At 41.3% G+C, this 49,390-nt stretch carries 45 protein-coding genes and 2 tRNA genes; 14 read left to right on the top strand and 33 right to left on the bottom strand.

Translation table 11 applies throughout. The features are described 5' to 3' along the window. Positions 1–137: 137 nt before the first annotated feature. The 11 genes from N5O98_RS21905 to N5O98_RS21855 form a co-directional block, all read right to left on the bottom strand. Positions 138–719 (bottom strand): LemA family protein, encoded by a 582-nt coding sequence (locus tag N5O98_RS21905; RefSeq protein WP_022199901.1) that lies wholly within the window; start codon positions 717–719, stop codon positions 138–140. A 48-nt stretch (positions 720–767) separates the two neighbouring features. Further along, the gene (locus N5O98_RS21900) at positions 768–1,700 is read right to left on the bottom strand and encodes a TPM domain-containing protein (RefSeq protein ID WP_022199900.1); all 933 of its coding nucleotides are present in this window, start codon (positions 1,698–1,700) and stop codon (positions 768–770) included. Between the two features lie 72 nt (positions 1,701–1,772). Beyond that, positions 1,773–2,723: an alpha/beta hydrolase gene (locus tag N5O98_RS21895; protein WP_004301723.1), complete on the bottom strand. Its 951-nt coding sequence runs from the start codon at positions 2,721–2,723 to the stop codon at positions 1,773–1,775. 18 nt (positions 2,724–2,741) lie between these two features. Beyond that, positions 2,742–3,488: a shikimate dehydrogenase family protein gene (locus N5O98_RS21890; protein ID WP_004304542.1), complete on the bottom strand. Its 747-nt coding sequence runs from the start codon at positions 3,486–3,488 to the stop codon at positions 2,742–2,744. 6 nt (positions 3,489–3,494) lie between these two features. After that, a complete protein-coding gene (locus N5O98_RS21885; protein ID WP_004308551.1) occupies positions 3,495–4,523 on the bottom strand; it encodes a hypothetical protein in 1,029 nt (342 codons plus the stop codon). A 17-nt stretch (positions 4,524–4,540) separates the two neighbouring features. Further along, positions 4,541–5,278: a bifunctional demethylmenaquinone methyltransferase/2-methoxy-6-polyprenyl-1,4-benzoquinol methylase UbiE gene (ubiE, locus tag N5O98_RS21880; protein ID WP_004308553.1), complete on the bottom strand. Its 738-nt coding sequence runs from the start codon at positions 5,276–5,278 to the stop codon at positions 4,541–4,543. Positions 5,279–5,440: 162 nt separating this feature from the next. After that, a complete protein-coding gene (locus N5O98_RS21875; RefSeq protein ID WP_022199899.1) occupies positions 5,441–6,385 on the bottom strand; it encodes a phosphoribosylaminoimidazolesuccinocarboxamide synthase in 945 nt (314 codons plus the stop codon). 88 nt (positions 6,386–6,473) lie between these two features. Then, a complete protein-coding gene (locus N5O98_RS21870; protein WP_022199898.1) occupies positions 6,474–7,466 on the bottom strand; it encodes a PhoH family protein in 993 nt (330 codons plus the stop codon). Between the two features lie 74 nt (positions 7,467–7,540). Then, entirely contained in the window at positions 7,541–9,097 is a 1,557-nt protein-coding gene (locus N5O98_RS21865; RefSeq protein ID WP_022199897.1) for an ATP-binding protein, read from the bottom strand. Positions 9,098–9,210: 113 nt separating this feature from the next. Continuing rightward, positions 9,211–9,888 carry a DUF5715 family protein gene (locus N5O98_RS21860; RefSeq protein ID WP_022199896.1) on the bottom strand — a complete coding sequence of 226 codons (678 nt, stop codon included), beginning with the start codon at positions 9,886–9,888 and terminating at the stop codon, positions 9,211–9,213. An 81-nt stretch (positions 9,889–9,969) separates the two neighbouring features. Next, a complete protein-coding gene (locus tag N5O98_RS21855) occupies positions 9,970–10,830 on the bottom strand; it encodes a hypothetical protein (RefSeq protein ID WP_022199895.1) in 861 nt (286 codons plus the stop codon). A 192-nt stretch (positions 10,831–11,022) separates the two neighbouring features. Between N5O98_RS21855 and N5O98_RS21850 the strand changes: the two genes are divergently transcribed. Next, the gene (locus N5O98_RS21850; protein WP_022199894.1) at positions 11,023–11,460 is read left to right on the top strand and encodes a DUF6078 family protein; all 438 of its coding nucleotides are present in this window, start codon (positions 11,023–11,025) and stop codon (positions 11,458–11,460) included. A 629-nt stretch (positions 11,461–12,089) separates the two neighbouring features. Here N5O98_RS21850 and N5O98_RS21845 read toward each other — a convergent pair. After that, positions 12,090–13,742, bottom strand: coding sequence for a flotillin family protein (locus N5O98_RS21845; protein WP_004301748.1), 1,653 nt, complete (start codon positions 13,740–13,742; stop codon positions 12,090–12,092). Between the two features lie 20 nt (positions 13,743–13,762). Continuing rightward, positions 13,763–14,260 carry a hypothetical protein gene (locus N5O98_RS21840; RefSeq protein WP_004301750.1) on the bottom strand — a complete coding sequence of 166 codons (498 nt, stop codon included), beginning with the start codon at positions 14,258–14,260 and terminating at the stop codon, positions 13,763–13,765. Between the two features lie 129 nt (positions 14,261–14,389). On the opposite strand from N5O98_RS21840, the gene truA reads away from it, so the two are divergent. From truA to N5O98_RS21825, 3 genes are read left to right on the top strand one after another with little or no spacing between them, the layout of a single operon-like run. After that, positions 14,390–15,193, top strand: a complete 804-nt coding sequence (gene truA / locus N5O98_RS21835; RefSeq protein ID WP_004308562.1) for a tRNA pseudouridine(38-40) synthase TruA — start codon at positions 14,390–14,392, stop codon at positions 15,191–15,193. A gap of 29 nt (positions 15,194–15,222) precedes the next feature. Beyond that, positions 15,223–16,125, top strand: a complete 903-nt coding sequence (locus N5O98_RS21830; RefSeq protein ID WP_004308564.1) for a DMT family transporter — start codon at positions 15,223–15,225, stop codon at positions 16,123–16,125. Positions 16,126–16,169: 44 nt separating this feature from the next. After that, entirely contained in the window at positions 16,170–16,820 is a 651-nt protein-coding gene (locus N5O98_RS21825; RefSeq protein ID WP_004304571.1) for a DUF3256 family protein, read from the top strand. Here the strand turns inward: N5O98_RS21825 and N5O98_RS21820 are convergent. The 9 genes from N5O98_RS21820 to N5O98_RS21780 form a co-directional block, all read right to left on the bottom strand. Next, complete coding sequence (locus N5O98_RS21820; protein ID WP_004308565.1) at positions 16,812–17,900, bottom strand: phosphotransferase enzyme family protein; 1,089 nt, start codon at positions 17,898–17,900, stop codon at positions 16,812–16,814. The two genes, N5O98_RS21825 and N5O98_RS21820, sit on opposite strands and share 9 nt — an antisense overlap. Positions 17,901–17,930: 30 nt before the next feature. Further along, the gene (locus N5O98_RS21815; protein ID WP_022199893.1) at positions 17,931–21,272 is read right to left on the bottom strand and encodes a glycoside hydrolase family 2 TIM barrel-domain containing protein; all 3,342 of its coding nucleotides are present in this window, start codon (positions 21,270–21,272) and stop codon (positions 17,931–17,933) included. Between the two features lie 72 nt (positions 21,273–21,344). Then, positions 21,345–22,235, bottom strand: a complete 891-nt coding sequence (locus tag N5O98_RS21810) for a YitT family protein (protein WP_004301761.1) — start codon at positions 22,233–22,235, stop codon at positions 21,345–21,347. A gap of 114 nt (positions 22,236–22,349) precedes the next feature. Next, complete coding sequence (locus tag N5O98_RS21805) at positions 22,350–23,759, bottom strand: Gfo/Idh/MocA family protein (RefSeq protein ID WP_022199891.1); 1,410 nt, start codon at positions 23,757–23,759, stop codon at positions 22,350–22,352. A 306-nt stretch (positions 23,760–24,065) separates the two neighbouring features. After that, on the bottom strand, positions 24,066–25,325 hold the full coding sequence (locus tag N5O98_RS21800) for a Gfo/Idh/MocA family protein (protein ID WP_004308568.1): 1,260 nt from the start codon (positions 25,323–25,325) through the stop codon (positions 24,066–24,068). A 62-nt stretch (positions 25,326–25,387) separates the two neighbouring features. Continuing rightward, positions 25,388–25,460: transfer RNA gene (locus tag N5O98_RS21795), tRNA-Gly, on the bottom strand. Between the two features lie 8 nt (positions 25,461–25,468). Next, positions 25,469–25,551 (bottom strand) — tRNA-Tyr (locus tag N5O98_RS21790). A gap of 50 nt (positions 25,552–25,601) precedes the next feature. Beyond that, on the bottom strand, positions 25,602–26,096 hold the full coding sequence (gene ribH / locus N5O98_RS21785; RefSeq protein ID WP_004301766.1) for a 6,7-dimethyl-8-ribityllumazine synthase: 495 nt from the start codon (positions 26,094–26,096) through the stop codon (positions 25,602–25,604). A gap of 156 nt (positions 26,097–26,252) precedes the next feature. Continuing rightward, a complete protein-coding gene (locus N5O98_RS21780) occupies positions 26,253–26,936 on the bottom strand; it encodes a tetratricopeptide repeat protein (RefSeq protein WP_004301767.1) in 684 nt (227 codons plus the stop codon). Between the two features lie 160 nt (positions 26,937–27,096). Here N5O98_RS21780 and recF point away from each other — a divergent pair, with 160 nt between their 5' ends. Next, on the top strand, positions 27,097–28,215 hold the full coding sequence (gene recF / locus N5O98_RS21775) for a DNA replication/repair protein RecF (protein ID WP_008775475.1): 1,119 nt from the start codon (positions 27,097–27,099) through the stop codon (positions 28,213–28,215). Further along, complete coding sequence (locus N5O98_RS21770) at positions 28,202–28,489, top strand: DUF721 domain-containing protein (protein ID WP_004301769.1); 288 nt, start codon at positions 28,202–28,204, stop codon at positions 28,487–28,489. The genes recF and N5O98_RS21770 overlap by 14 nt, the downstream gene beginning before the upstream one ends. Here N5O98_RS21770 and N5O98_RS21765 read toward each other — a convergent pair. The 7 genes from N5O98_RS21765 to gap all read right to left on the bottom strand — a co-directional run bounded on the left by N5O98_RS21765 (position 28,476) and on the right by gap (position 35,737). Further along, positions 28,476–29,267 carry a histidinol-phosphatase gene (locus N5O98_RS21765; RefSeq protein ID WP_004320889.1) on the bottom strand — a complete coding sequence of 264 codons (792 nt, stop codon included), beginning with the start codon at positions 29,265–29,267 and terminating at the stop codon, positions 28,476–28,478. The two genes, N5O98_RS21770 and N5O98_RS21765, sit on opposite strands and share 14 nt — an antisense overlap. Beyond that, positions 29,212–29,739, bottom strand: a complete 528-nt coding sequence (locus tag N5O98_RS21760; protein ID WP_004308571.1) for a 5-formyltetrahydrofolate cyclo-ligase — start codon at positions 29,737–29,739, stop codon at positions 29,212–29,214. The genes N5O98_RS21765 and N5O98_RS21760 overlap by 56 nt, the downstream gene beginning before the upstream one ends. Next, complete coding sequence (locus N5O98_RS21755; RefSeq protein ID WP_004301772.1) at positions 29,717–31,465, bottom strand: S41 family peptidase; 1,749 nt, start codon at positions 31,463–31,465, stop codon at positions 29,717–29,719. The genes N5O98_RS21760 and N5O98_RS21755 overlap by 23 nt, the downstream gene beginning before the upstream one ends. A 30-nt stretch (positions 31,466–31,495) precedes the next feature. Beyond that, the gene (locus N5O98_RS21750; RefSeq protein ID WP_004301773.1) at positions 31,496–31,945 is read right to left on the bottom strand and encodes a dCMP deaminase family protein; all 450 of its coding nucleotides are present in this window, start codon (positions 31,943–31,945) and stop codon (positions 31,496–31,498) included. An 8-nt stretch (positions 31,946–31,953) separates the two neighbouring features. After that, the gene (locus tag N5O98_RS21745; RefSeq protein WP_004301774.1) at positions 31,954–32,469 is read right to left on the bottom strand and encodes a DUF4847 family protein; all 516 of its coding nucleotides are present in this window, start codon (positions 32,467–32,469) and stop codon (positions 31,954–31,956) included. A 24-nt stretch (positions 32,470–32,493) separates the two neighbouring features. After that, positions 32,494–34,554, bottom strand: a complete 2,061-nt coding sequence (locus tag N5O98_RS21740) for a M3 family metallopeptidase (RefSeq protein ID WP_004308572.1) — start codon at positions 34,552–34,554, stop codon at positions 32,494–32,496. A 172-nt stretch (positions 34,555–34,726) separates the two neighbouring features. Continuing rightward, positions 34,727–35,737, bottom strand: a complete 1,011-nt coding sequence (gene gap, locus N5O98_RS21735; RefSeq protein ID WP_004301776.1) for a type I glyceraldehyde-3-phosphate dehydrogenase — start codon at positions 35,735–35,737, stop codon at positions 34,727–34,729. 142 nt (positions 35,738–35,879) lie between these two features. Between gap and mscL the strand changes: the two genes are divergently transcribed. Both mscL and guaA read left to right on the top strand, forming a co-directional pair. After that, positions 35,880–36,326 carry a large-conductance mechanosensitive channel protein MscL gene (gene mscL, locus N5O98_RS21730; protein WP_004301777.1) on the top strand — a complete coding sequence of 149 codons (447 nt, stop codon included), beginning with the start codon at positions 35,880–35,882 and terminating at the stop codon, positions 36,324–36,326. A gap of 131 nt (positions 36,327–36,457) precedes the next feature. Continuing rightward, positions 36,458–37,981 carry a glutamine-hydrolyzing GMP synthase gene (gene guaA / locus N5O98_RS21725; RefSeq protein WP_004304584.1) on the top strand — a complete coding sequence of 508 codons (1,524 nt, stop codon included), beginning with the start codon at positions 36,458–36,460 and terminating at the stop codon, positions 37,979–37,981. A 97-nt stretch (positions 37,982–38,078) separates the two neighbouring features. Here guaA and N5O98_RS21720 read toward each other — a convergent pair whose 3' ends face one another. Next, positions 38,079–38,747 carry a Crp/Fnr family transcriptional regulator gene (locus tag N5O98_RS21720; RefSeq protein ID WP_004304586.1) on the bottom strand — a complete coding sequence of 223 codons (669 nt, stop codon included), beginning with the start codon at positions 38,745–38,747 and terminating at the stop codon, positions 38,079–38,081. A gap of 137 nt (positions 38,748–38,884) precedes the next feature. Between N5O98_RS21720 and N5O98_RS21715 the strand changes: the two genes are divergently transcribed. Then, positions 38,885–39,484 (top strand): MarC family protein, encoded by a 600-nt coding sequence (locus N5O98_RS21715; RefSeq protein WP_004301781.1) that lies wholly within the window; start codon positions 38,885–38,887, stop codon positions 39,482–39,484. Positions 39,485–39,612: 128 nt separating this feature from the next. Here N5O98_RS21715 and N5O98_RS21710 read toward each other — a convergent pair whose 3' ends face one another. Then, the gene (locus tag N5O98_RS21710) at positions 39,613–40,266 is read right to left on the bottom strand and encodes a rhomboid family intramembrane serine protease (protein WP_004309014.1); all 654 of its coding nucleotides are present in this window, start codon (positions 40,264–40,266) and stop codon (positions 39,613–39,615) included. A gap of 214 nt (positions 40,267–40,480) precedes the next feature. Here N5O98_RS21710 and N5O98_RS21705 point away from each other — a divergent pair, with 214 nt between their 5' ends. Genes N5O98_RS21705 through N5O98_RS21695 form a run of 3 tightly spaced genes read left to right on the top strand, consistent with a single transcriptional unit; the run spans position 40,481 to position 45,162 of the window. Next, positions 40,481–42,418 (top strand): glycogen debranching enzyme N-terminal domain-containing protein, encoded by a 1,938-nt coding sequence (locus N5O98_RS21705; protein ID WP_004301783.1) that lies wholly within the window; start codon positions 40,481–40,483, stop codon positions 42,416–42,418. A gap of 16 nt (positions 42,419–42,434) precedes the next feature. Beyond that, positions 42,435–43,700 carry a glycosyltransferase family 4 protein gene (locus tag N5O98_RS21700; protein WP_004309013.1) on the top strand — a complete coding sequence of 422 codons (1,266 nt, stop codon included), beginning with the start codon at positions 42,435–42,437 and terminating at the stop codon, positions 43,698–43,700. A gap of 16 nt (positions 43,701–43,716) precedes the next feature. Next, positions 43,717–45,162: a glycoside hydrolase family 57 protein gene (locus N5O98_RS21695; protein ID WP_004309012.1), complete on the top strand. Its 1,446-nt coding sequence runs from the start codon at positions 43,717–43,719 to the stop codon at positions 45,160–45,162. A 167-nt stretch (positions 45,163–45,329) separates the two neighbouring features. On the opposite strand, the gene N5O98_RS21690 is transcribed toward N5O98_RS21695, so the two are convergent. Both N5O98_RS21690 and N5O98_RS21685 read right to left on the bottom strand, forming a co-directional pair. After that, positions 45,330–47,030: a DUF4270 domain-containing protein gene (locus N5O98_RS21690; RefSeq protein WP_004309010.1), complete on the bottom strand. Its 1,701-nt coding sequence runs from the start codon at positions 47,028–47,030 to the stop codon at positions 45,330–45,332. A gap of 21 nt (positions 47,031–47,051) precedes the next feature. Further along, positions 47,052–47,885: a glycogen/starch synthase gene (locus N5O98_RS21685; RefSeq protein WP_004304593.1), complete on the bottom strand. Its 834-nt coding sequence runs from the start codon at positions 47,883–47,885 to the stop codon at positions 47,052–47,054. A gap of 142 nt (positions 47,886–48,027) precedes the next feature. Here N5O98_RS21685 and panC point away from each other — a divergent pair, with 142 nt between their 5' ends. Further along, positions 48,028–48,873: a pantoate--beta-alanine ligase gene (gene panC, locus N5O98_RS21680; protein ID WP_004309009.1), complete on the top strand. Its 846-nt coding sequence runs from the start codon at positions 48,028–48,030 to the stop codon at positions 48,871–48,873. A gap of 18 nt (positions 48,874–48,891) precedes the next feature. Continuing rightward, the gene (gene panD, locus N5O98_RS21675; protein WP_004301789.1) at positions 48,892–49,245 is read left to right on the top strand and encodes an aspartate 1-decarboxylase; all 354 of its coding nucleotides are present in this window, start codon (positions 48,892–48,894) and stop codon (positions 49,243–49,245) included. The last annotated feature ends 145 nt before the right edge of the window (positions 49,246–49,390 follow it).

Below are 49,390 nucleotides of genomic sequence, written 5' to 3'. Positions count from 1 at the left end.
CAACGCAAAACGCTGAAATTCGCACAGTTGCTAAATCGTTACTTCTATTTCTCAAATAATTCGCTAAAAGTTTATTTCTCAATCGGTTAAGTCAAACCGAGAAAAATCTAAAATATAAAGATCGATTTAGCCTCTTTTTAGAATTCTACCTTCGGAGCCTTCTCACTTCCTTCTTCTGCTTCAAAATATGCTTTCTTATCAAAGCCGAACATTCCTGCAAAGATATTTTTGGGGAAACGGCGGATATTGGTGTTATAAGCCTGTGCAGCATCATTGAAATTTTTGCGCGCTACATTGATACGGTTTTCAGTTCCTTCCAGTTGAGCCTGTAATTCCAGGAAGTTTTGATTAGCTTTTAAGTCCGGATAATTCTCGGTAATAGCTAATAACTTGCCCAGTGCTGATGTTACAGCACCTTGTGCCTTTTGGTATTGCGCCAACTTTTCTGGTGTCAGATCGGCAGCGTCCACTTTAATTTGAGTTGCCTGGCTACGTGCGGCAACAACTCCTTCCAATGTTTCCTTTTCATGTGTCGCATATCCTTTCACGGTATTTACCAAGTTAGGTATCAAGTCGGCACGGCGTTGGTATTGAGTCTCTACATTTGCCCATTGACCACTTACATTCTCGTCTATAGTAACCAGACCGTTATATACACTTATTGCCCATATGACAAGGATAGCCACAACGGCTAAGATGATAATAATTGACTTCTTCATGTTTCTTGTTTTTATTGAATTTGATAATTTGTTTTCTACTTATTTTCTTTAGAAACGAGAACCGGCACCGCCGCCACCGCCCATTCCTCCGCCAAAGCTGCCTCCACCGAAACCGCCTCCATCGAAACCGCCTCCGCCTCCGAAACGACCTCCGCCGAAGCCTCCAATAAATGGACCACCTCCGCCACCTCCCCGGTGGTGGTAATCATTATCATAACTTTGTTGGCGACGTATGATGGTATGTCCGCAGTTTCTACATGTATAGGTAACATCCTCGGTTTTCACCCCGTTAATTCGGGATACGACAGCACTTCCTGTTCTCTGCAATTGGTGTTTGCCGCATTTCGGACAACGGCTTTGCCTACGTGCCGAAAAGAAAGCAAGACCTCCGCCAATAGCAATAAAACAAAGAATGGCAAGAACAAAATCAAAAGAACCACCGCTGTTCGAATCGGAGAGAGCATCATTTTCCATAGAACCGTCGAGCCGCTGACAAGTCGCTTTTAGGCCGGCCACCATTCCGGCATCCCAATTTCCGTCTTTCAGGTAAGAAATCATATATCTGGTTTGAATCCTTTTACAGATCGCATCGGGGAGCACTCCTTCCAAACCATAACCGGTATAAAACTGGATACAACGTTGATCCGTAACCAACAAAATAACCAATCCGTTATTTTTATCTTTCTTCCCTACACCCCATTTATTAAGTAACTGATGGCAGAAGTTGAAACAATCTTCTTCTCCGATTGATGGAACTACGGCAACCACCGTTTCAATTCCTGTTTGTTGTTCCAAGGCATAAAGCATGGAGTCTATACTGTCACAAGCTGCCTGTGAAAGTATGCCGGCCGGGTTGCAAACATATTGCATTTTGTTTTGCAGGTGAACTTTCGGGAGGTTGTCCACCGTGTATACTTTCTCTTGAGCTTGTAGTGGGAACAGAAGAAAAGTTGCTAGTATAAAAGTCAATATTGATTTCATAACGATTATTTTACGTTTGCAAATATAGAAACTTTTTCTGTTATGAATCTAAAACTCCTTGTTATAATAGGTTTAATGAATGTATCGCCCGACGAATGCACGGACTCGGTCGGTGTATTCCTGTTTATTCTCTTTGTATGAAACTGCATGAGCCGCTCCTGGAACAATCCATAGTTCTTTGGGTCCCGGTTTGGCTTCGTAGAGCGAATATACCATCCAGGTAGGCACATACGTGTCTTTATCCCCGTGAATAAACAGCATCGGAAGTTGTGATTTGGCTACTTGTTTCAGTGAGGAAGCCTCTTTAAAATTCCATCCATATTTCTTCTCGCAAAGCCAGCTTGTGGTATACATGAGTGGAAAAGGGGGAAGGTGGAAACTAGCTTTAAGCTCATGTGAGAATTCGTCCCATACACTGGTGTAGCCGCAATCTTCCACAAAGCATTTAACAAATGGTTTCTGTTCCTCACCGGACACCATCATGGTTGTCGCACCTCCCATTGAAATGCCGTGTACAACCATTTGTGTACTATCTCCGAAAATCTCATTGGCAATGTTCATCCATTGCAATACGTCCCAACGGTCTTTCCATCCCATCTGGATGGCTGGGCCTTCACTTTCTCCCTGATGTTGCAGGTCGGGAAGTAATATGTTATATCCTAAATCTCGATTATACAGATAACCAATCATAAACATACGGATAGCATTATCTGTATGTCCATGCACAATGACTGCTGTCTTACTGGTGGGTTGGGGAGCAGCAACATAATACGCATGAAGTTGTATTCCGTGCGGATTGATGATGAATGTATCTTTCAGTGCATCCACTTGTTTCAGGCTGTCCACCCATGGACGTAGGAAAGGGTAGTTTCTATACATGAAGGGATAAGAGTCAGCATCTTTAGACAAAATCTTGGCATTCGGAGTCAATGAAAAGTTTAACATATAAAAACTTCCTCCGATGGTGCAGCCGGTCAATGCCAGCATGATAATAATGATGCTATATACAACTTTTCTCCTCATAAAAACTCTCTCTAATCCTTATTTATGCCATATCTCCCATGCGGCAAATGCCTGGAGCAGCAGCATTTCCAGACCGTTTTTAACAACAGCCCCTTGTGCTTCTCCTTTTTTCATGAACAGCGTAACATTCGGATTATATAACAAATCATAGAGCAAATGGTTTGGAGTCAGTAGCTCATAAGGAATATTAGGGCAGAAATCTACCTTAGGAAACATACCTACGGGAGTACAGTTGACGATGATTGTATATTCTGCCATAATTTCGGGAGTCAGTTCCTCATAAGTCAGCATATCATCGGCTTTGTGGGTGCGTGATACGAATATACTTTCAATACCCAGGTTTTTCAGCCCGTGGTAGACGGCTTTGGAAGCTCCGCCGGTACCCAGAATCAATGCTTTTTGGTGATGAGGCTGCAATAAAGGTTGAATGGATTGAGTAAATCCGATGATGTCGGAGTTGTAGCCAACCAGTTTGACTTTCCCTTTCTGCTGGCGGATGATTTTAATGACATTCACAGCACCTATCTTTGCGGTATCACGGTCGAGTTCATCCAAAAAAGGAATCACTTGTTCTTTGTAGGGGATAGTCACATTAAGCCCGCATAAATTGGGATTCTCTTCGATAACTTCCATGAAGTTATTAATGCTGGGAATTTCGAAATTCACATACTCTGCATTGATACCTTCGGATTTGAATTTCTCATTAAAGTATCCGATAGAAAAAGAATGTCGCAGAGGGTAGCCGATTAAACCATATTTTTCCATAATCATTTATTGCTTAGTTGGGTTATTGGGTTTACTTTTTAGAAGACGTACTATTTCTTTTACTTTACCGTCAGGGTATTTGTCTTTATAGTATTCCGTCAAATCTTCGTATATCCAGAAATTATAAGGGCGGCCGATAAAGATATTGAAAGTGTTAGATGACTTCTCGCCGTCAATGCCTAATTTCAATTTTATATGGTTGTATATTTGGTCGTCAGGAGGAATAAGTCTGCAAGTTTTGGCTATTTCAGTCGTTATTCCATACATACCATGAGCTTCTGCTTCTTCGATTGCGAATTCCTTTTTTGTTATAGGAAAGCCATCAGAATTGAGTAATGTATATGTACCGGAGTTCTTTTCCTGAATAGATATACTGTATGATTCTCCATTGGTATAGGGAGATTTACTCTCTAAATCGGCTTTTATTTTTTCTTTAATTTCGTCCGTTTCTACATCTATGCCATATTCTACGGCAACGATATCGAATTTCTGTTCAGATTGAGAGGGGGGGCTGGTAATTACTAAACCTTGTTTCTGGTCAATTTCTTGTCCGTTCAGGCAGAATTTCCGGTCGAATACGGGTTCTTTCTTTGATTTCCAGGTCAGTTTACTGGAAAAAGTGATGACAGATGGTTCTTTTCCGTCATTCCAGTCTATTTCTACTTTCTCATTATCGAATGTATGATCGCCATTGAATTCCCCGAAAGTCAGATAATATTTTCCGTCTTTGCTTACTCCTGTTTGCAGACCTGTGAAATAGGCCATATAAGCTCTGGTGCGTTCGTTTAGCGGAGCATCTTTTTCGTAAGTCTCCCCTTTGTAGATCGCTTTTATTCCTTGATTGGCGATAGAGCCTTTGGTGAGTGGATTCAGTAAGTCATTGCCTTGAGCATCCTGTACTGAAATGTAAAGAACTATGGGAGCAAAATCCCATATTAGGTCATCTCCTCCATTGTTTGCCGGATCACAAGAGGTGAAATTGATACAACAAAAAATGCAGAGTAGAAATAGTCCAATTGATTTTGTTGTTTTCATAAGGTTACATTATTAGGTTATTTGGTTGCGGTATAAAGAGTGCAGATACCAAAGGTCAGCCGTTTGAAGTTGACTTCGCTAAAACCGGCTCGGGCGATGACTCCTTTCATGACTTCCCCTTGAGGAAATACTTTGATGGTGTCCGGCAGATAGCGGTAGGCACTGTTATCTTTGGATAGAAGCTTACCCAATAATGGAATGACGACTTTAGAGTAGATGGAAAACAGTTGTTTCATCGGGAAGCGGTCCGGAGTGGTAAGTTCCAGAATAACAAGATGACCGCCCGGTTTCAGTACGCGGCACATCTCGGAGAGCCCTTTGTCGAGGTCTTCGAAGTTGCGGATACCGAAAGCTACAGTAATAGCGTCAAAATCATTGTCGGCAAAAGAGAGTGAAGTGCAGTCCTCCCGGGCAAAAGATATTTTATCCGACAGTCCTTCCTTTTTTACTTTTTCACGTCCCACATTCATCATACCTTCCGAGATGTCCGTGCCGATTAGTTCGGCAGGTTGCAGTTTGCGGCAGGCGAGGATGGCAAAATCCCCTGTACCGGTCGCTACATCCATCATTCGCTGCGGTTGAAAAGGGTGTAACCAGGCAATAGCTTTTTTGCGCCAGCTGCGGTCGATACCTAAAGATAAGGTATGGTTCAGCTTGTCGTAGGCATGTGCGATGTTGTCGAACATACGTTCCACTTGCTCGGTCTTTTTTCCTTCTTCGTCGTAAGGCTTGATATGTTGTTGCGGGTAATCCATTTTTTAGTTGATAGTTGATAAATGATAGTTGATAGTTGAAGAAGATAGTTGATAAATGATAGTTGGAAGATGACAGAGTTAATAGTTATATGCGATAAGCTGCATATTAACTATCATTTATCATCTATCAACTATCATTTATTATCTGTCATTTATCGCTTATCAGCTGTTCAAAAAAGTTTCGACGTTTTTGAATATACGTTCAGCGATATTGCTAGTATCTTCTTTCACGAATTTCTCACCGGTGATGTTTTCGAACAATTCGATGTAGCGGTCACTGATACTTTGTACGATAGCCGGAGTCATTTCCGGTACTTTCTGACCGTCTTTGCCCTGGAAACCGTTTTCCATCAACCATTCGCGAACGAACTCTTTAGAAAGTTGTTTCTGTGGTTCGCCTTTTTCGAAACGTTCCTGGTAACCTTCAGCATAGAAATAACGGCTTGAATCTGGAGTGTGGATTTCGTCCATCAGGTAGATAGTACCGTTGTGCTTGCCGAATTCGTATTTTGTATCTACGAGAATCAGTCCGCGTTCTGCTGCGATTTCAGTACCGCGTTTGAAAAGGGCTAATGTATATTTTTCGAGGATTTCATACTCTTCCGGAGTAGCCAATCCCTGTTTCAGGATTTCTTCTTTAGAGATGTCTTCGTCGTGCAATCCCATTTCTGCTTTCGTAGTCGGAGTGACGATCGGTTCGGGGAATTTTTGGTTTTCGCGCATTCCGTCCGGCAATTTTACGCCGCAAATCTCGCGTACACCGCTTTTGTAAGCCCGCCATGCGCTACCGCACAGGTAACCACGTACAATCATTTCCACCGGAAAACCTTCACACAACACACCCACTGTTACCATTGGGTCCGGAGTAGCCATTTTCCAGTTCGGACAGATGTCAGTAGTGGCATCGAGGAATTTAGCTGCAATCTGGTTCAGCATTTGTCCTTTGTAAGGAATACCTTCAGGCAGTACCACGTCAAAGGCCGAAATACGGTCGGTTGCTACCATGACGAGTTTTTCGCCGTTGATGTTGTACACATCGCGCACTTTTCCGTGGTACACACTTTTCTGTCCCGGAAAGTTGAAATCTGTTTTTGTTAATGCTTTCATAATGATATATATATTAAAATTATGCTTCTTTCTTTAATTTCACCACGGAGGACACGGAGTACACAGAGTTTTCATTGAGATATTTGGATTAAATCCTCTGTGTACTCTGTGTCCTCTGTGGTGAACCGTTCCGTTCGGCTTTCGCTTCTTTATCGAACTTTTCGTAAGCATCCACGATACGTTCCACCAGTTTATGGCGTACGATATCTTTCTTATTCAGTTCAACAAAACTGATCCCTTTCACTCCCTTCAAGATGCGGAGGGCTTGCACCAATCCCGATGTTTGTGAAGCGGGAAGGTCAATCTGTGTCATGTCTCCCGTCACAATCATTTTGGTGTTCATACCCATACGGGTGAGGAACATTTTGATTTGTTGGGCGGTAGTATTCTGGGCTTCGTCCAATATAACGACTGCATCATTCAGCGTACGTCCGCGCATAAAGGCTAACGGGGCAATCTGGATAATGTTCAATTCCATGTATTCCTTTAACTTGGCGGCAGGTATCATATCCTGCAAGGCGTCATATAAAGGTTGTAGGTATGGATCGATCTTATCTTTCATGTCGCCGGGCAGGAAACCGAGTTTTTCTCCGGCTTCTACGGCGGGGCGGCTAAGAATGATTTTTTTGATTTCTTTGTTTTTCAATGCACGCACGGCAAGGGCGATAGCAGTGTATGTTTTTCCCGAACCTGCCGGACCGATGGCGAATACCATATCATTCTTGGCGAATCCTTCTACCAGTTTCAACTGGTTTTCGCTTCGGGGGATGATAGGCTTGCCCGTGACGCTGAATACAATCACGTTTCCTGTCTGTTCCGCTTGCGGAGCATTTCCTTTTATAATGTCAATGATGACTTCTTCTTTCAGTGAATTATATTCGGCGCAGTACTTTTCAAGTTTGGTGATATTTTCCTCGAAGGCACACATTTCCTCCTCGTCGCCCAGCACTTTGATGACATTGCCTCGGGCAACTATGCGTAGCTTTGGATATAAAGCTTTAATTAACTGTATGTTGGCGTTGTTTACACCGTAAAAAATAACCGGATCAATGTCCTCAAGAACAATCAGCTTCTCTATCATTAAGTTGTATTAAAGAAAAATTTCTGCAAATTTAATCAAACGTTTTGGATTCTCTGATTGTTTGGAGGTGAATTTTACTGCAAATCTTCTACTATCCACTTTTCGATGTTTCTTGTTTCATTACTGAAATTGATGCCTATTTTAAATATTTGTCGCTTGTCGGCAGCAAATGCTTGTGCATAATGTTTGTCATTGATTTGTTGCAGAGCTTCTTCGGCGGTTCCCTCTAGCTTGAATTCCATTACATAGATGAAATGATCGGTTTGCAGGACGAGGTCAATGCGTCCTTGTGAGGTATGATACTCTGCTTTTACATAGAATCCAATGAGTTTAAATACGATGAAGAGTACATTTTGATAATGTAGTTCCAAATCGCGTACCAATTCGTAAGGTGTATCGGCAAAGAAACTTTGCAGGCGGCGGAAAAAGGCATCATAATCACCTTGTTCCACTTCATCGACAAACTGCCGTATTTGGAAAGGAGATTCGATTACGTCTATATTGGTATAGAACGGAAGGAGGTATTTTACAAAACCTTCTTCTACTTCCCGATTGGGAAATCCCAGTCGATAAATTCCAAAGCGATTGTCAAATCCTTTGATCGTAAGATATCCACTTTGATAGATAACCGGAATAGGATTTCGGGACGTCGAATCAATGCTGTTCAGTACATCTGCATCCGTTTCTTCATGCGTGATACGTTGGAGATTATAATTAGATTTCTTTAGTAATTCTACCAAATAAGTCGGGGTGCCGGTTTCAAACCAGTAACTACCGAATTTCATCTTATAGAATGTGTTGAGCAAACTGAATGGATTGTATATTCCTATGGAGTTTTCTACGAAATGATAACCATCATAACATTCTTTCAGTTCGGAGCATACCTCCTCATAAGTCATTTTTTGCTTATCAGCCAAGATATGCAAGTCTTCTTCCATATTGTCGTGGATTTCTTTCTCTGTGATACCGCAGAGTTCCACGTACTGTTCATCCATTGAAATATCAATCAGATTGTTCAGGTCGCTGAATACACTGACTTTTCCGAACTTGGTGACACCTGTAAGGAATCCGAGTTTGATGCATCCGTCTTTACTCTTTAATGCTCCATAGAAAGGCTTTAGTGTGTTTCGGTAATATTTTTGCAGTTCTTCGTTTCCGATAGCTTGCAGCATAGGTTTGTCATATTCGTCTACAAGGATAACAACACGTTGCCCGGTCTGTTCGTAAGCCCGCTGTATGATGCCTGCAAAGCGTAAAGAAAAGGAAACTTCCGACGGGCGTGTGCCATACAGGCTTTCCCAATGTTCCAGATTGTCATTGAGTATTTGGTCCAGACTTTCGGGAGTATCATATTTCTCGATATTTAAATCAAGGTGTAATATCGGGTGTTTGATCCAGTCTTTTTCCAGTTGTTCGATAGCCAATCCTTCGAATAGTTCTTTCTTTCCCTGATAGTATGCTTCAAGAGTAGATATTAGCAGACTTTTCCCAAAGCGGCGAGGACGGCTAAGAAAATAGTAACGACCGGTTTTTACTAATTGGTAAATGAGTCTGGTTTTATCTACATAAAGATAACCATCGTTACGGAGACTTTCAAAATTCTGTATGCCGATAGGATATAGCTTGCTCATAATCTGATTCTTTTAGCGTTGGATTCATACAAAGATAGCTGTTTTTCATCTTAACGCAAAATTTACCTTGAAGGTTTTATGATATGCTGGTCAAAGATTTTGAAAAAAGGTATTTATCGGGCGGTGATGTGGAAACACCCTTGCTTCAATTCATATTTAATATAGCATTTTTCCGCTTTCCGCAAGTCCCTTAATACCTCAGACAGAACGAGTTTCAGAGTATCTGAGCTTACGTCCTGTAAGGGACGTCCGTCTTTGTCTTCTACCTTTTTGAAGCGTTTCCAACTGACGTCGAAAGTGGCTCCGAAGCAATGTGCCGAGTTTGCCGAAGCATTTCGGTTGCGACGGCGGAGGCGTTTCACATCGTTTTCGGTACGCAACACCGAAGTAACGATTACCTGATTCGGATTCAAGCCTTTGGCAGTCAATGAATCGAGGAAATTGGAACCGATCGTATCGAGTAGCGCGCTGGCACAAGGAACGAGATAGGGGATAGAGTGTGTCAGTGAATCTACTACATAAAACTCATTGTCGGTAATATGAGTTAGCTTTTCTTTCATATCTTCTGCTGCTTCCCGGTCTGCCAATGGGCGAATCCCTATCTTTTTGGCTGCTTCCAGATGTGCATCGTTCAAATCAGGGAAAGAACGTTTGTAGCTGACTACGCCACGAATATTGCGCGGCTCGTTCAGTTTCAGCGACATGTCTTTCTTTTTGCAGCCCGAAGTAAGCGTTGTAAGCCCGATAACTAGTAAAGATAGCGGTAATATGCGAAGCTTATAAATAGTCATTTTATATTTTTTGCTCGCAAATATACGCTATTTTTTCATACGTTCTATGCTTTGCATTATTTTCTGGCTCATACTTTGGGGTTATTCCAAAATATTCTCTGGTATTTCAGGATAGGTGTTTAGTATCCCTATTATGGTATAATCTGTATTGTCAATTGTTGTTTTTAGTGTGGGTACTATTGTATGTTCACTTCTGGTAAGAGCTTTTTCTACAAGTTCTTTCCAATCTATATCTAGAAATTTTGATATAAGATTTAGAACGGCATTTGCACTCGTAACTCCATCGTATAGTTCAAATCTTAATTTGTGAGGGGTGGGAGGAACTGTTGCATCGCTGAAATTTCCTTGTTCGTCAGATGCATAGTTTAGTGTTAAATAAGGTATGGCGTATGTAGGAGACGAGTTGCCGGAACCGCTTTCTAACTTGGTGAAAAAATCGTATGTTCCTTTTGCTATTGGAGTACGAGATATTTCGTCTCTAGACTCAATATAACGGAAAAAATAGCAATCTTTAGCTTCATTGTTAATAAGATAAACTATAGTGCCATTAGAAAGTGCCGGATGATTACCTTTTTTTATAGCGTATGCCAAATAACTGTCTGTAATTTTAATTCTTAAATCAGCCGTTTCGTTGGTGATATTATCTTTTACTTTCACCTTTGTTTCTCCTTTCTTTTTTGGGGTGATCCTTAAGCTTCCCATTCCTATCGAACTGGATAAATCTACATCTATATTTAAAATGTCAGTTTTTTCTACAGTTACGGTGTAGTCCCTATTTCCACCTGTGATGGTGATATTGGTTGTTCCTAACAAAGGTCGTTCGTAATACTCTTTTTCGAAGGATAAAGAATATATCTTTTTTTCATCGTTATTTCCACAGCTAAAAAAAATAATTGTATAGAGAAATGACAGTAGTGCTCCAAGTAAATGTTTTGTCTTCATGATTATTCTGTTTTATAGTTTTGCAGGAGAGATATAGTCTTATAAGTTCCTGTGTTGATGTTGGAGGCAAATATAAAGATTTTATCAATATGTTGAAGTAAATAGTGTATTTATTTCTTGTCCTCCAGCTATTTTTCATACATTTGTAGCGGTTTATAAAAATAGGCCACTTTCCCACTAAACATAACACACATGAAAACAGATTTCGATTACAATTCTATGCCCGTTAGCTTCGCTCATTGCTTGAATGGACATTGTTTGCGTGCGGACAAATGTCTGCGACGACAAGTAACTCTCCGAATGCCGAAAGAGCGGGCTGCTGTAATGGTTATTAATCCCGAACATGTCACCTCCGATGGTGAAGACTGTACTTACTTTATTGATGAAAAGCCGGTGTTGTTTGCACGGGGTATGAAACATTTGCTGGATCGGGTGCCGCTTGCTGATGCCACCGTTATCAAACGACAGATGATAGCCTACTTTGGCAAAACGATCTATTACCGTTGTTGCAACAAGGAGCGGCTGATTAAACCGAAGGAGCAGGAATACATACAGGGACTTTTCCGCAGGCGGGGAGTTACAGAAACGCCTCAATTTGACGAATATATAGAATACTATGATCTTGGGTAAGTATATCCGTTAGTTCCGGTAGTCCCACATATTGTGGGAAAGTATTCTTTTATATTATGGGAATTTATTCCCGCAAAATAAGGGAATAAATTCCCTCCAGCTAGGGAATCTTTTCCCATAATATATGGGACTACCGGGGACTGTAATACCCTGATAATAGTTGACTGCCTTTTTTCTTATCTTCGGGTTGGGTTGACATTTATTATGTAGGTATTATATAGCAGTCCCGGTATGAGAAATGCATGATGAAAGTATGAGAAATACCGGTTTTTTATGACATTTCAGGCAAAATATTATGAGAAACAGCTTTTTGAAAAGTATTTCTCATAGTGCTATTGCTTTGAATTACAGGTAATTATTCTATGGATTATGAGAATATGAGAAATGATTTTGCAAAATCATTTCTAGTGGCGCGACATTCCGGGATTATTGTAATTGTATACAAAGAATGAGCGATATGGCTTCACGACTTATTACATATTTTGTGTTACATATTTTATGTAACATAAAGAACGTAATAAATCCGGAATGTTCAAAGAAGATTTATTCGAGTTATATATAAAAAACAAACGCTGATGAGAACAAGTAATCATGCTTTTCTCATCAGCGTATATTATGTTGGATTACAACTATTTCTTATCTTTTTTCTCGTCAGCTTTTGTTGCAGGCTTTTCCTCCGTTTTGCTTTCCGGATTGATAATACCCTTCACTGTTTCACCGATAGGAAGCTTGTCCAATACGCCAAGGCTCGGAGCTACTGTCTTTACTAATGTGTTCAGGAAATTGCTAGTTCCACCGTTTCCTCCGTCGAATACAGTGATATTTCCTAGGTTCATGTGTTCGAACGCCTTCACCTGTTCGCCGGCGATTTCCTTCCACTGGTCTACCATCTTATATTGGATAGCGATAGCTGGATTCGATTCAGCTGCTCTTACCATTGCTTCGAAACCTTCTGCTTCCGCAAGTAATGATTTCTTCTTACCTTCCGCTTCTGCTTCCAGTTTCAATTGGATAGCTTTTGCTTCCGCTTCGGCTTGTGCTAAAGTAGCCTTTGCGCGTGCTTCCGCTTCGCGGGTAATCTTTTCAGCGATGGCATTTGCTTGCAGGATAGCTTCCTGTCTGGCGATTTCCGCAGGAACAATCTTTTCAGCCTTCAATGAAGATTCCACTTTCCGTGCCTTAGCTTCTTCCACTTCCTTTTGCGCAATTTCGCGTGCAGTTTGTACGGCAGCTTCCGATTTTGCGGTAGCTTCACCTGCTTGCTTATCGGCATTAGCTTGTGTTACAGCTAGTTCAGCATTGGAAAGTGCTACCTCTTTCTGTGCGTCATTTCGTCCGATAGCAGCTTTCTTGGCAGCTTCCGCCTGTTTGATTTCCATATCCGAGTTTAGTTCGGCAACACGGCTTTCTTTTTCTGTATTTGCCTGCTCGATACGGATATTCTTTTCGGCTTCAGCCTTTGCTACTTGTGATTCTTTTTCTGCATTGGCAATGGCTACTTGTGAGATTCTGTCCTTATCTGCATTTGCAACGGAGATTTCCTGTAGTTTTTTGGTTTCTGCAATAGCAATATCCTGATCTTTGCGGGTTTCTGCTACTTTCGTTTCACGCTCCTTTATTTGATTGGCAATTTTGATAGCACCCAGCTTTTCCTGTTCTTCGATGTTAGCCTGTGCCTCGTTCAGTGCTTTACTTTCAGCTTCCTTACCTAAGTTGACAATGTAGTTGGCAGCGTCGCGAATATCACTGATGTTGATGTTCATCAGATACAAACCGAATTTGCGAAGTTCAGTATCAATATTATCTTTCACTTTAGCCAGGAACTTATCCCGGTCAGAATTTAATTCTTCGATAGTCATATCGGCGATCACCATACGCATCTGACCATATACAACATCAGTAATTAAGTTCTGCTTGTCATCCATCGTCAGACCCAGCATACGTTCTGCGGCATTCTGCATCACTTCGGGATCTGTGCTGATGGCTACGGTGATTGTAGTCGGCACATCTACACGAATATTCTGAGCGGATAGCGCACCGGTCAGTTTACATTCGATCTGCATGGGTTTCATGGACAGGAATTCGTAGCCTTGAATAATAGGCCATACGAAGGCTGCACCACCGTGGTATAGTTTTGCCGACTTTTTATCTCCTCCCGTTTTACCATATACGACGAGTACCTCGTCACTCTTACATTTGCGGTAACGGGAAAGGATACCAATGAAGGTAAGCAAAATGACTGCCACTAATATAGCAGCCATTATCAACATTTCTTGTGTCATAAAATTATGTATTTGAATAGTTATTGAATGAACAGTGTTCCGTCTTTGTAACTGGTGATGATTGTTCGGTCTCCAGTCTGGTATGTTTTTCCGGATTCGGAGATGACGTCTACTTCACGCATGGCTCCGTCCCGGGTGGTCTGTACAGTATATTTGCTGTCGCTTTGCTTGAAGTAGATGGTACATTCTCGTCCCACAAGTTGATCTGTCTGTTCAGAATGATTCACTTGTTGCAGTTGATAAGCTTTCTTATAGAGAAACCACACAGCGAGAACAAAGAAAAGACCCACCAGAATTCCGATGACATAACTTTGAATTTCAGTGTTTCCCGCTAAATACATGTACCAGCCGAATCCGATTCCAAAATGAGTTAGTCCTTTAAAAGAAACTACGCTACTGATGTCAGCATCTACGTCTACATCTGCATCTATGTCTCCGAAAAAGATGGATAGAACGAATTGGATTACAAATATTCCTGTTGTCACAAGGGCAATAATAAGGAAAATGGTACTACTCATAATTGTGAGGTATTAGTGAATCATGATTATTTTGTTCTCCAAATATACAGGTTTATGCGAATTATACAAAGATAAATGAGATAAAATGACTACTTTTGCGCGCGAAAACCCTAAAAAAGAGGAATTAGCGTGCAAAGGTATTTTATTTATTTGGCTTACGACGGAACCAACTATCACGGTTGGCAGATTCAACCGAATGGGATTAGTGTGCAGGAATGTCTGATGAAGGCATTGTCTACCTTTCTGCGTCGCGAAATTGAAGTAATAGGAGCAGGCCGGACGGATGCGGGAGTGCATGCCTCTCTGATGGTTGCTCATTTTGATTCCGATGAACTGTTGGATACTACTTCTGTTACTGATAAATTAAATCGTCTGCTACCTCCCGATATTTCCATTTATCGTGTTTGCCGGGTTCGGCCGGATACCCATGCCCGTTTTGATGCGACTGCGCGAACTTATAAATATTATGTGACGACATCGAAATATCCTTTTAACAGGCAATATCGCTGGCGTCTTTATAACCAGTTGAATTATGAACGCATGAACGAAGCAGCGCGTATCCTTTTCGAGTACAACGATTTTACGAGTTTCAGTAAACTTCATACGGATGTAAAGACCAATATTTGTCATATCACTCATGCAGAATGGACGCAGGAAGATGATGCTACTTGGGTGTTTACCATCCGTGCCGACCGTTTCCTGCGAAATATGGTGCGAGCTATCGTAGGTACGCTGATTGAAGTGGGACGAGGGAAACTTACTGTTGAAGGCTTCCGGCGGGTTATCGAACAACAAGACCGTTGCAAAGCCGGGACCTCTGCTCCGGGGCAAGCCCTGTTTCTGGTCAACGTGGAATACCCGGAAAGTATATTTGAATGTGATGACCAGCAATCATCCATAACCGGCGAACCGTCTGTCGCTGATAACTTATAATTGGTAATTAGTAAATAATAAATATTCTCATGTGGTTATTATTAGCATTCCTCTCGGCTACTTTGCTGGGCTTTTATGATGTATTCAAGAAGAAATCGTTGAAAGATAATGCAGTACTTCCTGTTTTGTTTCTAAATACATTCTTTTCCAGTCTCATCTTTCTACCGTTTATCCTGATATCCGTTTATCAACCGGACTTGTTGGGAGGAACAATATTCAATGTTCCCGTTGCTGGTTGGGAACAGCATAAATATATTATCATCAAGTCGTTCATCGTATTGTCTTCGTGGATATTCGGATATTTCGGAATGAAACATTTACCCATAACCATTGTGGGACCTATCAATGCCACCCGTCCGGTGATGGTGCTCGTGGGAGCTATGCTGGTATTCGGTGAACGATTGAATCTCTATCAATGGATTGGTGTGATGCTGGCTATTGCCTCTTTCTTTATGTTGAGCCGTTCGGGAAAGAAAGAAGGAATTGATTTTAAGCATAACAAATGGATCTTTTTTATTGTACTGGCTGCCATTACAGGTGCTATCAGTGGTTTGTATGATAAATATCTGATGAAGTCTCTGAATCCGATGTTGGTGCAATCCTGGTATAATGTTTATCAGGTGTTTATCATGTGTCCTATCCTGTTGTTGCTTTGGTGGCCTAAAAGAAAGTCCACTACTCCGTTCCACTGGGATTGGACGATTATCCTGATCTCCATTTTCCTTTCTGCTGCCGATTTTGTTTACTTTTACGCATTAAGTTACGACGATTCGATGATTTCTATCGTTTCGATGGTCCGTCGGGGAAGTGTGGTTGTTTCTTTTACTTTCGGTGCGCTTTTCTTCCGTGAAAAGAATTTAAAAAGCAAAGCGATTGACCTTATACTGGTGTTAATCGGAATGATATTCTTATATTTGGGGTCTAAAAGTTAAAACAGTTACACAAGACTGTTTGTCATAGGTTAAATAAGATAGATATGAAAATAAATAAACTTGTTATTACTATATTCTTCTCTGCTGTCGGACTTTTTGTTTCGACTGCTCTTCAGGCACAAGAGGCCAAAACGTTGTTTGTGAATATGCCGGATTCTCTAAGCCCCTTGCTTACAAAAGTGAATCGTGAAGATTGCATAGACTTTCTGGAAAGTAAGATGAAAGCGCAAGTAGAAAACCGTTTTGGCAAGAAGTCGGAGATGACTGATCTTAGCAAAGACTATATCCGTATGCAAATGTCAGCTCAATCGACCTGGCAGATGAAAGTGTTGGCATTAAATGATTCAACGAACGTAATCTGTACAGTCTCTACTGTTTGTGCTCCTGCCTGTGATAGCAGCATCCATTTCTATACGGACGACTGGAAACCGCTTACAACATCTCTCTTTATTACCCTGCCCCTGATGGATGATTTTCTGAATGCTCCCGATTCAGCAGGAGTTTATGAGTTTGATGAAGCACGCCGTTCGGCAGATATGCTATTGATGAAAGCCGATTTTAATAAAGAAAATACGGAACTGACACTTACGTTAACAACCCCCGACTATATGTCAAAAGAAACAGCAGAGAAACTGAAACCGTTTCTCCGCCGCCCTGTAGTCTACCATTGGAAAAATGGAGCATTCTCAATTTAATAAGCATTCGTTGATGAACGCTATCATTTCCGGTGTGTTTGCTTCCACACTTTGAAGTAATTTGAATTGTGCTTTGGTGCGAACGAGGTTATGTTCCGGATATTTGATTTTATAATAAGTATCTCCGTTGATATAATCTGCCAGGAACCGTACACACTGCATGTATGGGAATAAAGCCGCCGCATAAGGAAGATTCTCAATCTCGATCTGAGTCAGGAATGATTTGGCTCCTTTCAGATAGCCCTTGGTAAATGCTTTGAATATTTCCATATTGAAGTTTACACGCTCAAGGTCTTTGTCGTCTTCATCACCTGTGTTGGCACCTGTACGTAAGAAGTCACCATAATCGGAGAATATAAAGCTAGGCATTACCGTATCCAGATCAATGACACAAAGCACTTTACCATCCTCGTCGAACATCATGTTATTCACTTTCGTATCGCAATGGCAAACGCGTTTGGGAAGTTTCCCTTCACGATATAAACGTTCAGCCTTACACATTTCATCTGCGCGTTTCTCTATTTCATCCAGATAGTACTTCACTTCTGCTACCCGTCCGGCAGCATCCTTCGCAACGGCTTCACGTAGTTGTTTGAGACGGAACTCCATGTTGTGGAAATCGGGTATGGTTTCACCCAATGTTTCCGGAATATCGGCCAGCATAGCCTGGAAGTTACCGAAGGCTTCTCCTGCATAATTGGAATATTCGGGATTTACCGTCTCATACGTTTTTGCACGTGGGATGAATACCATCACACGCCAATAACTGTCACCGTCAAACCAGTATGTTTTACCTTCTTCTGTTTCGAGGAAACTCAACACCTTGCGGTCTATATCCGATTCTCCGGCTTCCGTCAGTTTCTTGCGAATGTGATTGGTAACAGCGCTAATATTGGATTGAAGCATTTCTACATTCTGGAAAATGGCATGATTGATGCGTTGCAAAACATAGTCGGGAGCATCTGCTTCTTTGGTGTTTACTTTATAAGTGTCGTTGATAAGTCCTGCACCCAAAGGTTTGATTTCTTCTATCGTACCTTGGACTTTAAATTTAGCTACGATGCTAGATAAATCTTTCATGTTTTTTTTCTTTAAAAATTTATACTAAGGTTATCGATAATCATATTTAGCAGCTTCGTTGGCCTGGTTAGCCGAGCGAACGGGTACTAATGTGAAGCCCCACTGGTAATCACGGTTAGCCGGGATCTGGTGGAAAGGTTCCGGGCGAGCACCCCAACTGTCATATCCGCCTACTCCTTGTTGCTTCATATCTACACAAACCTCAACGAAATCTCTGGGAGTGATGTCGTTGACATGATGCATTCTCCGTAATACGTTGCGGGCAGCGTTCTCGTCGTGATTGGCAACCTCTTCCGGGCTGAAGTTATTCCATTGGTAAGGGTGGGGCAGAGCTTCTTCAGAGTCAAAGTCTTCGATAGAGTTGCGCAAGGCATTGAAACCGATAAGACTGTCCGCTACCAACACCAGGCCGTTTCCTTTATTAGGAGATAAAGCGATCCAACGGGTATCAGTGTGATGTCCGTTTTCCTGTGGACGCACATAGTTGAAGTACATTTGATCCGCTGTTGTCTTATATACGCCAACGAGCGTTCCGTGATTGCGGTCGATATAATTCTCTTCCGGGCCACGGCCAAAGTATTGTACATTGTTCATCTGTGCCGGCAAGCGGAAACGCACACCGATACGGGGGACTTCCAGTTTGGAGGCAGCCTTGCGGGCAGCATCACTTCCGGGAGTAAATGTAGCCATGCGGGTAGCTTCGGAAACTTCTGTTTCTGTAGGCTGCATATCCGTTGATGTGAATTTGGCATTTACGTTAACTATTCCGTTCGGATAGATTTTGTAAGTGACAACATACAAGTTGCCGGCAGCCAGTAAGTAGGTTACATTTAAGGAGACTGCTTTATCTTCTGCTGTCATGGTGGCATCCGTTATGCGGAAGTTTTTGCTTGATTGTTTCCATACCTGCAAACGTTTAGGAGTGCTGTTACCATAGTCATTATCATTAGGAGCACGCCAGAAGTTAGGCTGAATACCAAATCCGTCTTTGAAATATTCTGTACCATCTACTTTATACGAGGTTACTAATCCGCTATTCTTGTTGAATACAAAGTTTACTTTGGAGGAAGAAACGATTAATTCATCTCCTTGAATCGTTGTTTTCAATGCCGGACCGTTTGCTTTATATATACTCTTCTCTGCCTGGATAGGAAGTTGGAACTGGTCGTATGCAATTTCATATCCGGTTGGAATCAACGGTTCAGGCTCTGTGGTTGTTACACTGAAGTTGACAAAATATTCTGTTCCCGGTTGGGCTTTCAGACCATTTACCGGTACGGTGAATTCTTTAGAGGCTTGCGGAGCAATATCCAAAGATACTTTTCCACCTTTTATTGTCTTTCCGTTAGCAAGTACATTGTAGTGAATCTGATATTTTTTCAGGTTAGTGAAATAGAAACGGTTGGTGATTTTGAATATACCGGCTGCGGCATCTACTGCTTCAAAACCTACATTCTGATGTACATATTTCACTTCAGCCATTGCCGGATGCGGACCACGATCCGGATTGACAAGACCGTTGCAGAGGAAGTTACCATCGCTAGGTGCGTCTACGCCGAAGTCACCTCCGTAGGCCCAGTATTCTCTTCCATTCTTATCTTTTTGGAGAAGACCTTGGTCTACCCAGTCCCAGATATATCCACCTTGGAGATTCGGATATTTGTAAATTGCCTGCCATTGTCCCCACAGGTTTCCCGTGGAGTTTCCCATGGCATGTGCATACTCCGAAGGAGCTACAGGACGGTCGCTACCATTCTTTCCGATATTTTCCAGCCAGTCGGCACCCGGATATTGCGGAACATACATATCGGAGTTCCATTCCCATTGAGCACGTTCGTAGTTGACCGGACGATCCATCAGATCTTTGTCTGCCTCTTTCAACCACAAATAAGTCTGATAGAAATTATATCCGTTTCCGGCTTCATTTCCCAGCGACCAGAATGTAACGCTCGGATAATTCTTATTACGTTCAAACATATTGATGGTACGATCCATGTGCGGTTTCAGCCATTCGGGATTGTTACCCAGTGAACCGCCTTTCCGGAGATCATAATACATTCCGTGGCTTTCCACGTTGGCTTCATCATATACATAAAGTCCGTATTCATCACAAAGCTCATAGAAACGGCGGTCTTGCGGATAGTGGCAAAGGCGTACACTGTTTAAGTTATGTTGTTTCATCAGTTCGAAGTCACGGCGCATTAAATCCTCTGTAACATAATGACCTGTTGACGGATTATGTTCGTGGATATTTACCCCTTTCAGTTTCAGAGGCTGACCGTTGATGAATAAGCAGACATACGGTTTTCCGTTAGCAGCCTTCTGTTCGATAGGCTTGATCTCAATCCGGCGGAATCCTACATTGAAAGGAATGATTTCATTGATTTTGCCATTCTCTTTTACTGTCATCAACAATTTGTATAGATTCGGATGTTCGGAGGTCCATGTGCTGACATCTGTCAGATTCTTATCGAAAGAAAGTGTACGTACTTCGTTCGATGGAATATAGGCTGTCTTCTCTTCAGTAGCTACAACTTTTCCTTGTGCATCTAATAGTTCATAAACTAATGTAAGATTAGTTGCAGCCTTTTCGTGATTTCTCAAATCGACATTTAAACCGAAGATTCCATTTTTGTAACTGTCGTCCAGCGTAGACTTAATTCGGAAATCTTTGAGAGCTGCTTTAGGCTGTGAATACAGAAAAACATCGCGTTCAATACCACTCATACGCCAGAAGTCTTGACATTCAAGATAGGAACCGGTGCTCCAACGGAGAATTTTAACTGTAAGTACGTTCTTTCCCGGCTTCACGTAATTGTTGATAAGAAATTCTGCCGGATTCTTGGAGTCTTCGCTATATCCTACTTCTTGTCCGTTGATATATACATATACGCCGGACTTAGCTCCTGCCAAATGCAAGTAGATATCCCGCCCGTCCCAGTCTGCCGGAATATCGATGTCCCGGCGATAAACTCCTACCGGATTGGCTTCGGGAAGAGCAGGAGGTTGTGGATTGCGCGGTTTGAATTCATAACCATGATTGGTGTAGATGGCTATTCCGTGTCCTTGTACTTCCCAGTTGCCGGGCACCTGAATATCATCCCACGAATCTGTATTGGTGTTCGGATCGGTAATGTTTTCGGGAAGTTTATTATAAGAGTCTACAAAGTAGAATTTCCAGGTTCCGTTCAGCAAGCGGTAATACTTGCTTCGTTCGAACTTGCCACTCAATGCATCAGCGCGATTGTTGTATGTCATAAAAGAAGTACGTGGATACTCTTTGTTAACTTCAACTACCTGCACGTCCTGCCAATAAGGTTTCACGGCTTTCTCTGCCATTGTACTAAGTGTTGTCAGGGAAAATATTCCCATGAAGATGCCTGTTAATAAGTTGGGGGTTGGTCGAAATTTCATGTTTCTCAATATTGGTTTTTCATTTCTTTTTTATTTTACTTTAATATGATCGAATCCTTCTCCATATACTCCAATGACAGCACTTTGCGATACAAATGCATTCGGGTCTATGTCTTTTATCAACCGGAAGATGATAGGCGATTCCCTTTTCTTGGCTAATACAAACATCATCTTAACTTCTCGTCCTGTATAAAAGCCGGTTGCATTGATAATCGTTACTCCCCGGTGTGGGTATTCGTTAATATGCCGTCCTATTTCTTCATATTTGTTGGATATGATAAAGAACTGTACAGATTGGCGGGCGCTATTCACTACCTGGTCGAGAACGAAACTACAAATATAAAGAGTTACAAACCCATACACCACTTTTTCCCAGTCTTTTAAGACAAAATAACTGGAAGAAATGATAATCATATCGCAGATGAGCACGACTCTTCCTAATGTGATGTCCCGGTATTTGTTGATGATGGCTGCAATTATATCTGTACCTCCCGTACTTCCATTAGCCGAAAAAGCAACACCTATGCCACCTCCACAGAAGGATGCTCCGATGACACATGCCATAAAGGGCTGGTCGTGGAGAAGCCCGAAACCTGCCGTCAATTTTTGAATGACGGACAGAAAGAAGGTGAGGGTAAATACACCAAAAATAGTTTTGATGCAAAACTTTAGTCCCAGCAACTTGAGGGCCAGTAGTAGCAAGAAGAAGTTGATGCTGAAGTACGTATATTGTACCGGAAAACCTGTGGCCCAATATACGATAGAAGCAATACCCGGTACTCCCCCGGTGGTGATATCGTTAGGTAACAGAAAAACGGTCCAACCGATACCATACAAAATCATGCCGATGGCAATCATTACATAATCTCTGGCTTCACGGATAATGCTTTGCTTAGAAGGCTTTGGAATAGCTGTTTTCATAAACGTGATTATGATAATCTATAAAATGTTCAAACACGAACCCATGAATAATCCGGCTTTGGGGGAGAAGCCGGATTGGTTCATTATGCTCGTGCTAAAAGGAAATATGCTGTTTTATTTTGCAAAAGCGTGACGGTAGCCTTGTACTTTATTCCATCCGCCGCGAGTGAAGTCGGGTACTTCTACCGGAGCTGAATTGTTCTCGATAGAAAGTCTGGTAAGTTCAGCCATGCAACACCATTCTGCCAGGTCATAAACGTCCATATCCAATGGCAGTCCATTCTGCAAGCAATATGCCAGACGGTAGTCCATGATAAAGTCCATACCACCATGTCCACCTACTTTCTTGGCTGTTTCTTCCAACTCTATATGAATAGGATCTTTATATTTATCCATCAAGGCTTTTTTTACGTTTTCAGGTACAGAACCATGTGCATTCAGATTCTCATGATTAGGCACATCTTTTGAATCAACTAGTGAAGGTCTCAGGCAATATTCTTCAATCGGATATTTGCTTGCGTAACCATCGGCTCCCACTATCTGATACATACGGCTGTATGGGCGTGGAGTCATTACGTTGTGCTGAATCAACATTGTTTTACCGTTCTCTGTGCGAATCAGGGTAGAAGTCTGGTCACCATTCTGGAAGTCAGTCACCTCTTCTCCTGTTTGTTTCTTAATATAAGCCGGTCCGTTGACAGCTTTCGTATCCATCGATACCAATGTTTTCATGCGGTCACCACGGTGGATATTAAGTACCTGACAAGCAGGGCCCATGCCATGGGTAGCATATACATCACCGCGGTGTAGATGATTATAATCCATTCGCCAGTTATTCCAGTATTCAGGCCAGAAATCTTCCAGATTATGGATATATGAACCTTCTACATGAAGTACTTCTCCGAATACGCCTTGTTGTGCCATATTTAAAGAAGTCAGTTCAAAGAAGTCATATACGCAGTTTTCGAGCTGCATACAATGCTTACGTGTCTTTTCGGAAGTATTGATTAGCTGCCAGATTTCATCCAGTGTCATGGCGGCAGGAACTTCGATAGCTACATGCTTACCGTGTTCCATGGCATAAACACCCATTGCTGCATGATGTTTCCAGTCGGTGGCTATGTATACCAGATCAATATCGTCCCGTTCACAAAGTTGCTTCCATGCCTCTTCCGAGCCACTGTAAGAAGCAGCTTCAGGAAGTCCGGCATTCTTCAAAATTTCTTGTGATTTTTCAACACGTTCGGGAAGCAGGTCGCATAATGCTACAATCTTAGTTCCCGGGATATGGGTCCAGCGTACCACGGCACCAGGACCACGCATTCCTAATCCGATGAAACCGACACGAACGGTATCAATTTTAGGAGTAACGAGTTGGATTACATCTTCTTGTCCGGCAGGGCGGGCAGGAGTTTCTACTTTGATAGGAGTAAAGGCTTCGGGAGCCTTTGGTTGTAGAGTACAACTGGTGTGCCAAGTTAACAAAGCCAAGCCGATAGCCGTGACTGTAAATAGTTTCTTCATCATATTTTAAAGTTTTTAATAGGGGTTATTCGATGTTTTTCATTTACGTGTCAAAAATAGTAATTAATTAGCCAACTATTTATATTTATAATCGATATTTTCATCATAAAAGTTTCTATTATGAGGTAAAAGATGAGTCTGACTTTTTCTACCTGATTTTGTGTAGGCTTATGTGATGTCAAATACATATAAAAGACATGCCATAAAAAGGCTCTTCCTAAAAAGAAGTCACCTTTTTAGAATTGCTTAACGTTTACTGCTCCTGTTGGGGTAAACTACCTACTTCGTCTGTACTTCTGATAGAACCTAGTATTTGTATTTTTTCCAGGCTCCCCTGGTGAAATCCGGTATTTCTACTGCCATGCTCTTATTCAGTACAGATTTTTCACTTAGTTCTGTGATACACGACCATTCGGCTGCATCGTATACATCCATATCCAGTGGAAGCCCGTTGCGCAGACAATGAATAAGGCGGTAATCCATAACATAATTCATTTCATTGGGTAGGCCTCTGCGATGTGCTTCTTCGCCAATGGTTGCGTTAAAAGGATGTTTATAGCGTGCCATCATTTTTTCTAGCAGTTCTCCTTCAAGTGGAGTGTCTCCATTAGGATCTAGGGCGATACAGGGGACAGGGTATTTTTGGGCGAATCCCAGTGTGCCGCATACTGTTTGAAGGCGGCTGTAAGGACGTGGGGTGGATATGTCGTATTGAAGCATGATTGTCTTCCCTTTGAGCGTGTGGATAAGAGTGGTGTTTACGTCTCCCAATTGATATTTCTGGTGGGCTTCCGGTGAATATTCGCCGAATAGTCTGCGGGCATACTCGCTCATTCCTGCCTGATGAGTAGACATGGACACGAGATATTCCATTCTGTCACTGCGATGAATATCCAGTATCTGGCAGGCGGGGCCCAACCCATGAGTGGGATAAGGATTGCCTGTATGTTCGATGCTGTATCTTTTTCCCCAATGGTTGTGATAGCCGCCTTCGCTCTCTTCGGCAAAGTACATTGAACGAAGATCGTGAATGTAGGCTCCTTCTACATGCATGATTTCTCCGAACAATCCTCGTTGGGCCATGTTGAGAGTCATTAGTGCAAAGGGATCATAACAACAATTTTCGAGCATGATGCAGTGTCGCCTGGTTTTTTCTGCAGTGTCTACCAATTGCCAACATTCTTCCACGCTCATAGCAGCCGGAACTTCAATAGCTACATGTTTATTGCATTCCATTGCGAAAGTTGCCATTGGAGTATGCATTAACCAGTCGGTGCAGATGAATATTAAATCTACTTCATCCGATTCGCACATCTTCTTCCATCCCTCCACTCCGGTATATCCGGTGGCTTCGGAACGGTCGGCTTCTTTTAATAGTTGTTGGGCCTTACTTAGATTTCCTTCTCTTATTTCACAAAGAGCTTTGATTTCTACTCCTTCAATTTGCAGATAACGTTGTAAGGTGAGCAATCCTCGATTGCCCAGTCCTATAATCCCGATGTGGACAGTGGGGATAGGGGGATGTGCTAGTCGGAGTACATGCGATTGTACCGGAGAATTTTTCATAAGCTTAGCGGTCTAAAATAAAACAAAAAAAGAGAATCTAATTTCTCAGATTCTCTTTGGAGAGCGGAAGACGGGGCTCAAACCCGCGACCCTCAGCTTGGAAGGCTAATGCTCTATCAACTGAGCTACTTCCGCAATTTTTGTGGGCAAAGATGGATTCGAACCACCGAAGTCGAAAGACAGCAGATTTACAGTCTGCCCCATTTGGCCACTCTGGTATTTGCCCTTTTTTGCTTTTGAGGAGGTTTGTTTCTCAATTGCGGTGCAAAGATACAACTATTTATTTAAACTCCAAACAAAATCGATCATTTTTATTGCAGTAATTGCACATTCATCTCCTTTGTTACCCAGTTTGCCACCGGCACGATCCTCTGCTTGCTCCATTGTATTTGTGGTAATTAATCCGTAAATGACTGGTATATCGCCAGTTGCGTTTAATTCGGTAATTCCTTGGGTTGCTCCCATGCAAACATAATCAAAATGTGGGGTATCTCCTTTAATTACGCAACCAATTGCAATAATTGCATCAAGATCGCAATTTTCCATCATTTGGTTGGCTCCAAAAGTAAGTTCGAAACTTCCCGGTACAGTTTTCACCAGAATATTTTCGTCTTTTGCTCCATGTTTTTTTAATGTATCGACTGCGCCTTTCAGTAAAGCACCGGTAATATTGAAATTCCATTCGGATACGACGATACCAAATTTCATTGCTTCTGCATTCGGAACGGAATTGAAATCATATTCGGATAAGTTATGGTAAGCTGTTGCCATAGTTAATTAAAAGTTGAGAATTATAAAATGAAGATTTGAGAGTATGAGAGATTTAAGAAGAAAGGCACGGATTTCACGGATTCCACGGTTTTAATAGATAGTCCGCTTAATCCGGTGTAATCCGTGCCTCGATTTCCTTATATAATAGATGGTATATTATTTTTTCATCAATTTAGCTTGCTCGATATATTTGTCGATGTCCATAGCCTGATAAGATTGGAAATATTTATCCTTGATCTTAGTGTAAGCGTTTACAGCATCGTCATATTTTCCCTGTTTTACCAGGATTTCACCAGCTTGTATCAGGAAGATCGGGCTTAATGTGTTGTTGTCAGCTTTGTCTGCTGCCGACAATAAAGTAGAAGCCGCTTTGTCTAATTGGCCAAGTTGTGCATAGCAGTTACCTGCAGCACCCAAAATTGCCGGAGCAACCATTTGGTCTTTTCCATTGAAGCTGTCCAGCATCTTCACTGCTTCTTCATATTTGCCAAGTTGTGCGTAGCAAATACCAGCATAAGCTTTTGCCAAATTGGCAGCTTTTGTTCCGCTGTAGTCATCAGCAACTTTCAGGAAACCTGTATAACCGATGCTGTCACCGTTCAAAGCTTGTTCAAAAGCATCCTGTTCAAAGTATTCCTGTCCTTTGAAAAGAGCTGCCTGTGCTTTTTCTTCACGTGGTTCAGCATAGAGGTTTTTGTACATGATAAAACCTGCTACAATAATAATCACAGCAACAACACCGCCAATAATTGCGTTTTTGTACTTGATAAGAAATGCTTCCGATTGTGTCAGTGCATCTTCTACGTTCAGATGTTCGTTCTGATTCTTTTGTTCTGCCATTTTATATGATTCTTTTTGTTATTATTCACAGTTTGATATTTCGACTCGCAAAAGTAGTTTTTTTATATCTACAAACGAAATTTAGAAGCATCTTTTTTTGTTTTACACCCGAAAACCACGAAAATCTTGCTACTTTTGTGAACAAATTAACGTGTACACAATGATACTGAAACGAATATCCATATTAAACTATAAGAATCTGGAAGAGGTAGAACTGGGATTCTCTGCTAAGCTGAATTGTTTTTTCGGACTGAATGGAATGGGAAAGACGAATTTGCTGGATGCGGTGTATTTCTTGTCTTTCTGTAAGAGCTCCGGAAACCCGATTGATTCTCAAAATATTCGTCATGAACAAGACTTTTTCGTAATTCAGGGCTTTTATGAAGCGGAGGACGGAACTCCTGAAGAGATTTATTGTGGGATGAAACGCCGTTCGAAGAAACAATTTAAGCGGAATAAGAAAGAATATAGCCGTTTTTCGGACCACATCGGTTTTCTGCCTTTGGTGATGGTTTCACCTGCCGATTCCGAATTGATAGCCGGGGGAAGTGAGGAGCGTCGCCGGTTTATGGATGTAGTGATTTCGCAGTATGATAAGGAATATCTTGAAGCGCTGATACGGTATAATAAAGCATTGGCGCAGCGTAACGCATTGTTGAAGAGTGAGTTTTCGGTGGAGGAGGAGCTGTTTCTTGTATGGGAGGAGATGATGGCGCAAGCCGGTGCAATCGTATTCCAGAAACGTGAAGCGTTTATCCGGGAGTTTATTCCTATTTTCCAATCTTTCTATTCCTTTATCTCGCAGGATAAAGAGGTGGTGGGATTATCTTATGAGTCTCATGCGCGGGATGCTTCTTTGTTGGAAGTGTTGAAGCAAAGCAGGGAGAGGGATAAGATAATGGGATTCTCTTTGCGTGGGATTCATAAAGATGAGTTGAATATGTTGTTGGGTGAATTCCCGATAAAGAAAGAAGGTTCGCAGGGACAGAACAAAACGTATCTGGTAGCATTGAAACTGGCGCAGTTTGATTTCTTGAAGCGTACCGGCTGGACTGTTCCTTTATTATTATTAGATGATATTTTCGATAAGTTGGATGCTTCCCGTGTAGAGCAAATAGTGAAGCTGGTGGCTGGAGACAATTTCGGGCAGATATTTATAACGGACACGAACCGGGGACATCTCGACCGTATTTTACATAAGGTAGGCAGCGATTATAAAATATTTCGTGTAGAAGAGGGCACAATTCAAGAAACGGAGGCTGATAATGAAGCGCAATGATGCCGAACAAATAGGAAAACTGATTCAACAGTTTCTTCGTCAGGAGAGTTTGGAATCTCCGCTGAACGAACAAAGACTGCTGGATGCCTGGCCTCAAATCTTGGGACCGGCAGCGGCTTATACCAGCAATCTTTATATTCGTAATCAGACATTATATGTGCATCTGACTTCCGCAGCTCTTCGTCAGGAATTGATGATGGGGCGTGAGGTATTGGTGCGCACGCTGAATCAGAGAGTCGGAGCTACCGTAATTACAAATATTATTTTTCGTTGAAGAAAGATATTCTGTCTATAACCTTTATACCTAGCTTCCGGAGTGTTTCGGTTGCACGGTTGTAATAAAAAGGGTTTTCCAAATATTGATTGTTATGGGCGTCTACGCCGATGATAGCGGTGCAACCTTCATGGGCGGCTATTTTCCAGAAATCTGGATGAGGAATGGTAGTAATACCATGAATATCATTGTACTCTTCATATCCGATATTATATTCCAACGGTAAGTTTAACCGTACTGCCGTCCGGCAGATATGTCTGCTGACTAGCTTACAATGACGATCGAACTCGGGGTAAGAACGCATAAATAAATCCGGATGGGCAAGGTAGGCAAATAGTCCGCTTTCCATTCCTTCAATAGCACTCTCTTCATAGAGTTCGAGCATGTCTACCGAATCTGTATTCCGGCCGAAGTAGGGGAACTTCTCATCTGTGTGAAAATGGTGATTTCCAAAGATGATATAGTCCAGTTTATATTCTTTGATGATTCCTTTTAACCAGTGTATGTATTCAGGAAAGTATTCGCATTCCAATCCTATTTTTATGCTGATTTGATTTTTATATTTCTCTTGCAGCGAACGGATACTTTCCACATATCCCGGTAACTCTTCGGGAAGCATCCGGATGTCGGATATATAATCAGTGTGATATTTCCACGGAGTGTGGTCAGAAAAGCCTAATTCTTGATAGCCGCCTTTGATGGCACTTAAAACAAATTCTTCGTCACTCCCTGTCGCATGATGGCAGCGGGTGGTGTGGGTGTGATAATTCGTCTTCATTGATTGTTATGATTATATCCATGCGGATGTCGAATGATTCCGCCGGAACTTCTTCTACTAATTGAAATGGGAAACAGATTCCTGCTTTATAGGCTGATGGTATGCGTGGCAGGAGACGGTCATAATATCCTTTTCCCCGCCCCAAACGGTTACCTTTAGCATCGAAAGCTACTCCGGGAACGACGATGAAGTCTATGGCCGCATAGTCTGTGAATATTTCTCCGGTTGGTTCTGCTATACCGTAGATACCGCTGATTGACATGTCTTCCGGTCCGGTGTATATCCGTAGTTCTAAATCATCGCCTACTACTACAGGGAGTAGAATCCGCTTTTCGCTACTCCATTTTTGAATAAAGGCATGTGTATCTACTTCGTCATTCAGCGAATGGTATAGTAATACAGTATTTGCCGCCCTGAAAGCCGGATGGGCTTCAAGGGCGGCAAGTATATTAGCTGATTGCAGCTTTCGCATAGTTGAATCCGCGTGTTGGGTCTTCAGTAATGCTATATGCTTGCGCAGTTCTTTTTTTCTTTCCATCTTTTTTATCCTTCGTCACTTCTTCTTCAACGGCTACCGGAGCTTTGGGGAAAGCTTCTCCTTTTTCAAGTATCTCAATACCTTTAATGACAGTAGCATCTGTTTTGTTGAAGTATTGGAGATAGGCTTCCAGTCCAAGCATATTGTAGATGATGTTGCCAAAGAGGTTCTTTTCCAATAGTTTGTATGATTTCTGAATGAGGATATTTCTTCTTTTCACTCCTTTACTGTCGGCAAAACGGACAAACTGTTCCACCAAACCCTGATGACGAAGATAGTTTAGTAATTCTTCCTCAGTTTCGTATTGGCTTAACTTCTTCCGGTTATTGTCGGTGTATTGGAATGTGAACTGAATAGTCAGTCCCCGGTTAATAACTGTCGATAGATAAGAAGTGACTCCCGTTGTATCCTGCGGTACGAATATATCCGGCATGATACCACCGCCGCCATACACAGTACGTCCCAAGCTGGTATTATAACGTTCGCTCTCATTCTGCTTGATACTATCACGTGAGAAAAATTCTCCATGTTCGTAACGGGTGTATAAATCCAGCTCGTAGTTACGGTCTTTACCGCTTTCGTATGGGCGTTGGATGCAACGTCCGGATGGGGTGTAGTAGCGGGCGATTGTCAGGCGGATAGCCGATCCGTCACTGAAATCGATAGGCTGTTGCACAAGTCCCTTACCGAAAGAACGGCGTCCTACAACTGTACCCCGGTCGTTATCTTGAATAGCTCCGGTGAAAATTTCACTGGCGGAAGCAGATCCTTCGTCAATCAATACAACGAGCGGCATTTTCTGACAACTACCCGTACCGTTGGCAAATTCTTCTGCACGTGGATATTTACGGCCTTGAGTATATACGATCAACTTACCTTCAGGCAAGAATTCATTTACCATGCGGATAGCAGCTTCCATATATCCTCCGGTATTACCGCGCAGGTCAATGATTAGACCTTTGCATTTTTTGTGGTTGAGTTGTGCTAATGCATTAAGCAATTCCACATGGCTGGTACGTCCGAATTTGCTGACTTTCACATAACCGATATCGTCGTTTACCATGTAAGCAGCATCTACGGTATTTTGAGGAATGTCTCCACGTGTGATGTTGAAGTGTAATAAGTCCTTTTCTCCTGTTCGTTTGATTCCCAATTTTACCTGTGAGCCTTTCGGACCTTTCAAGGTGCGCATAGCCCGTTCGTTCGTTACTTTCTTGCCGACAAACAAGCTATCATCTACAGTAACAATGCGGTCGCCCGCCATTAATCCTATCTTTTCAGAAGGACCTCCCTGAACAACAGCATTGACATGAATGGTGTCATTCTGTATGGTAAACTGGATGCCAATTCCGCTGAAGCTGCCTTCCAGTTCAGAGTTGACTTCTTCGAGATTTTGGGCTGGGATATAAGTTGAATGCGGATCCAGTTCGGCTAGAATTTGCGGCATGGCTTTTTCTACCAAATCGGCCATGTTTACGGTGTCGACATATTGATCGTCTACAATGCGTAACAAAGCGTTTAGCTTATTGGAGGAACCATTAATGATACCCAAACGGTTGCCGGCAAAATGCTTGGCATAAAATGTACCGATAAGAATCCCGACTACCACACTGACTGCTATGATGACAGGTGTAAAACGTGAAGAGTTTTTTGTACTCATGTCTATTCCTTTTTTAAAACGTTCGTCTTCTTATTTATTTGGAGAGGAATTATCATCTAACTCTGTGTAGATAACTTCGATTCCCGCCCGTTTTAATAACTCTATTCCATCTTCCAGGCGGTAATGCTCGGAATAAACTACCCGTTTGATTCCTGCCTGTATGATTAACTTTGCACATTCGATGCAAGGAGAGGCGGTGACGTACATGGTAGCACCGTCGCTACTGTTATTTGAACGCGCTATTTTGGTAATGGCATTGGCTTCCGCATGCAGAACGTATGGTTTTGTCAGGTTGTTTTCATCTTCACATACATTCTCGAATCCGGAAGGTGTTCCATTATATCCGTCGGAGATAATCATTTTATCCTTAACAATTAAAGCTCCTACTTTACGGCGTTGACAATAGGAATTTTCAGCCCATATACTGGCCATACGTATATAACGTTTGTCAAGTTCTAATTGTTTCTTTTCAGTGTCCATGTTGTTTACTATTTACTGCTTACTACCCGGAAAACCATACGGAAAGTTTGCTTACCGGATGCCGGTTTGTATAAAAGGTATAAGTTATTACTATCTCCTTCGTAAGATGTAGCTGCATTAAGCCCCTCTATAAAATTTTTGGCGAGTTTGTCGTCGCCATAACTACCTGCAGTGGTAACTGTAGCTTTGAAGCTATTGTTTTTGGCGTTGGCATTCCATTTTCCTTCAAAAGTACTGGTTGCAATTACAGTTCCTTTTATATTTCCGTTAATAACATCTCCATCTACTGTGCCATCAAATACAATATTATATGTACCGTTTTTATTAAGCTCTTTAATACTTGCTTTCTCTTGTTCTTCATTCTCCCAAAAGCCAAACATCTCATGACCTCCATCTACTGTGATATAATTTAGTTTCCAGGTTTTTCCTGTAAAGATAGCAGCTACATCGTCCGAATCATTACATCCTGAAAATAAAGGAAGCAATAAAAGCAATCCTACTATTTGAAATATACTTCTCTTCATATTTAATATCTAATAACTTAATACTTATTTCTTTATCCCATTTCTGATTAGCAAAGCATCAATGCTCGGTTCCTGTCCGCGGAAACGTTTATAAAGTATCATCGGATGTTCCGTTCCTCCTTTCGACAGAATATTATTGCGGAATGAGTCTGCCACTTCCTGATTGAATATCCCTTTTTGCTTGAATAATGAAAATGCGTCGGCATCCAATACTTCCGCCCATTTGTAGCTATAGTATCCGGCGGCATATCCACCGGCAAAGATGTGGGAGAATTGCGTACTCATACAAGCTTCTTGTACTACCGGCAATATTTGCGCATCCTTCCAGGCTTCTTGTTCATAAGCTTTCACATCTCCTTCAAAAGGAGTGTTGTGCGTATACCATGCCATATCAAGTAAACCGAAACTTATTTGTCGTAGACAAGCATACGCAACATTGAAGTTTGATGCATCTACAAGGCGTTTTATCAATTCATCCGGCAATACTTCTCCCGTCTGATAATGGCGGGCAAAGGTATTGAGGAAATCTTTCTCTATGGCGAAATTTTCCATAATTTGCGAGGGAAGCTCCACGAAATCCCAATATACATTGGTTCCACTTAAACTCCTGTAAGTAGAATTGGCAAACATACCGTGCAGACTATGCCCGAACTCATGCAAGAATGTTTCTACTTCATTGAAAGTCAATAAAGCGGGCTTATTCTCGGTTGGCTTGGTGAAGTTCATCACAACGGATACATGAGGGCGGCTGTTTTTACCGGTCTTTTTATCTATCCATTGGTCCTTATAACTCGTCATCCAGGCTCCGGCCCGCTTTCCCGGACGCGGATGGAAATCGGTGTATAAGACGGCTAAAAATTTACCGTCTTTATCAAACACTTCAAAGGCTTCTACCTCTTTATGGTAAACCGGAATTTCTGTATTTTTCCGGAAAGTGATTCCATATAACTTTTCTGCCAAGCCAAACACCCCTTTCTTCACTTGTTCCAGTTCGAAGTAAGGGCGGAGCATTTCTTCGTTGATATTGAATTTTTTGTCCTTTAGTTTATTTGAATAATAACTCCAGTCCCAAGGCATGACAACGAAATCAGCTCCCTGTTCTTCGCGAGCCAGTTCTTGTATCTCTTTATATTCTTGTTGTGCAGTAGGAGTGTATGCTTCCAGCAGTTGGTTGAGCAGCTTGTATACCGACTTGCTGTTTTCAGCCATTCTTTTCTTTAGCGTATATTCCGCATAATCTTTGTATCCCAGTAACTGGGCTATTTTCATGCGTGTATTGGCTATCTTTTTTACGATGTCGATATTATTGAATTCGTTATCGTGTGTACATTTGGTATTATAAGCCATATAGAGTTTTTGACGTAAATCCCGATTGTCAGAATACGTCATGAAAGGAATATAGCTCGGAGCGTGAAGTGTGAATGCCCATCCTTCTTTTTCTTCGTTCTTGGCCGTTTCTGCAGCTGCTTCTATGATAATTTCAGGTAGTCCGGCGAGGCTCTCTTTTTTCGTTAACAGCATTTGATAAGCATTCGTCTCTTTCAGGTTGTTTTCACTGAAGGTAAGCGTCAATTTACTCAATTCGGTAGTCAGACGACGGTATTCTTCCCGTGCTTCTCCTTCTAAATTGGCGCCATGACGAATAAAACTGTTATATGCATTTTCCAGTAACTGTTTTTGTTCCTGTGTCAGTTGCAAAGTCTCTTTTTGGTTATACACTTCCTTCACACGTGCGAATAGCTTTTCGTTCAGTGTGATATTATTGCTGTGTTCACTAAGCAACGGCATAATCTTTTGAGCGAGTTCTTGTAGATCGTCATTCGTTTCTGCGCTCAACATATTACCGAAGACGGCAACTACTTTGTCAAGTAATTTCCCTGACTCTTCGAAAGCTTCTATCGTATTGGTAAAATCTGCCTTTTCCGGATTCTGTATGATGGCCTCTATTTCAGCATTTTGTAGCTTGATTCCTTCGAGGATAGCAGGCTCATAATGTTCAGTTTCAATCCGGTCGAACGGCACGGCTTCGTGCGGCGTGTGGTATTGCCCGTAGAAAGGATTCTGGGCATTTGTTATATTGTTCATAGTGCAAACTAGTATCAATGTTATTAATAATCTCTCCATAGAATTACAAAGCTACTAAAATTGTAGCTTATTCAACGGATAACACGTTGCTTTTTAACAATATATAAAATGAAATGTATAAAAAAACCGCTACGGTTTCTCGCAGCGGTTTCTATATTGTTCAGGCTTCTAATTAAGCGTTAACTGATGCCATGTGAGCGATCAAGTCAAGAACTTTGTTAGAGTAACCGATTTCGTTGTCATACCAAGATACAACTTTAACGAAAGTATCAGTCAAAGCGATACCTGCTTTAGCGTCGAAGATAGAAGTACGAGCGTCACCCAAGAAGTCAGAAGAAACTACTGCATCTTCAGTGTAACCCAGGATACCTTTCAATTCGCCTTCAGAAGCTTCTTTCATTGCAGCGCAGATTTCAGCGTAAGTAGCCGGTTTAGCCAAGTTAACTGTCAAGTCAACTACAGATACGTCCAAAGTCGGAACACGCATAGACATACCAGTCAATTTGCCGTTCAATGCAGGGATTACTTTACCTACAGCTTTAGCAGCACCAGTAGAAGAAGGAATGATGTTGCCAGAAGCAGCACGACCACCTCTCCAGTCTTTCATAGAAGGACCGTCAACTGTTTTCTGAGTAGCAGTTGTAGAGTGAACTGTAGTCATCAAACCGTCAAGGATACCGAACTTGTCATTCAATACTTTAGCGATAGGAGCCAAACAGTTAGTAGTACAAGAAGCGTTAGATACGAATTGAGTACCTTTTACATATGTTTTTTCGTTTACACCGCAAACGAACATCGGAGTGTCATCTTTAGAAGGAGCTGACATTACAACATATTTTGCACCAGCTTCGATGTGAGCCTGAGCTTTGTCTTTGCTCAAGAACAAACCTGTAGATTCAACAACGTATTCTGCACCTACTTCATTCCATTTCAAGTCAGCCGGATTTCTTTCAGCTGTGATACGGATAGCTTGACCGTTAACGATCAGTTTGCTGTTTTCAACATCTGCTTCGATAGTACCGTTGAACTGTCCGTGCATTGTGTCATACTTCAGCATGTAAGCCAAGTAATCAACCGGGCAAAGGTCATTGATACCTACGATTTGAATATCGTTTCTCTCCATTGCAGCGCGGAAAACGAAACGTCCGATACGTCCGAATCCATTAATACCTACTTTAATCATTTTGTTTAAACTTTTAAGGGTTTTATAATATTTGTTCAAATATCTCTCGACCTGCGCACTTGTTTTATTTTCAAATGCGGTGCAAAATTACAAAAATGTTTTTATATTCGCATATTAAATTCACATTAAATATTGAAAAAAGATGGGAAAGAGCACATTTTTACAGGACTTTAAGGCGTTTGCTATGAAAGGTAACGTCATAGACATGGCTGTCGGTGTAGTTATTGGTGGTGCGTTTGGAAAAATCGTATCATCATTGGTTGCTAATGTTATTATGCCTCCGATTGGTTTACTGGTTGGCGGTGTGAACTTTACGGATTTGAAATGGGTGATGAAAGCGGCGGAGATCGGTGCTGACGGTAAGGAGATAGCTCCGGCTGTGACATTGGATTATGGTCAGTTTCTGCAAGCCACCTTTGATTTTCTGATTATTGCTTTTGCTATATTCTTATTTATACGGTTGATTACGAAACTGACAACTAAAAAACAGGCAGAAGTGCCAGCTACTCCTCCGGCTCCTCCTGCACCAACGAAGGAAGAAGTCTTGTTGACGGAGATACGCGATTTGCTGAAAGAAAAGAATAGTTGATTCTAATTAAAATAAAGGAGATTCCAAGTATAAACTTGTGAATCTCCTTTATTTTTCTCTTCATTATTAATATAGATTGCGTACTTTTTTCTACTTTTGCAACTCAATTTATTCAAAATCCAACCATTGATATGCAGGAAAAAATAATAATTCTTGATTTCGGTTCGCAGACAACACAGCTTATAGGCCGTCGTGTACGTGAATTGGATACGTATTGTGAAATTGTTCCTTATAACAAATTTCCTAAAGAAGACCCTACTATTAAAGGAGTCATTCTCTCCGGAAGTCCTTTCTCGGTTTACGATAAAGATGCTTTCAAAGTAGATTTGAGTGAAATTCGTGGTAAATATCCGATATTGGGTATTTGTTATGGTGCACAATTTATGTCATACACCAATGGCGGAAAAGTGGAACCAGCCGGAACACGCGAATATGGACGTGCTCACTTGACTTCTTTCTGCAAAGATAATGTGCTATTTAAAGGTGTACGTGATGGATCGCAGGTATGGATGAGTCATGGAGATACGATTACTGCTATTCCTGATAATTTCAAGAAAATAGCTTCAACAGATAAAGTCGAGATTGCTGCTTATCAGGTAGAAGGTGAGCAAGTGTGGGGTGTTCAATTCCATCCGGAAGTATTCCATAGTGAAGACGGAACTCAAATCCTGAAGAACTTTGTGGTAGATGTTTGCGGTTGCAAACAAGACTGGTCGCCGGCTTCTTTCATTGAAAGTACGGTTGCCGAGCTGAAAGCGCAGTTGGGGGATGATAAAGTCGTTCTCGGTTTGAGTGGCGGAGTTGATTCTTCAGTTGCAGCAGTGTTGTTAAACAAGGCTATCGGTAAGAACTTGACTTGTATCTTTGTAGATCACGGTATGCTACGTAAGAATGAGTTCAAGAATGTGATGAAGGATTACGAGTGTCTCGGTCTGAATGTGATTGGCGTTGATGCCAGCGCTAAGTTCTTCGCAGAACTGGCTGGTGTGGCTGAACCGGAAAGTAAGCGTAAGATTATAGGTAAGGGCTTCATCGATGTATTTGATGTGGAGGCTCACAAGATAAAAGACGTGAAATGGCTGGCGCAGGGTACCATTTATCCGGATTGTATTGAGTCATTGTCTATTACGGGCACAGTGATAAAGAGCCATCATAATGTAGGCGGTCTTCCTGAAAAGATGAATCTGAAGTTGTGTGAACCGCTTCGTTTGTTATTTAAGGATGAAGTGCGCCGGGTAGGTCGTGAGCTGGGTATGCCGGAGCATCTGATTACTCGTCATCCGTTCCCGGGACCGGGACTGGCAGTGCGTATTTTGGGAGATATTACTCCTGAAAAAGTACGTATTCTGCAGGATGCTGACGATATCTTCATCCAGGGATTGCGTGACTGGGGATTGTATGATAAAGTATGGCAGGCAGGAGTTATCTTGTTGCCGGTACAGTCTGTGGGCGTAATGGGAGATGAACGTACTTATGAAAGAGCGGTTGCTTTGCGTGCTGTGACATCTACAGATGCCATGACGGCTGATTGGGCACATTTACCTTATGAATTTATGGGTAAGGTATCGAATGATATTATTAATAAGGTGAAAGGAGTGAACCGTGTAACCTATGATATCAGTTCCAAGCCGCCAGCAACCATTGAATGGGAATAATAACATTATCCATCATAAAAATAGCCTCAACAGGAATTTCCGTTGAGGCTATTTTTATGATGGATAGTTTTTTTTTTTTTGATTGCTCAGTCCGTATCTACTCGCTTACCAGCTTTTGTGCGTCCGGAATAAGAATCTCTTTCCGGCGTAACTCTAATAATCCTTTGTCTTGTAGCTCGTTGAGTGCTTTCGATGTATTCAACCGGGTATCATCTAAGTAGCGGGCAAGGTCGTCCATTTTTACTTTGAATATCTTTTCTCCCTGCGCCTTTTCACAATGTAACAGGAAAAAGCGAATGATTTTCTCTCTTAAATCCTGTGTCGGCTCTTCCCATAAACGTGAGTAAAGATTTTGTGCCCGGTTACTTACGATGTTCATATAGTTCAGCCGGAATATTTCATATTTGAACAGGTCGCTAAGTACGAATGCTTTGCTGATACTGACGGTATGCGCTTCCGTATGTGCCACATAAGCAGAAGTGTAATGGGTATTCATGCCAAACAACGACTGTGGTTCCAGCAGATAAGGTGCTTCCATCTGTTCGATGACGGTGTATATATTTTCTTTGGAACTTGTGACGATAGAAACCTCTCCTTTTAATAGGAAGCAGAGTTGTTTACACGGACTACCACTCTCTATGATAGTTTCTCCCACTTTATGCTTGATAAAGTGTAGCTTGACCTTATCCAGAATACTTGTGAAATCTTCATGACAAAGACCTTGAAATAAAGGCAATTGGAGCAAAGTGTCGAACATTGTTTCCATATGTTGTAATCTCTTGTTAATCGTACAAATTTACTCATAATACAATACTGCTGTCAACATCTGACCGTTCTTTTTGTTTTTTTTATTGTTTGAATGCATAAAAATAGAGTATATTTGCAGAAAAAAAGGAGGGAATTATGTTCGCAGGCTTCAATTGGCAGCAGATGATTAGTGCGTTTATCGTACTTTTTGCCGTGATAGATATTATCGGCTCTATACCTATTATAATTAACCTGAAAGAAAAAGGGAAAGATGTGAATGCAATGAAAGCTACTGTCATCTCTTTTGCTTTGCTGATCGGATTTTTCTATGCGGGAGATATGATGCTGAAACTCTTTCATGTAGATATTGAATCGTTTGCAGTAGCCGGTGCATTTGTCATTTTCCTTATGTCTTTGGAGATGATTCTGGATATTGAGATTTTCAAGAACCAGGGTCCTATCAAAGAAGCAACTTTGGTGCCGCTTGTCTTTCCTCTGTTGGCAGGTGCCGGAGCTTTCACCACTTTGCTTTCTCTTCGGGCAGAATATGCCAGTGTTAATATCATTATAGCTTTAGTCTTGAATATGATCTGGGTTTACTTTGTAGTGAGTATGACCGGTCGTGTAGAACGTTTCCTGGGAAAAGGAGGCATCTATATTATTCGTAAATTCTTTGGTATCATCTTATTAGCTATTTCTGTGAGGTTGTTTACAGCCAATATAACGTTATTGATTGAGGCGTTGCATCGGTCTTGATTTTCTTATTAAATTGAAAGCTATTGTATCGGATGTGCCATCGTGTTGGCACAACTGTGACATGTCTTTGTCGCAATCGTGCCACTTTGATGTCACAAGTGTGCCAATGTGGTGGCACGAGTTGGCATTTATAACGTTTCTTCTTCTTCTGCTGCTGTTGTTTCTTCTTCTGTATTTTCTTCCTCTTCCATTTCGTCCGCAAAAGGTTCCGGGCGTTGCGGTCCGTGATTTACGAAAACGAAAGCACAGAGTGTCCCCATAATTCCTCCGCTAAGATGTCCTTCCCACGACATATTGGTGGGGGAGAAATAAGGAAACATATGCCATATAATCCCTCCATATAAAAAGGTGACAAGTAAAGAGATGGCAATGAGTGGAATATATTTGCGGAGAATACCACTGAAAAAGAGAAAGAAGGCAAGTCCGTAAATTAATCCGCTGGCACCAATGTGCCATCCCGGTTTTCCAATCAGGAAAGTAAGTAGTCCGCCTCCGAGCCAGATTAGGATAAAAATCTTACCTGCTATCCCCCGGTAAAAGTAAAAAAGACACCATGACAAGAAAAATAAAGGAATTGTATTTGCCAGTAAATGACTAAATCCGCTGTGTATCAATGGGTGAGTTAAAATACCTACCAGCCCCCGTTTCTCCATAGGATATACCCCCAAGCGAGAGAAGTCCCAGTCCATTCCGACTTCCATAATCTTGAGTATATAGAGAATAAAAATAGGAAACAAAGGCTTTGCTGCAGCCAGCATGATACGCTGAATATCTTGCTTCATGACATTCTTTTCTTTAGATATTTTACGCAATACTACGAATATTTGCACAAAATCTGAAAATAAAAAGCCTTTTTATTTTTGTTTTTATCTATAATTTGTACATTTGGGCGTTATACCCGTTGTATATGATGCTACAGTCCATATATGCGGTATGTAACAATAAATAGATATATGATATAATGACCAATAAATTAACCTTTAATAATGCACAACTATGAGTTATTTACGATTTGACAAGACCCTCATGACGAATCTGGAAGAGTCTCTTCAAAGAGAAATCCTCCGGACGAACAAAGCAGGAGCTTATCATTGTACGACGATTGTTGATTGTAACACACGCAAATATCACGGCCTGTTGGTAATTCCAGTTCCCAATATCGACGATGAAAATCATGTGCTGCTATCTTCTCTTGATGAAACGGTAATTCAACACGGTGCGGAGTTTAACTTGGGATTGCACAAATATCAGGGAAACAACTTTAGTCCTAACGGACACAAGTATATCCGCGAGTTTGATTGTGAGCATATCCCGGCAACAACTTACCGTGTCGGAGGTGTTATCCTCCGCAAAGAAAAAATCTTTGTACATCATGAAAATAGAATCCTGATTCGTTATACTTTGCTGGATGCGCATTCGGCTACGACTTTGCGCTTCCGCCCGTTCCTCGCTTTCAGGAGTGTACGTGAGTACACACATGAAAATGCGCAGGCAAGCCGCGAGTATCAACTTGTGGAAAATGGTATTAAAACCTGTATGTATCCCGGATATCCGGAACTATATATGCAGTTGAATAAAAAGTGTGAGTTTCATTTCATGCCTGACTGGTATCGGGGTATTGAATACCCGAAAGAACAAGAGCGTGGGTATGACTTCAATGAAGACCTTTATGTTCCCGGTTATTTTGAGGTGGATATAAAGAAAGGGGAGAGCATCGTATTCTCTGCCGGAACTTCAGAAGTGACTCCCCGTAGATTGAAACAAACATTTGAGGCTGAAGTGCTTGATCGTACCCCTCGTGATAGCTTTTACCATTGTCTGAAGAATTCCGCTCATCAGTTCCATAACCAGCAGGAAGACGAACATTATATTCTTGCCGGTTATCCGTGGTTTAAATGTCGTGCACGTGATATGTTCATTGCCCTGCCGGGACTGACGCTTGCGCTCGATGAGGTCGATCAGTTTGAGGATGTGATGAAAACGGCGGAAAAGGCAATTCGCAATTTTATAAATGAAGAACCAGTAGGCTACAAGATTTATGAAATGGAGCATCCTGACGTTTTGCTTTGGGCTGTCTGGGCTTTGCAGCAATATGCAAAAGAAACTTCCCGTGAGCAATGTCGTCAGAAATACGGAGAACTTCTGAAAGATATAATGGAGTTTATTCGTCAGCGGAAACATGAGAATCTTTTCTTGCATGATAATGGATTACTTTTTGCCAACGGTACGGATAAGGCGATTACATGGATGAATTCTACAGTGAACGGACATCCGGTGATTCCTCGTACGGGGTATATTGTTGAATTTAATGCGTTGTGGTATAATGCGTTGCGTTTTATAGCTGATTTGGTGCGCGAAGGAGGAGACGTATACTTGGCGGATGAACTCGATGCGCAGGCAGAAGTAACCGGAAAGTCTTTTGTCGAGGTATTCCGTAACGAATATGGTTATCTGCTTGATTATGTAGACGGTAATATGATGGATTGGAGTGTACGTCCTAACATGATATTTACCGTAGCGTTTGATTATTCTCCTTTGGATCGTGCACAAAAGAAACAGGTGCTTGATATTGTGACCAAAGAGCTGCTCACTCCGAAAGGAATTCGTTCGTTGAGTCCGAAGAGTGGCGGATATAATCCGAACTATGTAGGTCCGCAGATACAACGTGATTATGCTTATCATCAGGGAACGGCTTGGCCTTGGTTGATGGGGTTCTATCTGGAAGCTTATCTTCGAATTTATAAGATGAGCGGATTGTCATTCGTTGAACGCCAACTGATTAGTTATGATGACGAAATGACAAGTCATTGTGTTGGTTCCATTCCCGAGCTATTCGATGGGAACCCGCCTTTCAAAGGACGCGGCGCAGTATCGTTTGCGATGAATGTAGCAGAAATACTGCGTGTCTTAAAGCTACTGTCTAAGTATTATTAAAAAAGGAGGAACGAAGATGAAAGTTTTAATGTTTGGATGGGAATTCCCTCCCAAAATATATGGTGGTCTTGCGGTTGCTTCTTATGGAATAACTAAAGGATTGAGTCTGCAAGGTGATATGGAGACGATTTTCTGTATGCCTAAACCGAGCGGTGAAGAAGAAAAGTTCTTGAAAATAATCGGTATGAATCAAGTACCCATCGTGTGGCGTGATGTCAACTACGACTACTTGAAGTCCCGCTTGTTGGAAATGACACCGGAAGAATATTACTCTTTCCGCGATCATATTTATGCCGATTTTTCTTATATGCATGTGAATGATTTGGGGTGTATGGAGTTTGCTGGTGGTTATCCCGGGAACTTGCACGAAGAAATTAATAATTTCTCGATCATTGCCGGAGTAGTAGCCCGTCAGCAGGAGTTTGATATCATTCATGCGCATGACTGGCTGACTTACCCTGCCGGAGTACATGCCAAAATGGTTAGCGGAAAGCCGCTTTGCATCCATGTGCATGCTACGGATTTTGACCGTTCTCGTGGCAAAGTCAATCCTACTGTTTATTCGATTGAGAAGAATGGTATGGATCATGCCGATTGTATCATGTGCGTATCCGAGCTTACTCGTCGCACTGTTATTAACGAGTATCATCAGGACCCCAGAAAGGTATTTGCCATGCATAATGCTGTTTATCCATTGTCGCAGGAACTGCTGGATATTCCACGTCCCGATCACTCAAAAGAAAAGGTGGTCACTTTCCTTGGACGTATTACGATGCAGAAAGGACCGGAATATTTTGTAGAAGCTGCTGCGCTTGTATTGCAGCGTACTCGTAATATTCGTTTTGTAATGGCGGGGTCAGGCGATATGTTGAATGCCATGATTAACTTGGTTGCTGAACGTGGTATTGCCGATCGATTCCACTTCCCGGGCTTCATGAAAGGCAGACAGGTATATGAGGTTTATAAGAACAGTGATGTATTTGTCATGCCGTCTGTCTCTGAACCTTTCGGTATCGCTCCGCTGGAAGCCATGCAGTGTGGAACACCTTCCATCATTTCTAAGCAGTCTGGATGTGGCGAGATTCTTGATAAGGTGATAAAAACTGACTATTGGGATATTCATGCAATGGCTGACGCTATCCATTCTCTGTGTACCAATCCGTCTCTTTTCGAATATCTCAAAGAAGAGGGAAAGAAGGAAGTAGATGGGATTACGTGGGAAAAAGTTGGCTTGAGAATCCGTGCTCTCTACGAGTCTGTGTTAAGAAACTATGGTAAATAACAAAACAATAAATAAAATGAGAACTATCTGTCTTTATTTTGAAATACATCAAATTATCCATTTGAAACGTTATCGTTTCTTCGATATTGGTAATGACCATTATTATTATGATGATTATGCCAACGAAACGGGTATGAATGAGGTCGCTGAACGTTCGTATATTCCTGCTCTCAATGCGTTGATCGAGATGGCGAAAAACTCGGGTGGTGCTTTTAAAGTAGCACTTTCTATCTCGGGAGTAGCCTTGGAACAATTGGAAATTCATGCTCCGGCAGTCATTGATTTATTGCATCAGTTAAATGAAACTGGTTGTTGTGAGTTCTTATGTGAACCTTATTCGCATGGTTTGTCTTCACTGGCTAACGAGGATTGCTTCCGTGAAGAAGTACTTCGTCAACGTGATAAGATGAAACAGATGTTTGGCAAAGAACCGAAAGTGTTCCGCAACTCTAGTCTGATTTATTCTGATGAAATTGGTGGATTGGTAGCTTCTATGGGCTTCAAGGGGATGTTGACGGAAGGTGCTAAACATGTGTTGGGGTGGAAGAGTCCGCATTATGTTTATCACTGTAATCAAGCTCCAAGTCTTAAGCTCTTGTTGCGGGATTTCAAACTCTCTGACGACATCAGTTTGCGCTTTTCTAATTCGGAGTGGGCGGAATATCCGTTGTTTGCTGATAAGTATATTAATTGGATCGATGCATTGCCGCAAGAAGAGCAAGTTATTAATATCTTTATGGAATTGAGTTCGCTTGGTATGGCTCAACCGTTATCCTCTAATATTCTTGAATTCTTAAAAGCGTTGCCGGAATGTGCAAAGGCTAAGGGAATTACTTTCTCTACACCGACTGAAATTGTAACGAAGCTGAAATCAGTATCACAACTCAATGTTGCATATCCGATGTCGTGGGTGGATGAAGAGAGAGATACTAGTTGTTGGCTGGGTAATGTTATGCAACGCGAGGCTTTTAATAAATTGTATAGTGTAGCTGAACGTGTTCATTTGTGTGACGACCGTCGTATCAAACAGGATTGGGATTATTTGCAGGCTAGCAATAACTTCCGTTTTATGACAACGAAGAATAATGGTATGTGGTTGAATCGTGGAATCTATGATTCTCCTTATGATGCTTTCACTAACTATATGAATATTCTGGGTGACTTTATCAAACGGGTAGATGCACTATATCCTGCCGATGTAGACAGTGAAGAATTAAATTCTTTATTGACTACCATTAAGAATCAGGGGGATGAGATTACTGAATTGGAAAAGATATTGGCTAAATTACAGGCAAAAGTAGAAGCGGCAAAGAAAACGGTGGTCAAAAAGGCTACTAATGCTAAAGAGCCGGTAGTAAAAGAAAAAGCTGTTGATAAATCAAAACCTGCTGTAAAGAAAGCTGCAGTTAAGAAAGCAACAGCCGAGCCGAAGAAGGCTACGGGGAAAGCTAAGAAGGCTTAAATAAACAGTATAAAAACTTGTTATATAGAACCGTGAGTAAGAGAAAATCAGACTCACGGTTTTTTGTGGGGGTAATGCATATTTGTGTGGTTACCCTGTCCAATATTAATAAAAATAGCGCAAGTTACATAAGTGACCTGCGCTATTTTTATTAATATGGATAATCTTTATTTTGTACTCTTGAATTGAGTTGAAACTACTTCTAGTTTGAGAACATATTTTTGATCATATTCATATATAGGTTCTCCTTTTTCATTATACATTATATTTCCATCTTTATCTTTTTTAAGTACTAAATTTTCTCCCAATTTTCCACCCTTTAGACGTACATATCCAGGTTTCAAATCATGCTGTATGCTAATAATGTTGCTAGATGTTCCATAATAACTATTACTACTTGACGAATCATAAGTTACTAAGACAGGAATTAATACAACTTTATTCCAGTCAGGGTTATTATTTTCCCATGCCTTTTCATCCCACGAACTACCAGCTTTTTTTCTAGCTTCCTCTTTATCTACGATACATGCATTAATCAGCTGGGTTATATTGTTGAAACTATACTGGTTGATATTACTACTGTGGCTTGTTAAGTATGATGAAATTCCATCGGTTAACTTGTTTTCTTTAAAGAAAGAATCTTTTTCTTTCTTTCGTATTAGCATAACATTAGATGGAATAGACATGCCAAATTTTTTGTCAGCAGGTTGATTATAGTTTGTGAATGTTAATTTTACGGCATTCAATGTGTCACCAGCTAATACATTTGCGATAGAATCAATAGGAAGAGTTGCTTGGGTAAAAATGCCTGCCGGAGTCTTTAGATAAGTTTTGTCCCAGTTTTCTTCTAAGTTGATTAAATTGTCTATCGTTTGTGTCTCATTTTTTAATTGATTGGCTTGAATTACTTCACGAGTAGTGGCAAAGGTACGATATCCATAGTAGGTCGAGTCTTTATATTTTCCATCTTCTTCTGCTACTTTCTTTTTCAATTTAATACCAGTGAGTGTATCAACTGCATAGCATTTATACACAACATTCATTTGAGCTTGGTTTATGTAAAGCACAGTACCATCACCATAATCACTTTTTACGTAAATGCCTTTGAATATTTTTCTGAATGTTTTATTATCAAAATTAACGCCAAATTTGTTAGCTTCTTGTATAATCTTTGTGCCAATTTCTATTGCAGCGTCCTGTTTAAAAGAAACATGTACGCTAGGTACATATGTACTGAGTTTGCGGATAGAATCTTTAACAGATAAATCGACTGCTGTATAGGCCTTAGTTCCCAGTAGATTTTCAGGATTATAAAATTCTTCAGGCTCAATATCTGTATAATATGCATTCTCTTGATTAAGTTCTTTTTCAGCCTCTCCTAGTTCGTAAACACTTAAACGACATGCAGTTAATGAATCTCCAAAATAGCTGCTATACCATAGGTAAAGTTCGATTGTATGGATGTTACCAATAATCTTATTTTCATCATCACGTATGAAAGTGACATCTTTATTATCTTCATTATCGTCCCCTACCATTATTTGAGTAGCTTTCCCTTTGCTGTCTAAAGCTGTCTTATTGTATACTCCAGGGAAAGTCATTCCTTCAGGGCAATTTAGTTGTGCCAAGAAACCTGCCTGATAAGTTCCGAATGTTTCATCAGTGAACTTACCTACATAACCGACATTTGTCATTGCATATATCTTACCGGCATGAACAGATTCGGTAATTACATCAAATGTAGATAGCTTTCCATTGATATCCCGGTCGCTTTCTGGAAACATTCTCAATCCCAGTCCGGCAGTGTTGTCATCACAACCCCAAAAGGTGATTGCCAGTAAAACTATTAAGGCGTATTTTGCTTTCATGATCGTCGTATCTTGATTTTTTTATTCTTCTTCGTTTGCAGTAGCATCCCATACCTGATCGTAGAACTCGTTGCAGGCATCTGCATAGTTTTCCGGGTTTTGGTAGTCAAGTACCAATTTGCCAGATTGGCGGGCATATTCAATAATAGACTCGTCTACCTTTTCGCTGTTTTGTATTACTCCGTCCGAATAATCAACGGCGAGTTTGCACAGAGCAGCATAGTCTACCGGCTCTTTCAAATCACCTAAATCTTTTTTAGAAATACCTTTCAGCATCAATTTGGCTGCGAAATCGTCGCTAAGTGTACTCTTGAAATCATCTTCATAAACAGAGAATACCACTTTAGCGTCGCGAAAAGAAGGTTCGTCTTTATAGGCTTTCTTAATATAAAGAGGAGCTAAAGCTGTCATCCAGCCATGACAGTGAATGACATCAGGACACCAGCGAAGTTTTTTCACTGTTTCCAATACACCGCGTGCATAGAAAACGGCACGGCTATCGTTATCATCATATTCTATACCATTTTCATCCGTTGTCTGCATACGATTCTGGAAATAATCATCGTTATCGATGAAATATACCTGCATGCGTGCGGATTGGATAGAAGCAACTTTTATAATCAAGGGGTGGTCAGTATCGTCGATAATCAGGTTCATACCAGAGAGGCGGATCACTTCGTGCAGTTGATTTCTGCGCTCATTGATATTTCCCCATTTAGGCATAAAGGTTCTGATTTCACGGCCTTTTTCTTGTATCGCCTGTGGAAGGTTTCTACCTATATTGGCCATTTCGGATTCTGAAACGTAAGGTGTAATCTCTTGAGTAATAAATAAAACTTTATTCGCCTTTGTCATAATAACAATAGTTCACTATAATATTCTGCAAAGATACGAAAAAAAAGACACATTAAATAAGATATTCTTTCTTTATGTGGCAAATATTAGTTTATTTTGCAGAGTTTTTGCAAACGAGTAAAACATAAACCAATTGACGAAAATGAAAGTAGTGCACACTATCAAGGACTTACAGGCAGAATTGGCTGTCCTAAGAGCCCAAGGTAAAAAGGTGGGACTGGTTCCTACAATGGGTGCTTTACATGCGGGACATGCATCTCTGGTAAAGCGCAGCGTAAGTGAGAATGGTGTAACTGTTGTGAGTGTTTTTGTGAATCCCACACAGTTTAACGATAAAAACGACTTGGAGAAATATCCGCGTACATTGGATGCAGATTGCCGTTTGTTGGAAGAATGCGGGGCGGATTTCGCTTTTGCTCCTTCAGTTAGCGAAATGTATCCGGAACCGGATACCCGTCAATTTAGCTATGCACCATTGGATACGGTGATGGAAGGTGCTTTCCGTCCAGGACATTTTAACGGTGTTTGCCAAATTGTTAGCAAGCTGTTTGATGCTGTACAGCCGGATCGTGCATATTTCGGAGAGAAAGACTTCCAGCAGTTAGCAATTATTCGTGAGATGGTTCGACAATTGAAATATAACCTTGAAATTGTAGGTTGTTCAATTGTACGTGAGGAAGACGGACTGGCATTGAGTAGCCGGAACAAACGTTTATCTGCAGAAGAACGTGAAAATGCTTTAAATATTTCTCGCACCTTATTTAAAAGTCGTAACTTTGCAGCCACTCATACAGTGAGCGAGACGCAAAAGATGGTTGAAGATGCGATTGAAGCCGCTCCGGGTTTGCGTATGGAGTATTTTGAGATCGTAGACGGAAACACATTGCAGAAAATTAGTAATTGGGAAGATACTTCCTACGCAGTAGGATGCATCACAGTGTTCTGTGGAGAAGTCCGGCTGATCGATAACATTAAATATAAAGAATAACTAAAAAGACGAAACCTTATGATGATTGAAGTGTTGAAGTCGAAAATTCATTGTGCACGTGTCACGGAGGCAAATCTGAACTACATGGGTAGTATCACGATTGATGAAGACCTGTTGGATGCTGCAAACATGATTCCGGGAGAGAAAGTGTATATCGCTGATAATAACAACGGTGAACGCTTTGAAACCTACATTATCAAAGGTGAACGCGGTTCGGGCAAAATTTGTCTGAATGGTGCTGCTGCCCGCAAGGTGCAACCCGATGATATTGTGATAATCATGTCCTATGCATTGATGGATTTTGAGGAAGCCAAGTCGTTTAAACCGGCTGTAATTTTCCCTGATCCTGCGACGAACAAAGTGGTAAAGTAGAAAGTATCTTTGATATTTGAAATGAGAAAAGAGGTTGTGTCAAAACGCTGACACAGCCTTTTTTTATGCGCAAAGCCCAGACTTTCTCAAGCCCGGGCTTTGTTATTACCCAAAGTTTTCGTATCTTTAGGTATAAAGTTTTTCG

Origin of the sequence: Bacteroides sp. LFL-34, assembly GCF_027257075.1 — a bacterium.
In the GTDB taxonomy this organism is placed as follows: Bacteria; Bacteroidota; Bacteroidia; order Bacteroidales; family Bacteroidaceae; genus Bacteroides; species Bacteroides ovatus.
This window is presented reverse-complemented; position numbering and strand designations above follow the sequence as displayed.

Excerpts from the sequence above, each read along its gene's own strand:
- N5O98_RS21715 (WP_004301781.1), top strand. The coding sequence starts at position 38,885 with ATGTTCGCAGGCTTCAATTGGCAGCAGATGATTAGTGCGTTTATCGTA.
- N5O98_RS21765 (WP_004320889.1), bottom strand. The coding sequence starts at position 29,267 with ATGAAGACGAATTATCACACCCACACCACCCGCTGCCATCATGCGACA.
- N5O98_RS21780 (WP_004301767.1), bottom strand. The coding sequence starts at position 26,936 with ATGGCAGAACAAAAGAATCAGAACGAACATCTGAACGTAGAAGATGCA.
- N5O98_RS21830 (WP_004308564.1), top strand. The coding sequence starts at position 15,223 with ATGTGGTTATTATTAGCATTCCTCTCGGCTACTTTGCTGGGCTTTTAT.
- N5O98_RS21690 (WP_004309010.1), bottom strand. The coding sequence starts at position 47,030 with ATGAAAGCAAAATACGCCTTAATAGTTTTACTGGCAATCACCTTTTGG.
- N5O98_RS21900 (WP_022199900.1), bottom strand. The coding sequence starts at position 1,700 with ATGAAATCAATATTGACTTTTATACTAGCAACTTTTCTTCTGTTCCCA.
- N5O98_RS21800 (WP_004308568.1), bottom strand. The coding sequence starts at position 25,325 with ATGAAAAATTCTCCGGTACAATCGCATGTACTCCGACTAGCACATCCC.
- N5O98_RS21815 (WP_022199893.1), bottom strand. The coding sequence starts at position 21,272 with ATGGGAATATTTTCCCTGACAACACTTAGTACAATGGCAGAGAAAGCC.
- N5O98_RS21810 (WP_004301761.1), bottom strand. The coding sequence starts at position 22,235 with ATGAAAACAGCTATTCCAAAGCCTTCTAAGCAAAGCATTATCCGTGAA.
- N5O98_RS21700 (WP_004309013.1), top strand. The coding sequence starts at position 42,435 with ATGAAAGTTTTAATGTTTGGATGGGAATTCCCTCCCAAAATATATGGT.
- panD (WP_004301789.1), top strand. The coding sequence starts at position 48,892 with ATGATGATTGAAGTGTTGAAGTCGAAAATTCATTGTGCACGTGTCACG.
- N5O98_RS21870 (WP_022199898.1), bottom strand. The coding sequence starts at position 7,466 with ATGATAGAGAAGCTGATTGTTCTTGAGGACATTGATCCGGTTATTTTT.
- ubiE (WP_004308553.1), bottom strand. The coding sequence starts at position 5,278 with ATGGATTACCCGCAACAACATATCAAGCCTTACGACGAAGAAGGAAAA.
- N5O98_RS21770 (WP_004301769.1), top strand. The coding sequence starts at position 28,202 with ATGAAGCGCAATGATGCCGAACAAATAGGAAAACTGATTCAACAGTTT.
- N5O98_RS21855 (WP_022199895.1), bottom strand. The coding sequence starts at position 10,830 with ATGAAGACAAAACATTTACTTGGAGCACTACTGTCATTTCTCTATACA.
- N5O98_RS21865 (WP_022199897.1), bottom strand. The coding sequence starts at position 9,097 with ATGAGCAAGCTATATCCTATCGGCATACAGAATTTTGAAAGTCTCCGT.
- N5O98_RS21710 (WP_004309014.1), bottom strand. The coding sequence starts at position 40,266 with ATGAAGCAAGATATTCAGCGTATCATGCTGGCTGCAGCAAAGCCTTTG.
- N5O98_RS21705 (WP_004301783.1), top strand. The coding sequence starts at position 40,481 with ATGAGTTATTTACGATTTGACAAGACCCTCATGACGAATCTGGAAGAG.
- N5O98_RS21720 (WP_004304586.1), bottom strand. The coding sequence starts at position 38,747 with ATGGAAACAATGTTCGACACTTTGCTCCAATTGCCTTTATTTCAAGGT.
- N5O98_RS21885 (WP_004308551.1), bottom strand. The coding sequence starts at position 4,523 with ATGAAAACAACAAAATCAATTGGACTATTTCTACTCTGCATTTTTTGT.
- N5O98_RS21745 (WP_004301774.1), bottom strand. The coding sequence starts at position 32,469 with ATGAAGAGAAGTATATTTCAAATAGTAGGATTGCTTTTATTGCTTCCT.
- N5O98_RS21820 (WP_004308565.1), bottom strand. The coding sequence starts at position 17,900 with ATGAAAGATTTATCTAGCATCGTAGCTAAATTTAAAGTCCAAGGTACG.
- panC (WP_004309009.1), top strand. The coding sequence starts at position 48,028 with ATGAAAGTAGTGCACACTATCAAGGACTTACAGGCAGAATTGGCTGTC.
- ribH (WP_004301766.1), bottom strand. The coding sequence starts at position 26,096 with ATGGCAACAGCTTACCATAACTTATCCGAATATGATTTCAATTCCGTT.
- N5O98_RS21890 (WP_004304542.1), bottom strand. The coding sequence starts at position 3,488 with ATGGAAAAATATGGTTTAATCGGCTACCCTCTGCGACATTCTTTTTCT.
- N5O98_RS21740 (WP_004308572.1), bottom strand. The coding sequence starts at position 34,554 with ATGAACAATATAACAAATGCCCAGAATCCTTTCTACGGGCAATACCAC.
- mscL (WP_004301777.1), top strand. The coding sequence starts at position 35,880 with ATGGGAAAGAGCACATTTTTACAGGACTTTAAGGCGTTTGCTATGAAA.
- N5O98_RS21805 (WP_022199891.1), bottom strand. The coding sequence starts at position 23,759 with ATGAAGAAACTATTTACAGTCACGGCTATCGGCTTGGCTTTGTTAACT.
- N5O98_RS21850 (WP_022199894.1), top strand. The coding sequence starts at position 11,023 with ATGAAAACAGATTTCGATTACAATTCTATGCCCGTTAGCTTCGCTCAT.
- guaA (WP_004304584.1), top strand. The coding sequence starts at position 36,458 with ATGCAGGAAAAAATAATAATTCTTGATTTCGGTTCGCAGACAACACAG.
- recF (WP_008775475.1), top strand. The coding sequence starts at position 27,097 with ATGATACTGAAACGAATATCCATATTAAACTATAAGAATCTGGAAGAG.
- N5O98_RS21685 (WP_004304593.1), bottom strand. The coding sequence starts at position 47,885 with ATGACAAAGGCGAATAAAGTTTTATTTATTACTCAAGAGATTACACCT.
- N5O98_RS21905 (WP_022199901.1), bottom strand. The coding sequence starts at position 719 with ATGAAGAAGTCAATTATTATCATCTTAGCCGTTGTGGCTATCCTTGTC.
- N5O98_RS21750 (WP_004301773.1), bottom strand. The coding sequence starts at position 31,945 with ATGGACACTGAAAAGAAACAATTAGAACTTGACAAACGTTATATACGT.
- gap (WP_004301776.1), bottom strand. The coding sequence starts at position 35,737 with ATGATTAAAGTAGGTATTAATGGATTCGGACGTATCGGACGTTTCGTT.
- N5O98_RS21695 (WP_004309012.1), top strand. The coding sequence starts at position 43,717 with ATGAGAACTATCTGTCTTTATTTTGAAATACATCAAATTATCCATTTG.
- N5O98_RS21760 (WP_004308571.1), bottom strand. The coding sequence starts at position 29,739 with ATGCGAAAGCTGCAATCAGCTAATATACTTGCCGCCCTTGAAGCCCAT.
- N5O98_RS21755 (WP_004301772.1), bottom strand. The coding sequence starts at position 31,465 with ATGAGTACAAAAAACTCTTCACGTTTTACACCTGTCATCATAGCAGTC.
- N5O98_RS21845 (WP_004301748.1), bottom strand. The coding sequence starts at position 13,742 with ATGACACAAGAAATGTTGATAATGGCTGCTATATTAGTGGCAGTCATT.
- N5O98_RS21825 (WP_004304571.1), top strand. The coding sequence starts at position 16,170 with ATGAAAATAAATAAACTTGTTATTACTATATTCTTCTCTGCTGTCGGA.
- N5O98_RS21860 (WP_022199896.1), bottom strand. The coding sequence starts at position 9,888 with ATGACTATTTATAAGCTTCGCATATTACCGCTATCTTTACTAGTTATC.
- N5O98_RS21895 (WP_004301723.1), bottom strand. The coding sequence starts at position 2,723 with ATGAGGAGAAAAGTTGTATATAGCATCATTATTATCATGCTGGCATTG.
- N5O98_RS21840 (WP_004301750.1), bottom strand. The coding sequence starts at position 14,260 with ATGAGTAGTACCATTTTCCTTATTATTGCCCTTGTGACAACAGGAATA.
- N5O98_RS21875 (WP_022199899.1), bottom strand. The coding sequence starts at position 6,385 with ATGAAAGCATTAACAAAAACAGATTTCAACTTTCCGGGACAGAAAAGT.